The organism is Candidatus Planktophila sp., from assembly GCA_030681675.1.
Lineage (GTDB): Bacteria > Actinomycetota > Actinomycetes > Nanopelagicales > Nanopelagicaceae > Planktophila.
Genome location: JAUXRP010000004.1, coordinates 1 through 54,763, shown reverse-complemented (window position 1 = coordinate 54,763; position 54,763 = coordinate 1). Strand labels below are relative to the sequence as shown.

The window sequence follows — 54,763 nt, the reverse complement described above, 5'->3', positions numbered from 1 at the left end:
TTGATATGAACCATAGAAGGTGAAGACATGGCGGCGGTTCCAAATATGGGGACCTAATTCAAACTCTGTTAATCCAGTTTCTTCTCGCACTTCGCGCCGCGCCGCCTCTTGCGGTGTTTCGCCGAGTTCGATACCCCCACCTGTTGGGAACCAGAATCGAGTGTTGGGCTGATCTGGATCTTGACCTCTAAATAGCAAGACGCGGTTTTGATCATCGACGAGCAAGATACGTACTGTTGGTCGAATTACCGGCTCGATATCCATATGTCAGATTCTGTTGGCACTGACCGAAATCCGCAAGAAACTCATACCGATTCTGGCTTTAGCTATGGGCGAGACCCTATGACTGGGCGAGACTGAAATTCCTGGGTATTTTGACAATTAGTGACACTAATTTCTATGAGTGGTACTCATACGCTATTGTACCACCATGAGCATCATTGAGCTGAATGTGAAGGAAAAAGGCAGAACTGTCTTGCCAGTAGAACTCCAAAAAGCTTGCGGTTTTAAACCTGGTGACACACTTGTCGTCGAGGAAATTTCAGAAGGAAGATTCATTGTAGAGACTAGAGAGCGGAAAATTCAGAGTTTGTGGGAGTTGGCTGTCGCTTCACAATCGGCTCCTTCCACTGAAGATCTGCTTCATAAACGTTCCAAAGATGAGAAGAATCGTTTTGAGAGATTGAGCAATCCGACTTACTCATCCACTACTGAATCTAATAAAAGAGGAGCTGCACTTCTGGCAGCTGTTTTCGGCGAGTAATGCCTCAAGAATCACTATTAAATGCCTCTGCACTACTTGCATTAATTCTTCGAGAACCTGGTTGGAAAGTTATTGATGCCATTGCAGAATCTGGATTGGCGCTAACTACACCGATTGCGCTCGCGGAAACCCTTGAAATATGTAGACAAAAACAGACTGGTATTTCACGAGATGAAATACAAACCCTATTGAGTTTGAAGAATATTAACGTCGTACCGGTGGTTGAGGAAGATGCAGTGGAGGCTGGATATATTTATAAAAAAGCCGCGGAACATAATGTGAAGAGTAAGCGACAGATTCATGTAAGCCTTGCCGATGTCATGTTGCTCGCTGTAGGGAAACGACTGGAAACCCTCGTTGTTTTCTCCGACAATGAATGGGAACTCATAGATTTACCTGGAGTTAGAGTTCTTCCCTTTCGATAATTAGAGTTGAGTTTCAATTCTTGCAACTATGCTTGCCTTATGAGTAATGAAGAAAAGTTCCATGTTCAGCGCCATGCAGATCGCGAAGTACATGAGCGTTTAGATATTGAAAAACTTCTTGATAGCCAGTACGTATGCCATGTCGGATTCATTGACCCAGATATCAATTTGCCATTTGTAATTCCAATGGGTTTTGCTCGAGATGGCAATCGAATTCTGATTCACGGATCCACGGGCTCTCGAATCATGATGTCGATTGCTAAGGGTATTGATCTATGTGTAACCGTTACACAGCTAAATGCCATTGTCGTTGCACGCTCTGCCTTCAACTCTTCAATGAACTATGAGTCGGTAATGATTTTTGGAAAAGCGCGCGTTTTAAATGAATCCGAAAAAGAAGTCGCATTAGAGCGCATCACAACAAAATTGATCCCAGGTCTCTGGGAATACGGCCGCCCGATAACGAAAAGAGAGTCTGCAGCAACGTTAATCGTTGAGTTAAGCTTGGATAAGGTCTCAGCCAAAGCGCGTACAGGGGAGCCATCTGATGATGATGAGGACATCGCACTTCCACTCTGGGCAGGCTTATTGCCTATAAGCACGACAATTGGTCAACCCATAACAGCGACTAACGCCAAAGGTATTCCAGTCCCACCTCATATTGGGTAGTTTTTCTCCATGAAAAAAGCGCTAATAACTCTAGCTTTGGCCTGGAATCTCACTTTAGTACTCGGCGTAGTTTTTAATCAGGAGTACGCATTGACTCGCGCTGCTGGTGGTCAATTTGAAACTTTCCCCACCGGAATTCGCATCACCTACATCTTTACGACACTGCTTTTGGTGTGGCAGTACCGCACGTTTCTGAAGATCTGGGCACATCGCACAATCAATCCATACTGGTTGCCCAGACTATTCATGGTGATTGGCGTCTTAGGTACATTCGTGAACGCGATATCTCGCAGCCCAAATGAACGCTGGAACGCTATTCCAGCTTTAATAATCACATACGGGTTTTGGTCGGCGAGAAAAACTACTTCTTCAGGTTAGCGAGCCGAGCAAGTATTGGTGGATGCGAGTAATGAACCGCCACATAGAGTGGGTGTGGGTTTAAGTTACTCAACGATTCAAGTGATAGTTTTTTCAGCGCTGAATACAAGTGTTCACGCGCATTCGGGTATGTATTGAGTGAGAATTGATCGGCTTGGTACTCGTTGTGTCGAGAGAATGAGTTATTAATTAAGCCAAGAAGTGTAGATAGTGGAGTAAAGAGTAAGAAAAACGCCAACATAGACAAATGGAAACTTGGAATATCTGAACCAAGCGCCTTTGACAGATTTGGATTACTCAGTAACCAACCCATCAGAGCAAACATTATTAGAGTTTGAACATTACTGAAGGCAAACATTGTGTACACATGCTTGCGCTTGTAATGACCAACTTCATGAGCTAAAACTGCGACTACCTCTTTGATCGTTAACTTCTCTATTAAAGTGTCAAAAAGACCAATTATTTTAACTTTACCCATTCCAGAGAAGAAGGCATTCAATTTAGTAGAGCGTTTGGATGCATCCATTTCATATAGTTTGGAAAGCGGAAAACCTTGGGACTGGCAATACATTTCAATCTCATCACGCAGTTCACCTGCCGGTAATGGTTTTAACTTATTGAACATTGGCAAGAAGATTCGTGTACCAAAAACAAACATAAAGAGTGAGAAAACTGCCACTAGGAGCCAGCCCACCAACCAAAACATGCTTTGAATTTCTTGATAAATCCAAGCGATAAGGTAAAGAAGTGGCAATCCAATGAGCAAACTTAAGAGCAGTTGCTTAAACGTATCTGTTATAAAGAGTTTCTTTGTCGTTTTATTAAAACCGTATTTTTCCTCAATAATGAAAGTTGAGTAATACCTACCTGGAATCGAGCTCAAAGAGCTTATTACGATGAGAATTCCTATAAAAACGATGGTTACCAACAAATTATTTTCAATTCGCTCACGTATTTGTAAATCCAGTTTGGCAAACCAGCCGAGTATTATTGCCGAAAGAATTGCAACTGTAGTTATTACCGAGGTTAACATCTCAAATTTATATTTGTCAGTACCATACTCCATAGACTTTGCATACTCATCTGGATTATAAATCTCTGCCGCCTCTGCACTTAAAGGCGTATTTTTCGAATTTTCATTCAGGTAGTTAATTACCATACCGGCACCAAAATCAATTAATACGAAAGTGACAATACTTAGCAACAAGAAATCAGAGGTATTCATAGTTTTCCTAACCGTTTAGAAGTGCTGCAAAGGCGATTTCAACCATAGTATTTAGAGAACTTTCACGGTCTGCCGAGGACATAGATTCATGTGTGATTACGTGATCTGAGACAGTTAGAATCGCAAGTGCCCGTCGCTGTTTACGTGCAGCTATTGAATACAATTGATTGGCCTCCATCTCGGCACCGAGAACTCCGTGCTGGATCAATCTCTGTATAGCATCGCTTTCATCATAAAAGTAATCCATTGAGGCGACTCCACCGATATGAACATTTGGCAAATGCTTGGATGCTTCATGAGCTGCAAGTAGTAATTTGAAATCAGCATGCGGAGCAAAATCTAAATTATTTGTAAACCTGCGGTTTATATTTGAATCAGTTGAAGCGGTCATGGCTAAAATGACATCTCCAATTTTAGTTTTGTCTAATAATCCACCACATGTACCAATCCTGATTGCACTTTGGACTCCATATTCATTGAAGAGTTCAGTAACATAGATTGAAAGGGATGGAAGACCCATTCCAGTACCTTGAACCGAAACTCGCTCACCTTTATATGTTCCGGTGTAGCCAAACATGTTTCGAACTGCGTTGTACTGTGTAATATCTTCCAAATAAGTATCTGCGATCCATTTAGCCCTCAGCGGATCTCCCGGCAGAAGTATTCGCTCGGCGATATCGCCTTTATTGGCCGAAATATGTGGTGTGCTCATAGAACCCACCCTAAGCCCAATTTCCACTCTAGATTGGGAGCGGGCTGAGCGTGGCAAAGTGAAACCTGCTCACGTTTTGCAGGGGATTGCGAATTTGGTAGAAACAATTTTTTAAGGGTATAACATGTGAAGTATGGGAATGAACATAAAGAATGAAGAGGCTCATCGGCTAGCCACGCAAGTAGCCTCGATTTATGACGAGACTCTTACTGAGGCCGTGACCGTGGCCTTGCGCGAGCGCCTGGCAAGAGCCACGGCCCAGGATCGCCTTGAATGTTTGCGAACTCTGGCACAAGAAATCTCGCTTCGAATGCCAAAAGGCATGGACAGAGAATCAGTCGATTCAATGCTCTACAACGAATTGGGCCTACCTCGATGAAAGTAATAGTCGATAGTTCAGCAATTTTATCAATTCTCTTAGCTGAATCCGGGAGCGATGAAATTCTAACGGCCATTATTAGCAATGACTGCTCGATGTCTGTTGGAAACTACTTAGAGAGCGCGATAGTTGTTGATTCTACGAAAGATCCAGTAGCAATTCGTAAATTTGATGCATTTATAAAAGCATCAGGAATCGAAATAATTCCAATAGATTTTAAACAGGTTGAAATTGCACGTGTGGCTTATAGAGACTATGGAAAAGGCACAGGTCATCCGGCCAGATTAAATTTTGGTGATGTCCTTGCCTATGCTCTTGCTTCAGCTACGAACCGAGAACTCATGTGCAAAGGTGACGACTTTAACAAGACGGATATTGCAATTTTTAACCTTGAAAATCCTTAAGCGGCAAATTTAAGTTATCTATGCGAAAGCAGCCGGTAATCCACAGGCTGACTCATTCACACCTGTGAATTGGCGCAAAGGGTTTAGCGTTCCCGGAATTCACATCATTTGATCTGAAAAACAGAAACGAGTTAGTAAATGCCTGAAAAATTAATGGCAATAATTCTCTCGCTGGGTCTCATATCTGGAATTGGAATTGCCGGCACAGGGAGTGCAAGTGCAGCACCAAAACCTAAGCCAGCTCCAAGTAACGTACAAAAAATAGTACTCGCACCTCCACCCTCAGCAGTGGCGCGTTTATCACCGCCTCTGAAGAGCATTCCGTTCTGTCGAATAATTACGACAATGATTCCGCTTGCGGCTGTAGTCATTTTGATCAAAATACCTACTAATGCCACATCAGTAGCTAATGCTGTGGCATCATCACTATCTAGGTGGCTCTGCCCATGAAATATTTGAACATTATCGCTGGAGTCATAGCTTTTACCTTTTCAACTTTGGCATGGACAAGCAAGGACGACTATATGATGTATGGAACTATTGGCGGTTTCGTGATGTCTTTCCTAATTTTATTGAAGGTGCAATATTTACGTAAGCATCCTGAACACAAGTCAGAGTAAAAACTTTATGACGAAGAAGGTTCGAATTTGGCTTTCCTTACTTGTAGCAAGCTTTTTTCTCTCTCTGTGGGCTGGGAGATAAACCATACTTAATGCTATTGAAAAGTATAGTTTAGATGCTAAACTATACTTTGACTCGGTTTAAAGGAGAACTTATGCGAGGCGAATTACTACGTCGCACCTGGACATACGACCCAACTCACTATGTCCCACCGCGATTTCGTCGTGCCTGCCGCTATGAAGTTTTCATTCCGGAGGGTCTCGCCGAATTTACCGAACCATTGACCAGTGATCTTGCCGGAGCAGTTTCCGACGCCGAGACTGCTATTCACCAATTAAATGGACGCTCAGTTCCAGCGCTAACTCCATTGGCGCGCTTACTTTTGCGCTCCGAATCGATTGCTTCTTCCAAGATTGAGGGGATGCAGGTTGATGCACTGGATTTGGCGCGCTCAGAGGCGAAAATTGGAAGAAATGGGAAAGTCAGCACAACGGCTCGTGAAATCATCGCCAACATCGATGCAATGGAGTTGGCGATCGACCATGCCACCAATACAGAAATCATCTCGGTAGAAAACATCATCGATATCCATCGAATGTTGATGGAGTCAGCGTCGAATCGAGATGTGGCCGGGGTGATTCGCACTGAACAGAACTGGATTGGGGGCAATGACTACAACCCTTGTGGTGCAGATTTTGTACCGCCACCGCCGGAGGAGGTACCGCGTCTCCTAGCCGACCTTTGCGTAGCAATAAATGAAGGTGTGTTACCACCAATTGTCCAAGCAGGTCTAATTCACGCGCAATTTGAGACGATTCATCCATTTCATGATGGCAATGGTCGAACAGGCCGAGCACTTATTCACGTAGTACTTCGTCGTCGCGGAATGACACCGCATTACGTTCCACCGATCAGCATTGTGCTCGCTTCCAACAAAGCAAGTTATATAAACGGACTCACAAAATTCAGAGAGGGCGACACCGCGGATTGGCTGACGACATTTATAGCAGCTGCGGCACAGTCGGCGAACTTGGCAGGCATATATATTGGCGAGGTTGAAATGTTGCAGAGAGAGTGGAAAGCAGCATTACTGTCATCGGCAAATCCTCGCGCTGATGCTGTTGCTTGGAAAATCATTGAGGTTTTGCCTGGCTACCCAATTATCTCTGTACCAATTGCTGTTGCTGCTTCTGGCCGTACCAAGGCTGTAGTCGGTGAAGCCATGGTGCAACTTGAGCAGGCAGGTGTTCTTATCCGCGCGTCGCAAGGTGCTGGTAGTAGAACCTGGGAAGCGGTTGGGCTACTAAACCTTCTAGGTAATTTTGAATCCGGAGTGGAACCACGCGAATACGGCTGATCAGAATTGCCCAACTAAGAGCATTTGCTTTAAGGCCTGGGATTCATATCTCAAATTGCGTTTCCATGAAAATACTTCGAATCCAAAAGTCCAAATGAACTACCAAAGCTACGCGAGGACAATCATCAATCCACAGGCTGTCTCATTCACATATTTGACATCCTGCAAAAGAGTTAACGTTCCCGGAATTCATATCATTTGATCTGAAAAACAGAAACGAGTTAGTCAATGCCTGAAAAATTAATGGCAATAATTCTCTCGCTCTTGGGGCTGTTAGTGGGGCATTGACTGGTGGAGTGGGAGCCACGATTTATGGGTTTACCGCAGAGACTGCGTTGACTACAACCGCACTGTTCGTTGCAAGTGTGATTGTTGCACATTTGAGCATGCGCGGAAAACGTTAAATATTACTTGATCAATGTAAATCGCATTGATATGGCATCGCAAACTTCTCTTGGACAAGCTAAAGATATATTCGAAACCGTAGACCATCCGTGCCACCGTGCGCTGCAGGTTTAACAAATTTCTCGTGGAGAATTCCGCCATTATTCTTAATCACTTTTTGAGAAATTGAGTTGTCAACATCAGTTGTAAGTTCCACAAAAGGCATACCCAACTTAATTGCCTCAGGAAGTATCTGCCTGAGCGCCTCTGATGCATAACCCTTATTTCGCTTCCATGAAAATACCTCATAGCCGATATGCCCCAAACAATGAGGTGGCAAATCCGTCGTACCAACTTTCCAACGAAAGTTAATTTCTCCGCTCACTTGCCCATCCCACATCCATCGGGTAATTCCAGGTAAACGGGGAACGAGGGAGCCATCAGGAAGTTTCACATCAGGGCCTAGAGCATTTGGATCTTCTTGCTCGGCCAAGAAGGAAAGGGGATCGGCTTCTATCTCTAATAGTTCACGTTCTGCGCGATCAAGATATGCGGCGGTACCGGAAGAAATCGATTGAATTAGAGCATTTTTATAACTCTCTAAATATCGCTCTTCGGGGCGAACAATCTCCATGAGGCAATCCCATCATAAACAGGATTTCTCCGGTGAATAATATTGGTCGCTACCTCCATTAGGCATATACAAGTTGGATTAGTGAGAGTTGCCACTGGAATAAGAGAGCGCACACTCTTGACAGGATTTTTCTAGCGACGTAGCATAAAAATGTGCGACGGATTCTGTCGACATTGGTTTTCGCTTTGACTGTAACGGTCACCGGCGGAGTTTTAAGTGCACTCCCATTGAATCCTGCCATTGCCTATCAATCCATTGCAATGGACATACCGCCAGAATTGCCACAAGTTTCTCAGGGTAAGGTTTTTTCGTATTCATTCTCCAACCGTGTCACGGGCGGCACTGGGCCTCCATATATCTGGAAAATTGCCGGCAGTTTGCCATTGGGCATTCAATTGAATTCATCCACTGGAAAATTCAGTGGAGTTGTTTCAAAATCCGCGAAAATTAAAACTTACGCATTGAAAATCTGCGCAACGGGAGCAAAGCGCCCAGTAACCGGTACTGCACCAGGAAATACTGCTTGCGCATCAACAAAGCTCCAGGTTATTAAAGCTCAACCAACACTGAAGCCGACTCCTTCACCAACAAGCACTTTGAGCGTGGTCACGAGCGAATTACCAGCGGCAATTTCCGGGCAGGAATATCGAGCAACCATAGTCGCTGTCGGTGGAAAGGGAGCACGCTTCTGTAACCTTCGAACTGGTTCATCCCTTCCTACTGGTTATGCGATAGTTCCAGATACATGCATTATTAGCGGTCGCGGCGCCATATTGAGTTCAGGTACGACGCGCACCATCTCTGCTCCATTTACCATAACTGTTACAGATTCTGCTGTGCCACCTGCATCGGTAAATGTCACACTCACAATTACTACCTATGTGCCAGAACCTGTCATCACGATGATTCCAGCAGTTTGCGTCGCTTTAACACCGTGTAATGTTCCAGTAGCCACTGCTACCGGAGGTACTCCTCCCTATTATTATGTCTCGAACCAAATTGCTGGCGGCCTTCCACCGCTGGGCATGATTGTTGATCTCAATGGCAGGTTGACGGGAACTCCGCGACAACAAGGGATATTTACTTTTGGAGTGTGCGCAGTTGACACTGTTGCACAGCAGTCGTGTCAAACGACCACGGTAACTGTGACTGCACCACCGACTTTTAGAATCACGATCAACAAGAACGGTGATGGCCAAGGAACAGTCAGTGCAGATTCTGGGAACATCAATTGCGGAGCTACGTGTCAAGGTGACTATGTTGTTGGAACGCGTGTGACATTAACTGCCAATCCTTCAGTCGGTTCAGTTTTCACAGCTTGGTCAGGTGCCTGCGCCGGAGTCGGTGCGTGCACATTAACTCTTAATGCAGACTCTGTCGTCACTTCTACTTTCACGACCTCTGCAACTGGAACCTATAGTGGAAATATTAGTTGGCCCAATATTCAACCAGCTGGAACCAGCGGCAGCTGTGGAGCTCAAACCATCTACCGTTCCATCACTTTGCAAGAGAGCGCCGGAGGCAAAATCACAGGTACGACAAATTCCAGCGCTACCTTTTCAGGGACCAGGGTCGGAAGTGCAATAACCGTGACTTATCAAACATCGAGTTGGGGAATGCGAGGACCATATGTATGGCAATGGGATGGCACGACATTGACAGGAATACTTCCCGCTATTTGTTATAACACTTCTACTTACGCAATATTGGCGGAATCCTCCTACTCCTTCACCTTAAAAAAGAGTTAACCGATACTTGAGGCCCCGCGAATAATTTGATGACTGTCTCCACCAGTAGGCATAAACAGCTTTGGGGACACTTCTCTGACAGCCCAAGCAAAAGCAAAAGGTAAAGTCCGCATGCACGGCAAGTAATACATCATGCATGATGGTACTGTCGTAGAGTTTAGGTTTAACGTCTAGATCCATGGCGTTCCCGCCACAAGATATTTCGAAGCCTGTTGGACGTAACTTTCACTGCCGCTTACAAGAAATGACTTTTCTTGCGCGACAAAGATTCTGTATCAGGCCTTACTCAGGCCTTATGGCTTAGGTGGCTTAGGTGGCTTAGGCGGTTTAGGTGGCTTAGGCGGAGTAACCGATCCAGTTGGCTTGGGCGGTTTAGGTGGCTTGGGCGGAGTAACCGATCCAGTTGGCTTGGGCGGTTTAGGTGGCTTAGGCGGAGTAACCGATCCAGTTGGCTTAGGCGGTTTAGGTGGCTTAGGCGGAGTAACCGATCCAGTTGGTTTAGGTGGCTCAGTTGGCTTGGGCGGAGTAACCGATCCAGTTGGCTTAGGTGGTTTAGGTGGTTTAGGTGGTTTAGGTGGTTTAGGTGGAGTAACCGATCCAGTTGGTTTAGGTGGCTCAGTTGGCTTGGGCGGAGTAACCGATCCAGTTGGCTTAGGCGGCTCAGTAGGCTTGGGCGGAGTAACCGATCCAGTTGGCTTAGGTGGCTCAGTTGGTTTGGGCGGAGTAACTGATCCAGTTGGCTTAGGTGGCTTAGGTGGCTCAGTTGGTTTGGGCGGCTTGGGCGGTTCTCCTCCACCTCCACCTCCACCTCCACCCCCACCAGCTTTGGCGAATGAACTAAGCGCTGAAGCAGAAGTCGCGAAACTTGCCGTAGCTGTAACGGTGAAAGCGAGGAGCAGAATGCATACACGCTTGGCTGTCAGCAAGTGAAAATGTTCTTGGACTGGGATTTTGCTTTTCATAATCCCTCCTAGGAAATACGAATTTGCAATTGGTCGAAAATGATTTCTCACTCGATGGACCGACAAGCAAGGCAGACCTAGTGATAGATCGAGCATTCATCGTAAACCTGACTTCCAGTAGAAGGGGTCCTAGAGAAAAACAATTAGTGTTAGCACTTAGGCTCTTGAGGAAAAATATGCGTGCACGAGCGACATATCCGCAGGTTTACTCGGGCACTGTTCGAGTGCGCCCATCTACCCTAGGCCAGTGCGTTTCGTAAATTGGCCACCCTCGTACGAAAGAATGCTGTTGCCGACAAGGTGAGTCGACTCTCAATGTGCTTGCGGAGGGGTTCTTCAACGATGCGGTGTTTTTCTTAGAGACATATCTTGTGGCACCTAGTTAGACCTATTTTGCAAATCTCCAGAGCAAGTCGGCTACGCAATTTCAATAGGGTGACACATAGGCAGTGTTGTTAAATTATGTTGCTTACTCGAATCAAAGACTTCCCAAAGGTGGGAGCGTAGTGCTTCACGTCAAGATGCTCGCGAAATCACTGTGCGTGCCTCACCTATTTTTGCTAGCGGAAGATCAAAGGTAAGTGCCTTGGGCTCAATCAGTTGTTGCAACATCTGACTTTCAGAAGAAATTGCAATGGCGTCGGACATGTTCTTTGATGAATCTTCTGTGACATAGTTTCAAATTTCCCTTGACAGGTTTTGTTAAGCATGATAAACCTATACAAAATCCAGTAATCAACTGCCGAAGTGCGGGGGATAGATATGGAAAAAGTCGCAAGAGTTGCTCTCTTTTTATCTGCTTGGCTAATACTGCCGATCTGGTCAATTCCGAGTGCGCAGGCATCAGAGCCATGGCTGGCAATGAGTTGGAATGTCGGTGGCGTCTATCGAGATGTGGCCTTCACAGTATCGAACTCAGGATCTGGGATCAAAGTAGTTGCAGGTGAGAAACTTCCGTGGGCAAAGGCTTATGGGTGTGAAATTCCATCAGGGACGATTGTTTACGACTTCACTCTGGTTGGAAAAGATTCTGCAGGAAATAAGTTATACAACGGCTCCGCACTCATGTGGGAATCAAGTGGCGGTGTCTGCACGACAAAAGGACTCGGTGGTCAGTGGTCAGCGGTGTTAAAGCCAGGCCAGAATGGATTCTCAACGCCGAAACTCGAGTTTGGTCCCGACAATGTGATTGGAATTTATTTGGGCAAATTCAGCACAGGTGACACATTGCCTACTGCAGCCGACAATGTTCTCTACCGCAAAGGTGGCACCACGCCTGTAGTTACTCCGACCCTGACTGCTACTCCGACTCCGACTGCCACAAACGTTGGAGCAGTCGATGATGAGGTGCCAAGCGTAGAGGCCCTTACTTCAACTGGTAAGCGCGGAGCCATAGCTAACCTTCAATATACATCCAGTGATGACAGTGGCGAAGCTTATGAGCAAATCACAATCTTGAAAGGCAAGAAAGTCGTCGGCCGCATTACCACCGTGCTAGGGGAGCGCGATCCAGATTTTACTTACATTCAAAAATGGCCGGTTAAGAAAACAATTTATGGAAAGTTTCAATTCTGCCTTATCGCAATCGATGATGCCGGCAATAAAAGCGATAAAAGTTGCGCTGTATTAACAGTTAAGAAATAGCCGTGTTAACGGTTAAGAAATAGAAGTCAGAATCAGTGGGATTCAATTCAGCGCGTTACTTAGCATTGCTATCGAAGTTGAGAATTCGCCAAATGTCGTTCTCTTTCATCAGATTGACAATCACTTTGTAGGTCTTCCCATCGGTACCCTCAATCTCGTAAGTAATTTGCGAAGTAGCCGCTGAGCCAGTTTCACCATTGATTGTTTTGCCCGTAACTTTTTCGGTGGAGGCGAGGATTGGGCCAATTTGATTCACAACCGACTGCATTTGGTCAAGTGAAATTGTTGTCTTGGCTTCACTCGAAAATAATTCATATGCTAAACCAGCATCACCTGCCTGAACACTGTTAAGGAAGAGATCACTTACAGCCAAAGGAGCCTTAGTTGCAGAATTCACAAAAAATGTGGAAACCACAACCAAGCCTGCTATCGCAAGTACGACTATTCCTATGATCTTCTTTGCACTTCGCTTCCTTTTCTTCTTACCACCTCCATTATCACTCACGGATTGGATGGGTTCTTCACTGTTTTCGGTCACAAACGATCCCCCTTAGTTGTTAAGTTTTAGAAGTTTAGAAAGCATGAATTGTGACAAGAAATATGAACAACTCTTTCTAGATGTGAACTCCATTGGTCGATGTATCGATTGGTTTTGCATGCGCTCACATATTTAAGGTTGCTTTTTCTTACCCCAAATCACTTCTTCATCCTTGCCGCTATCTTCCTCGCCACCGATAGTAATTGAACTCGAATTTTCAATTTCGACGACGCTTTCACCTCCCTTGGTACGAACGATTTTTACGAAGTCTTCTAATTTCGGTTTTTCCGTACTAGCTGAGACTGAAAATATTTTCTTAAGTGAATCAATGATGGACATGGCCTCGGTTCTCCTCTCAGTACTTAATTTTGGATTATCAATCCCCTGGGCTTCTTAACTCGAAGTATTTACAAAAAAATATAATTCAAAATTTTTAATGATTATAAGCGATAAGTTGGAACCATTTTAAGAGCGGTAGCACTCTTCCGGTCCAGTTAAGGATCGATTAGAAAAGTATCGGCCGCAGAAATAAAATCACCCGTCGCGAAGTAGAGTCAGCAGCAATGGGGTGCCTTAAGAGACTTGGACAGGCTGGCACGCTAACGAGTCATTAGAAACTGAGGCAGGCCTCCGGGCATCAGACCTGGCCTCGATCATAGAGTTGTATAAGCTCCGAATCCTGCAAGAGTGGCTAGCGCAGCTCAATTTTGAAGAAATTTCACGGCGCGTCTTTGCAACCTCTTTGCCCAAAGTAGGAGTAAAAGGGCCGTTTTGACTCTTTGAGCGTGGCTGGGTTACCCTTCTCGTCTGCTCTTTCATAGGGCTTTGTTGCTTGTGCGTGTAAAAAGTTGAAAAACTATTTGCATCAACCATGCAAATCGGGTGCAACACACCCGACCGCGTGGGTCGGCGATTGAGCGTGAATAAAGATCAGTAACGAAGATACGAATGGAGATGAAGTGCCAACAATTCAACAGCTAGTTCGTCGTGGTCGTGAAGAAAAGACTACGAAGACAAGCACACCTGCACTTAAGGGTTCACCACAACGACGCGGAGTTTGCACACGCGTTTACACGACGACCCCTAAGAAACCAAACTCTGCGCTACGCAAAGTTGCACGTGTTCGACTTACCAGTGGCATGGAAATCACTGCATACATTCCTGGTGAAGGTCACAACTTGCAAGAGCACTCCATTGTTCTAGTTCGTGGTGGTCGTGTTAAAGATCTACCAGGTGTTCGTTACAAGATCATTCGCGGATCATTAGATACACAGGGTGTAAAGAACCGTAAGCAGTCACGTTCTCGCTACGGAACAAAGAGAGAGAAGAAGGCTTCCTAATGCCACGTAAAGGTCCCGTAGTAAAAGCTGCCGTTGTTGCTGATCCTGTTTACAACTCACCAGTTGTAACTGCACTCATTAACCGCGTTCTACTTCATGGCAAGCGTTCAACTGCCGAAGCAATTGTTTATAACGCACTTGAGGGTTGCCGTGCAAAGAATCAAGTTGATCCAGTAATCACTTTGAAGCGCGCACTAGATAACATCAAGCCGACAGTTGAAGTTCGCTCACGACGCGTTGGTGGCGCTACATACCAAGTACCTGTTGAAGTTAAAGCAGGACGTTCAACAACTTTGGCACTTCGCTGGTTAATTGATTACTCACGATCACGACGTGAAAAGTCAATGTCAGAGCGTCTAATGAATGAACTTATCGATGCAAGCAATGGCCTTGGCGCTGCTGTAAAGCGTCGCGAAGATACTCACAAAATGGCTGAAGCAAACAAAGCTTTTGCCCATTACCGCTGGTAACCCGCTTACAAAGATATTAAACCCAAGTTTAAACAAACGAGAAGAAGAGGCAATACGTGTCAGCAGTAGAGAAGATCGATCTAGCTACGGTTCGCAACATTGGAATCATGGCTCACATCGACGCGGGCAAAACCACGACTACTGAGCGCATCCTTTTTTACACTGGTATTAACTACAAAATCGGTGAGGTGCACGAAGGTGCAGCAACGATGGACTGGATGGAGCAGGAGCAAGAGCGCGGTATCACTATTACCTCTGCTGCAACTACCTGTATGTGGGATGACCACCTCATTAACATTATCGATACACCTGGCCACGTTGACTTCACTGTTGAAGTAGAGCGCTCATTGCGTGTGCTCGATGGCGCAGTTGCAGTATTCGATGGTGTTGCAGGCGTAGAACCTCAATCTGAAACTGTTTGGCGTCAAGCCGATCGCTACTCAGTTCCACGTATCTGTTTTGTAAATAAGCTAGACCGCACAGGTGCATCTTTTGATAAGTGCGTAGATATGATTAAAGACCGCCTTAATGCTGTAGCCCTTGTTCTTCAGATTCCAATCGGCATCGAAGGAGATTTCCTCGGAGTTGTTGATCTCATTGCAATGAAGGCACTTACCTGGCGTGGAGAGACACAAAAGGGCGAGGATTACGCAATCGAAGAGATTCCTGCTGACTTACTTGAAAAAGCAAAGCAAGCTCGTCACGACATGATTGAAACACTTTCTGAGAATGACGATATGTGCATGGAGAAATTCCTAGAGGGAGTTGAATTAACTGAAGTTGAAATCATCGCTGGTATTCGCCGCGCAACACTTGCAGCAAAACTAACTCCAGTAGTAACTGGTTCAGCCTTTAAAAACAAAGGTGTTCAACCAATGCTAGATGCCGTAGTTCGCTACTTGCCAAGCCCACTTGATGTTGAATCTATCGTGGGTACAGACATGTACAACACTGAAATTGAAGTTGTTCGTCACCCAGATAATAAAGAGCCCTTCTCGGCCCTTGCTTTTAAAATCATGACCGATCCACACCTTGGAAAGCTAACTTTTATCCGCGTGTACTCAGGTGTGCTAGAGACCGGTTCAACAATTCTTAACTCAACTAAAGATCGTAAAGAGCGCATTGGAAAGATTTACCAGATGCACGCTAACAAGCGCGAAGAGCGTGACAATGTTGGAGCAGGAATGATTGTTGCCGTTATGGGTCTTAAGGACACAACGACTGGTGAAACTCTCTGTGATCCTGCAAAGCCTGTAATCCTTGAATCAATGGACTTTCCAGCACCAGTTATCTCGGTAGCAATCGAGCCAAAGACAAAGGGCGACCAAGAAAAACTAGGAATTGCTATTCAGCGTTTATCTGAAGAAGATCCAACTTTTCATGTAAAAACCGATGAAGAGACTGGACAGACAATTATCGCTGGTATGGGCGAACTTCACTTGGAAATTTTAGTTGAGCGAATGCGCCGTGAATTTAAAGTAGATGCAAATGTTGGAAAGCCTCAGGTTGCATACCGCGAAACTCTTCGCAAGCCTGTTGCTCGTCACGACTACACACACAAGAAGCAGACCGGTGGCTCTGGACAGTTCGCAAAGATCCAGATTGCAATCGAGCCACTTCCAACTGGTGTTGTTGAGGGCGGATATGAATTTGTAAATAAAGTCACTGGTGGCCGCGTTCCTCGCGAGTACATCCCATCAGTAGATGCAGGCTGTCGAGAGGGAATGACATCAGGACCTCTTGCTGGCTACCCACTTACAGATGTACGAGTAACTCTTCTTGATGGTGCGTATCACGATGTTGACTCATCGGAGCTCGCTTTCAAGATTGCTGGACTTGCGGCGTTTAAGGAAGCGGCAAAACTTGCCGATCCTGCGATTCTCGAGCCAGTGATGCGCGTCGAAGTTGTCACCCCTGAAGATTTCATGGGTGACGTCATCGGTGACATCAACAGTCGTCGTGGCCAAATCCAGGCCATGGATGAGCGGTCAGGTGCCCGCGTTGTTAGGGCGCTAGTTCCATTGTCAGAGATGTTCGGCTATGTCGGAGATCTTCGCTCTAGAACTCAAGGTCGCGCGAGCTATTCAATGGAGTTCGATTCGTATGCCGAAGTACCGGGCAACGTAGCGAAGGAAATCATTGCAAAAGTTCGTGGCGAATAACTCCCTAAAACTAAAAAGCACAATCCCTAATAACTAAGCACTAGCAAACGAAAGAGGAACCAAAATGGCAAAGGCAAAGTTCGAGCGGACAAAACCGCACGTAAACATTGGCACCATCGGACATATCGATCACGGTAAGACAACTCTTACTGCTGCGATCTCCAAGGTGCTGCACGACAAATTTCCAACTCTTAATGCAGCGACAGCGTTCGCTGATATTGATAAGGCGCCAGAAGAGCGTCAACGTGGTATCACAATCTCTATCGCTCACGTCGAGTATCAGACAGAGAAGCGTCACTACGCACACGTTGACTGCCCAGGTCACGCCGACTACATCAAGAACATGATCACTGGAGCAGCACAGATGGATGGAGCAATCCTCGTCGTTGCAGCTACAGATGGTCCGATGCCACAGACTAAGGAGCACGTACTACTTGCTCGTCAGGTAGGCGTTCCATCAATCGTTGTTGCACTTAATAAGTCAGACATGGTTGATGACGAAGAGATTCTTGAACTCGTTGAGATGGAAGTTCGCGAACTTCTCACTAAGTACGAGTTCCCAGGCGATGACACACCAATCGTCCGCGTCTCAGCACTTAAGGCACTCGAAGGAGATGCCGCTTGGTCAGAGAAGATTATGGAACTCATGGATGCAGTAGATGCATTTATTCCTCAGCCAGCTCGCGAAATTGATAAGCCATTCCTTATGCCAGTTGAAGATGTTTTCACAATCACAGGTCGTGGAACCGTAATTACTGGTCGTATCGAGCGCGGCGTCGTAAAGATTAACGAAGAAGTTGAAATCGTTGGAATCCGTACAGATGCTCAAAAGACAACAGTTACAGGTGTTGAAATGTTCCGTAAGTTGCTCGACGAAGGTCAAGCTGGCGAGAACGTTGGACTCCTTCTCCGTGGTCTAAAGCGCGAAGATGTTGAGCGTGGTCAGGTTGTCTGCAAGCCAGGGTCAATCACACCTCACACAGAGTTCGATGCATCTGCTTACATCCTTTCAAAGGATGAAGGTGGTCGTCACACTCCATTCTTTAACAACTACCGTCCACAGTTCTACTTCCGTACAACTGACGTAACTGGTGTTGTAACACTTCCTGCAGGAACCGAAATGGTTATGCCTGGCGATAACACTGAGATGTCAGTAACGCTCATCCAGCCAATTGCTATGGAAGAAGGTCTGCGCTTTGCTATCCGCGAAGGCGGACGCACAGTAGGAGCAGGTCGCGTAACAAAGATTAAGAAGTAATTGTTGAAGCCCGGCGGCATCAAAACCGCCGGGCGTTAACAAAAGTTTGACAAGAAAATTAATGCAGAATTGACGAAGATTTACTAAAAACGAAGGAGAACGACATGGCGGGACAAAAGATCCGCATTCGACTCAAGGCCTACGACCATGAGGTGATTGACTCATCAGCGAAGAAAATCGTTGAAACAGTTGAGCGCACTGGTGCAACGGTCGCGGGTCCAGTGCCGCTACCAACAGAGAAGAACACATACTGTGTTATTCGCTCTCCTCACAAATATAAGGACAGCCGCGAACACTTCGAGATGCGCACGCACAAGCGCCTTATCGACATCATCGACCCAACACCTAAAACTGTTGACTCATTGATGCGACTAGATCTGCCAGCTGGCGTCGACATCGAGATCAAGCTCTAGGGAAAGGACGAGAAACATGACATATACAACTCAAGCTGCCGGCTCGTCCATCAAAGGCGTTCTCGGTAAGAAGATAGGAATGACACAGGTTTTTGATGCTAACAACAAAATGGTTCCAGTAACCGTTGTTGAAGCCGGTCCATGCGTCGTTACGCAGATTCGTACCCCTGAAGTTGATGGTTACTCAGCTGTTCAAATCGCATTTGGCGCAATCGACCCAAAGAAGATTACGAAGCCACTCACTGGCCACTTTGCTAAAGCGGGCGTGACTCCACGTCGCTCAATTGCAGAGTTACGTACTCTTGATACATCGTCGTACACGGTTGGACAAGAGATTGGTGCCACGGTTTTCACTGCCGGAGAACTCATCGATGCAACTGGTACAAGCACTGGAAAGGGAACTGCCGGCGTTATGAAGCGCCACGGTTTCCATGGTCTTGGCTCATCTCACGGTGTTGATCGTAAACACCGTATGCCAGGTTCAATTGGTGCATGTTCAACACCAGGTCGCGTTTTCAAAGGAATGCGCATGGCTGGTGTTATGGGTGGAGTAAAGGTCACAACACAAAACCTAGTTGTGCACTCAGTTGATGCCGAGCGCAACTTGCTACTTATTAAAGGATCAGTTCCAGGTCCAGATGGACAACTTGTTTTTATTCGCTCTGCTGCAAAGCATGCGATCTTTGAAACAGCAAAGGCAGGTGCATAACTCATGGCGCTGACTATTGAAGTTAAGAACGCTGAAGGCGTGAAGGTTGGATCAGTTGATCTACCGACTGAAATCTTCGACGCTCAGACAAACGTTCCATTAATTCACCAAGTTGTTACAGCGCAACTTGCCGCCGCTCGCCAAGGTACTCAGAAATCTAAGAACCGTGGAGAAGTAAGTGGTGGAGGAAAGAAGCCTTTCAAGCAGAAGGGAACAGGTCGTGCCCGTCAGGGTTCTTCACGTTCACCTAACCAGAAAGGCGGCGGTACAGCCCATGCTGTTCGACCTCGTACATATTTCCAGCGCACACCAAAGAAGATGATTGCCGCAGCACTGTGTGGAGTTCTCTCTGATCGTCAGCGCAATGATCGTATTCATGTTTTAGATTCAGTTTCAACTGCACCTTCTACGAAGGCGGCAATTGCAGCGGTTCGTCAGTTCAGCACACGTAAGAATCTTTTAGTAGTTGTATCTCGCTCTGAAGATCTAGCGTGGCGCTCACTTCGTAACGCTGATGATCTACATCTTCTTGTTCCAGATCAGTTGAATGCCTACGACATTCTCAAAAGTGATGACGTTGTCTTCTCTGAAAGTGCAATCAAGGATTTTCTAGCCGGACCACGCAAAGTGGTTAAGGCTGTAGCACGCGAAAGCGAGGTCAGCGCATGAAAGATTACCGCGATGTTCTAGTAGCACCAGTTGTCTCTGAAAAGAGCTACTCACTTCTTGATGAGAACAAGTACACATTTATCGTTGCACCAGATGCTAATAAGACTGAGATCAAAATCGCAGTTGAAAAGGTCTTTGGCGTAAAGGTAGTCAGCGTTAACACTATGAACCGTCAGGGTAAGAATAAGAAAACTCGTTTCGGTGATGGAAAACGTAAAGACACAAAGCGCGCAATTGTGCAGGTAGCAGCTGGCGACCGTATCGACATCTTCGGAGGACCAGTTTCCTAGCCGGAACTGGACTTCTAAGAGAAAAGGATCATCATGGCACTTCGTAAATTAAAGCCAACGACCCCGGGTCAACGCGGCGCAAGCGTTCCAGATTTTGCTGAACTCACACGTTCAACACCTGAGAAGTCACTTGTTCGTCCAATCCACTCAAAGGGTGGCCGCAACAATGCAGGACGTATCACTATTCGCCACCAAGGTGGAGGTCACAAGCGTGCCTACCGCCTCATCGATTTTATTCGCAATGATAAAGATGGTGTGCCAGCAAAGGTCGCTCACATTGAGTACGACCCAAATCGCACCGCACGTATTGCACTTCTGCACTATGCAGATGGCGAAAAGCGTTACATCATCGCACCAAATAAATTAGAGCAGGGTGCAACCGTTGAAAACGGCCCAAAGGCAGATATTAAGCCTGGCAATAACCTGCCACTTCGCAATATTCCAGTAGGTACCGTCGTTCATGCAATTGAACTTCGTCCAGGCGGAGGAGCAAAGATTGCTCGCTCAGCTGGAGCCTCAGTTCAGCTGGTTGCAAAAGAGGGTGCACTCGCGCAACTTCGTATGCCATCTGGTGAAATTCGCAACGTCGATGTTAGGTGCCGTGCAACTGTTGGAGAAGTTGGAAATGCTGAGCAGTCCAATATCAACTACGGAAAAGCCGGTCGCATGCGTTGGAAGGGCAAGCGCCCATCTGTTCGCGGAGTTGTTATGAACCCAGTAGATCACCCACACGGTGGTGGAGAAGGTAAGACTTCCGGAGGCCGTCACCCAGTGACACCTTGGGGTCAGCCTGAAGGCCGCACTCGTAAGAAGAAAGCATCAGATTCATTGATTGTCCGTCGTCGCAAAACGAATAAGAAGCGGTAGGTAGGAGCCCTCATGCCAAGAAGTCTCAAGAAGGGTCCATTCGTTGATGGACATCTACTCAAGAAGGTAGATGCTCAAAACGATGCCAATACCAAGAACGTGATTAAGACCTGGTCACGTCGCTCAATGATCATTCCTTCAATGATCGGACACACCATCGCAGTACATGATGGCCGCAAGCACATCCCAGTTTTCATTACCGACGCGATGGTTGGACACAAGCTTGGTGAGTTCTCACCAACACGTACCTTCCGTGGTCACGTCAAGGGCGAAGATCGGAGAGCAACACGTGCCTAATACAACGCCGGAACTAGAGAGTACTCAGGCTCCATTAATTGCTCGCGCAGTTTTGCGCGACATTCGCCACACACCACAAAAGGCTCGACGTATCGTCGATCTCATTCGTGGACAACGTGCCGATCAAGCACTTTCGATTTTAAAGTTTGCTCCACAAGCTGCAGGTAGCGATGTGTACACACTTCTTAACAGTGCCGTTGCAAATGCAAAGGCGAAAAACCCAGCGATCCGTGATGCTTCAGAGCTATGGGTAGTTGAAGCTCTCGTTGACGAGGGCCGAACAATGAAACGCTTTCGTCCACGTGCTCAAGGTCGCGGATTCCGTATCTTGAAGCGTTCATCACACATCTCAGTTGCAGTAAGCGACATGAAAATCGCTTCTAAAACTCTGAACAAGAAGGGAGCGACCAAGTAATGGGTCAAAAAGTAAACCCACACGGCTTCCGTCTCGGCATTACAACTGAATTTAAGTCACGTTGGTATGCAGACAAGTTGTACAAGGATTACGTCAAGGAAGATGTCGAAATCCGTCGCATGATGCAGAAGGGTATGGAGCGCGCTGGCGTATCTCGAATTGAAATCGAGCGCACACGCGATCGTGTCCGTATCGATCTACATACTGCTCGTCCAGGAATTGTTATTGGTCGTCGTGGCCAAGAGGCAGATATCTTGCGCCAGCGTCTTGAGAAGTTAACTGGCAAGCAAGTTCAGTTAAACATTCTTGAAGTGAAGAACCCAGAGATTGATGCACAACTTGTTGCACAGGGAATTGCCGAGCAGTTAGCTGCCCGTGTTTCATTCCGTCGCGCAATGAAGAAGTCAATGCAATCTGCGATGAAGGCAGGCGCACAGGGCATTCGTGTTCAGTGTGGTGGTCGTCTTGGTGGGGCCGAAATGTCTCGCTCAGAGTTCTACCGCGAAGGTCGCGTCCCACTGCACACACTTCGTGCCGATATCGATTACGGCTTCTACGAAGCGGCTACTACTTTCGGTCGCTTAGGTGTAAAGGTCTGGATCTATAAGGGTGAGATTATTGGTTCACGTGCAGAGCGTGCAGCAACAGCGTTAGCTGAAGCTCGCGCACCAAAGCCAGAGCGACGCGGACCACGTCCTCCACGTCCAGCGCGTGGTGAGGTAACTATTACCAAGCCAGCGGCTGTAGTCGAAGGAGCTAACTAATATGTTAATTCCACGTCGCGTTAAGCACCGCAAGCAGCACCACCCTTCACGTAGTGGTGCAACAAAGGGCGGAAGCGCAGTTGCTTTCGGTGATTTTGGTATTCAAGCTTTAGAGCCTGCATACGTAACTAACCGTCAGATTGAAGCCGCTCGTATCGCAATGACTCGTTACATCAAACGTGGTGGAAAGGTTTGGATCAATATTTATCCAGATCGTCCAATCACTAAGAAGCCAGCTGAAACTCGCATGGGTTCAGGTAAGGGTTCACCGGAGTGGTGGATTGCAAACGTAAAGCCCGGTCGCGTGATGTTTGAAATCTCAGGCGTAACTGAAGCTGTCGCTAATGAAGCGATGCGTCTTGCAATACATAAACTTCCAATGAAATGTCGTGTTGTGAAGCGTGAGGAGGCATAAGTGGCTACTACAACTACAACTGAAGAGTTGCGCCAATTATCGGCCGAGGAGTTAACTGACAAAGTGCGCGAAATGAAGGAAGAGTTATTTAATCTTCGTTTTCAAGCTGCAACCGGTCAACTTGAAAGCCATGGCCGTTTAGGTGCGGTACGTAAAGAGATTGCACGCGTCTACACAATTATGCGCGAGCGCGAACTAGGAATCGGGGGAGCTGCCTAATGGAAACAGCTAATGAAGATCGCGGATTCCGCAAGGTTCGTGAAGGCGTAGTCGTGAGTGACAAGATGGATAAAACCATCACTGTCGAGGTATCAAATCGTGTAAAGCACGGTATGTACTCAAAGGTTCTCTCACGCTCACATAAGTTAAAGGCACATGACGAGGCAAATACTGCCGGCATGGGCGATCGTGTACTCATCATGGAAACTCGACCACTCTCAGCGACAAAGCGCTGGCGTTTAGTTGAGATTCTCGAGAAGGCCAAGTAAGGGCTGGTGGATAAGAAATGATTCAACAAGAGTCGCGCCTACGCGTTGCGGATAACACTGGAGCTAAAGAGCTTCTCTGTATCCGTGTGCTCGGTGGATCCAAGCGCCGTTATGCCGGTATCGGAGACATCATCGTATGTTCCGTCAAGGATGCAATCCCTGGTGGACAAGTAAAGAAGGGTGAGGTCGTTAAGGCCGTCATCGTTCGCACAGTCAAAGAGCGTCGTCGTCCAGATGGCTCTTACATTAAATTTGATGAGAATGCCGCTGTGATCTTGAAAGCCGATGGCGAACCACGTGGAACCCGTATCTTCGGACCAGTTGCACGCGAACTTCGCGATAAAAAGTTTATGAAGATCATCTCGCTAGCTCCGGAGGTGCTATAAAAAATGGCAAAGATTAAGAAGAATGACACTGTTTTGGTTATCGCCGGAAAAGATAAAGGCATTACTGGAAAAGTTCTTTCCGTGGATGGGGAGCGAATCCTCATCGAAGGTGTGAATCGCCAAAAGCGCCACACTAAAGAGTCAACTGGAGATCGCGGCGTTAAAGTCGGCGGAATCGTCACGATGGAGGCTGCAATTCACATTTCAAATGTCATGGTCGCAGATTCTGATGGCAAGGCATCACGCATTGGCTCTCGTAAAGATGACGAGGGCAAGAATGTTCGAATCTCACGTCGCACCGGAAAGGACATCTAATGTCTACAGATTTAGATGTACGTCTTAAGAGCAAATACAAGAGCGCAATCGCTCCTGCACTAAAAACTCAATTCGGTTACAAGAACGTGATGCAGATTCCAAATCTGACCAAGATTGTGGTCAACATGGGCGTTGGCGATGCAGCTCGTGATTCAAAACTTATTGAAGGTGCAATCCGCGACTTAGCAACTATCACTGGACAAAAGCCACAAGTTACTAAGTCTCGCAAATCAATTGCACAGTTCAAACTTCGTGAGGGTCAGCCAATTGGCGCACACGTAACAATTCGTGGAGACCGCATGTGGGAGTTTGCAGATCGCTTGCTCTCTATCTCACTTCCACGTATCCGTGACTTCCGCGGTCTATCTCCAAAGCAGTTTGATGGAAAAGGAAACTACACATTCGGTCTCACCGAGCAGGTTGTGTTCCCAGAGATCGAACAGGACAAAATCGATCGTCCACGTGGAATGGATATCACCTTCGTTACTACAGCAAAGAATGATGCAGAAGGCCACGCGCTATTAAAAGCCCTTGGTTTTCCATTTAGGGAGGCATAAGAGATGGCAAAAACATCACTGGTCGTCAAAGCAGCTCGCAAACCTAAGTTCAAGGTTCGCGGCTATACCCGATGCAGCCGATGTGGTCGTCCACACGCTGTGTACCAAAAGTTTGGAATTTGTCGCGTGTGCTTCCGTGAAATGGCGCACCGTGGTGAACTTCCTGGCATCACGAAAGCATCCTGGTAACCCCACCCTTTTTTATCCAACCCACTACAACGAAATAGGTCCGAGAAGGAAACCAGTTCGAGAAAGGCCACGAGGCCACGTATGACAATGACAGATCCGATCGCAGACATGCTGACTCGTCTGCGCAATGCGAACTCTGCCTACCATGATTCGGTTTCAATGCCGTCTTCATCGGTCAAGGTTCGAATTGCAGCGATCCTTCAACAAGAGGGATACATCGCTGCATATCGCGTTGATGAAGCAGAAGATGGAGTAGTTAAGAACCTAGTTCTTGATCTTAAGTTTGGCGCAAACCGAGAGCGTTCAATCGCTGGTTTACGCCGTGTAAGCAAGCCAGGACTTCGCGTGTACGCAAAGTCAACAGCTCTACCAAAAGTACTTGGTGGATTAGGCGTTGCAATCATTTCAACCTCATCTGGATTGCTTACTGATAAGCAAGCCAATAAACAGGGCGTAGGCGGAGAAGTTCTCGCCTATGTGTGGTGATCGCTAATGTCCCGTATCGGTCGTATGCCAATCGCCGTCCCAAGTGGCGTCGAAATTACAATTGCTGGCCAGAACGTTTCAGTAAAGGGTCCTAAGGGATCTCTCTCGCTCAACGTTGCCGAGCCAATTCAAGTGTCACAAACAGAGGGCGTCATCACCGTTGCTCGTCCAAATGAAGAGCGCTTAACTCGCTCGCTTCACGGCCTTTCTCGCACATTAGTTGCGAACATGGTTGAGGGAGTTACAAATGGATATGCAACCACAATTGAAATCGTAGGCGTTGGTTATCGTGTCGCTGAAAAGGGTGCAAACCTTGAGTTCCAACTTGGATATAGCCACAACATTGATTTCCCAGCACCTTCTGGAATCACCTTCAAAGTTGAGTCGCCAACTAAGTTCCAAATCATTGGAATTGATAAGCAAAAAGTTGGAGAAGTTGCTGCCAAGGTAAAGAAGCTTCGTAAGGCCGATCCATATAAGGGCAAGGGCTTACGCATCTCAGGTGAAGTTGTTCGCCGCAAGCAAGGAAAGACGGGTAAGAAGTAATGGCTATTGGAGTAAAGGTCCGCAAAGGCTCGGCAACAAATGCCCGCGCCCGTCGTGCTTTCCGAGTTCGCAAAAAGGTCTCGGGTACCCCAGCACGTCCACGTTTAGTCGTTTCACGCTCGTCACGTCACTTGTTCGTTCAAGTAATCGATGACACTATCGGCAAGACACTTGCCTTCGCCTCAACGATGGAGGCAGATTTCCGTAACGATAAAGCTGACAAGAGCGCTAAGGCGAAGGCGGTAGGTGCATTAATTGCAACACGCGCTAAGACTGCCGGAATCGATACTGTCGTTTTTGATCGCGCCGGTAATAAGTATCACGGACGCATTGCAGCAGTTGCTGATGGTGCACGAGAGAATGGATTGGAGTTCTAATGGCCGCTAATCCAACTACTGCAGCTCCTGCAGGAAATGATCGCGCTGGTGCGGGTAAAGGTCGTGGTGAACGCCGCGAACGTCGCGATGATCGCGAAAAAGAAAAAAACCCATTTATGGAGCGCGTTGTATTTATTAACCGCGTATCTAAAGTTGTAAAGGGTGGACGTCGTTTCTCATTCACTGCTCTCGTTGTCGTCGGTGACGGCAATGGTCAGGTTGGAATTGGTTACGGAAAGTCAAAGGAAGTTCCACAAGCGATTGCAAAGGCAGTAGAAGAGGCTAAGAAATCCTTCTTTACTGTTCCACGTATTCAAGGAACTGTTCCACACTCAGTACAAGGAGAGACTGCAGCTGGCGTAGTTCTACTTCGCCCAGCTAGCCCAGGTACCGGAGTAATTGCCGGTGGACCAGTGCGTGCAGTACTTGAATGTGCAGGCATCACGGATGTATTGACTAAGTCACTTGGATCCAACAATGCAATCAATATGGTTCACGCCACTGTTGCAGCGTTAAAGATGCTTGAGAGCCCAGCGCAAATCGCTGCTCGACGTGGTCTTCCATTAGAAGATGTTGCACCAGCTGCAATTATCCGCGCTTCACAGATCACAGTAGGTGTCTAATGCCACGTTTAAAAGTTACTCAGATTCGCTCGAAAGTTGGAAACAAGCCAGAGCAACGCGACACACTTCGTTCATTGGGCCTTAAGCGCATTAACGATGTTGTTGTTAAAGAAGACCGTCCAGAGATTCGCGGAATGGTCTACGCAGTTCGTCACTTGATCACAGTTGAGGAGGTTGAATAACGATGACATTAAAACTTCATCATCTTCGTCCAGCCCCAGGAGCTAAGAAAGCTAAAACTCGTAAGGGTCGCGGTGAGGCATCAAAGGGTAAGACAGCAGGTCGTGGTGGCAAAGGAACTCGTGCCCGTAATCAGGTTCGTGCAGGTTTCGAAGGCGGACAGCTACCTCTCGTAATGCGTTTACCTAAGCTTCGCGGCTTCAAGAACCCTGCTCGTATTGAGTACCAGGCAGTTAATGTCTCAACAATAAACGCGCTATTCCCTAAGGGTGGCGATGTAACTGTTGCAGATCTAATTGCTAAAGGTGCAGTTCGTGACTCTCTTCCCGTTAAGGTGTTAGGCAATGGCGATATCGATGTAAAGGTAAACGTCACGGCACATGCATTCTCAACAACTGCGGTAGATAAAATCGCAGCTGCCGGCGGAAAAACCACCGTTCTTTAATCAAAGTACCATTTAATAGATAGAAAGAGTGGAGAAGATCAATGCTTTCAGCATTCGCAATGGCCTTTAGGACACCTGACCTACGTAGGAAGATCTTCTTCACCCTCTCCATCATGGCGCTATTCCGCTTTGGCTCAGTTGTTCCAACTCCAGGCGTGTCATACTCAAACGTTCAGCAGTGCTTGGCCACTGTTGAATCAGGTGGTCTCTTCGGCCTAATAAATTTATTTAGCGGTGGAGCACTTCTCCAGCTTTCGGTTTTTGCACTTGGCATCATGCCTTACATCACTAGCTCAATTATTATTCAATTACTTACCGTAGTTATTCCTCGTTTCGAAACACTTAAAAATGAGGGTCAGTCAGGAACTGCAAAGTTAACCCAGTACACGCGCTACTTAACAATCGGTCTTGCGATTTTGCAGTCCACTGGACTAATTGCGGTTGCGCGAACACCAGGCCGTTTGATTTCAGGCTGCGATTTGGCCATCATTCCAGATACTTCATGGTCGCGAATTGTCACAATGATCTTTGTAATGACCGCCGGAACTTCCGTCATCATGTGGCTAGGTGAGCTCATCACAGATCGAGGTGTTGGTAACGGTATGTCAATCTTGATTTTCACATCTATTGCGGCAGGTTTTCCAAGTCAACTGTGGTCCATCAAACTTCAAAAGGGTCTCTTTGCTTTCTCATTCGTTATGGCCGTTGGTGTTCTAGTCGTTGCAGCAGTTGTCTTTGTTGAACAGGCACAGCGTCGTATTCCAGTGCAGTATGCAAAGCGCATGGTTGGACGTCAATCCTATGGCGGAACCAGCACCTACATACCTATTAAAGTTAACCAGGCCGGCGTAATTCCAGTTATTTTCGCTTCCTCTTTACTTTATATTCCTTCACTTATTGTTAACTTCACAAATAGCCAATCAGCATGGGCGATATGGATTAGTCGTAACTTTGTAAATGGTGACAATATTATTTATGTACTTACCTATGCAGGTCTCATCATTTTCTTTACTTACTTCTATGTTGCAATTACTTTCAACCCAGATGAGGTAGCAGATAATATGAAGAAGTACGGTGGATTTATTCCTGGAATTCGTGCAGGCCGCCCTACATCTGAGTATCTGCAGTATGTGCTCTCACGTATTACCGCCCCTGGCTCTCTATACCTTGCTTTAGTTGCCGTTATTCCAATTGGGGCACTGGTGCTCTTTGGTGCGACGCAGAACTTCCCATTCGGCGGAACGGCGATCTTAATTGTTGTTGGTGTAGGCCTTGATACTGCAAAGCAGATTGAGTCACAGTTGCAGCAGCGTTCCTATGAGGGATTCCTGAAGTAATGCGCCTTGTCCTGGTAGGTCCACCAGGCGCTGGTAAGGGAACACAGGCACAATTCCTAGCGGCGCACTATTCAATTCCGCATATCGCAACGGGTGATATTTTTCGGAGCAATTTGAAAGCTGGAACTCCATTGGGGATTGAAGCAAAGAGTTTCATGGATCGCGGCGAATTAGTACCAGATTCAGTTACCAATGAGATGGTTAAGGCTCGCTTGCTTGAGGAGGATCTTGCAAATGGTTTTCTCTTAGATGGCTTTCCACGAAATGTTTTGCAGGCCGAAGTTTTGCGAGCAAATTTAGCGGAAAAATTGACTCCACTAACGGCAGTCCTTGAACTATCTATCGACAATGATGAAATAATCGCTCGTTTATCAAGTCGTAGAACATGTAAAGACTGTGGATTACCCACTGTAAATAATGACATATGCCCAAACTGTGGCGGAGATGTCTATCAGCGCGAAGATGACAAAGTAGAGGTTATTTCTCGCCGTCTTGAGGTCTATCAAGAACAGACTTCGCCGATCATTTCCTTCTATCGCAACGAGGGTTTGCTCATTACAGTCAGTGCAAGCGGTACCGTAGAAGAGATAACTGAGCGTGCAATCTCGGCTCTGAACCGTGTTTCGTAAAGGAAAATATTTGTGGCGATCCAAATAAAAACACTAGATGAATTAAAAATAATGCGTCGTGCCGGTTTGGTTGTTGCCCAAATACATCAGGCAATAAGGGACGCGATTAAAGGTGGAATGACGACCGATGCACTTGATGTAATTGCAGCGGCAGTTATCAAACGCGCCGGTGCAACATCAAACTTCTTGAATTACCATGGATTTCCCGCCACAATCTGCGTGTCAATCAATGATGAGATTGTTCATGGAATTCCTGGTCCTCGGATTATTAATGAGGGTGATGTTGTCTCAATAGATTGTGGTGCAATTGTCGATGGATGGCATGGGGATGCAGCTTTTTCTATCGGTATAGGTAGCGTAGATCCAGCCGATCAAAAGCTCATGGATGTTTGCGAAGAATCCATGTGGTGTGGAATCGCCGCTGGCAAAAACGGTGCCAAGTTAACTGACATTGGTTATGCGATCGAGCAGTACACGAATTCGCAAGGTAAGTATGGAATCCTGAGAGAATATGGTGGGCATGGAATCGGTACAGAGATGCATCAAGAACCCCATATTTTAAATTTTGGCAAGGCCGGCCAAGGTCCTGAGATTGCCCCTGGGCTTGTCTTAGCAATAGAGCCAATGATTACACGTGGATCGGGGCGCACAAAGGTATTGAGCGATGATTGGACAGTTGTATCGGTAGATAAATCACGAGGCGCGCATTTCGAACACACCTACGCAATATGCCCAGATGGTAAGCCATTTGTATTGACCGCTATCGACGGTGGACTATCTCAACTCAATCGCTTTGGTGTGGAAATCTCAGATTTACTATAAATAGTTATACGTACGTTATGAATTTTTATAGATAATTAACACAATTCTAGTAAATTTACCTAAGCCCTCACCCTCGGGGGAAAAAGCGATGGAGAAATTAATGAAAAAAGTAGCACGCATCGGAACGGCCGTGGCAGTCGCCGCAATGCTCGTAAGCAGCGTAGGCCTGTCTCAGGCCGCGATCAAGCCAGCTTATAAAGCAATGGTTGGGGATGACTGCACTGCGGCAGCTGCCAAAATTGGCAAAGTTGCAAAGGGCCGTGGAGTAGATGGCACCGATCTAACATGTTTAGTAGTGCCAAATGGTTCTTATAAGGGCCAGACAAAATGGTGGTACAAAGATGTTAAAGCGCTTAAGAATATTGATTGGACCGTTCCCGCTAACCCTGGTGGATACTCCCTAACGAGTAGTGCAATAAGCGATGCGCTCAAAGCCGAGGAGTTACTTGGTGATTACACATCTTCATTTAAGCCAGGCGCAGGTGGTTCTGTTGGACTTGCGGCTTTCCAAGAGATCAAAGGTAAGCCTGAGGCGGCCTTAGTTGTTGGAATCGCATTAACAGGTGGCATGTATTCAAATAAATCCACACTCAATCTTCTGAGCTCAACTCCAATTGCCAAAGTTTTGCGTGAATACGATGCAATTGTTGTTCCCGCTTCATCTAAGTACCGCACACTTAATCAGTTAATGGATGACTTAAAAGCAAAGCCAAATGGTGTAGCAATTGCTGGTGGAAGCAAAGGCGGAATTGATCACCAGGTAATCGGTCTCCTTGCTCAAACAGCAGGAATCGATCCAACTAAATTGAATTACGTAGTTTTCTCAGGTGGACCTGAAGTTGTAACTTCTCTTTTGAGTAACTCTACTCAAGTTGGTATTTCAGGCTCTGCAGAGTTTGCAGCATTTGTTGCATCTGGAAAACTCCGTGTTCTTGGAGTTTCATCGGCTAAGAAGTTATCTGGATTCAAGGGAAAAACCTTTGTTTCGCAAGGATATGACTTGGTTTACGGAAACTGGCGCGGAATCATGGCTCCGGCTGATCTCTCAAAGGCCGATTATCTAAACTTTATTAAGGTAATCGACATCATGCATGTCTCTCCATCATGGAAGGCGCAGTTAGTAAAGAACAACTGGGATAACGAATTCGCAGCGGGAATGGACTTTAAGTCATTCCTTGAAAAGCACATCCCAGAAATCAATGGAGTAATGAAGGGTCTTGGAATCTAATTGATTTCAAAGATTTCTAAGCAAGGAAAGGGAGAGTTGGTATTTGCCAGCTCTCTCTTCTTGCTTGGTATTTTCGTCGCATGGGATACCTCAAAGATGGATATACCTCAGGGTTCATCGATTGTTAGCCCGCAAGCCTTCCCATATATGGTTGCATTTTTCACTTCACTCGTTGGCTTAGCGTTGATACTTGAAGTTTTACGCGGACGTTATGCAACTCCGGATGGGAATGAACCTGGAGACCAATTTGTTCCAGCAAATTTTAAAACAATGGCAATCTTGGCAACGGCTATCGGCTTACACGTAATTTTATTGGAGATCGCAGGTTATGTTGTTGCCGCAACTCTCTGTTTTTGGGGAGTAGCTTTTGCATTCGGTTCACGTAAATACCTCAAGGACTTTGGAATAAGTTTAGTTTTTGCAGGAATCGTCTATTTTTCCTTTACTAAAGGTTTAAATATAAATCTGCCCTCCGGTTTTTTTGAAGGGATTTTAGGTTAATAGTTATGGGAAATAGTTTTGCAATGTTAATGGATGGCTTCCAAACTGCATTCACCCCAACTAATTTAATGTTTGGGCTTCTAGGAACTTTTCTCGGAACCCTTGTCGGCGTTTTGCCAGGTATTGGACCTGCTTTAGCAATCGGACTTTTGCTGCCGATTACCTTGACGGTTAATCCAACGTCAGCTCTGATTATGTTTGCAGCGATTTATTACGGTGCGATGTATGGCGGCTCAACAACGTCGATTTTGCTCAATACTCCCGGGGAAAGCGGATCGGTAATTACAGCGTTAGAGGGCAACAAGATGGCTAAGGCCGGCCGTGCCGGTGCCGCCCTTGCAACAGCTGCAATCGGATCCTTTGTAGCTGGAACTATTGCCACCTTATTGCTCGCATTTGGTGCTCCGACGCTGGCCGAATTTGCCCTCACCATTCAACCGGCAGGTTATTTGTCATTAATAATTTTGGCCTTTGCAACAGTGGGAACCCTGCTTGGTGCCTCTCGAATCAGAGGGCTGGTCGCATTGGCCGTTGGCCTAGTAATTGGTTTAGTTGGTGCCGATCTGCAATCAGGCGCGTTGCGCTTAACTTTCGGAAATCTCAATGCAATCGATGGAATAGAAACCGTTACGGTAATTGTCGCAATCTTCGCACTCGGCGAAGCTCTTTACTTAGCTAGTCGTCATTCACTGGTGCCTGTAGAGGTTCTAGCGATGAAAGGCAAAGCCTGGATGACGAAAGATGATTTTCGTCGTTCATGGAAACCATGGCTACGTGGAACGGCGATTGGTTTCCCACTTGGAGTGATTCCTGCGGGTGGATCAGAGGTCCCAACATTTTTAAGTTATGGCGTTGAAAAAGCGCTATCTAAAAATAAAGGTGAGTTTGGTAAAGGTGCAATCGAAGGTGTTGCAGGACCTGAAGCAGCTAACAATGCCAACGCTGCAGGAGTCTTAGTTCCGATGTTGGCACTTGGGTTGCCAACGTCGGCTACTGCCGCCGTTGTTCTCGTTGCCTTTCAATCTTTTAATATTCAACCTGGACCAATGTTATTTCAAACAAACCCCGAAATCGTCTGGGGATTGATTGCGTCTTTATTTATCGGTAACGCACTTCTTCTAGTGCTAAATTTGCCTCTCATACGTTTTTGGGTCTTACTTCTTAAAATTCCTAGCCACTATCTATACGCCGGTATTACAACTTTTGCACTTTTAGGTGCTTACGCGCTCAATAACTCAACTTTTGATTTACAAGTCGCTCTTGCCGTGGGCTTTATTGGCTATCTATTTCGACGCTTTGGCGTACCTATAACTCCGTTGATAATCGGCGTCATCCTCGGACCTTTAGCCGAACTATATTTCAAACGCTCACTGCAAATAAGCCAAGGAGATTGGCATATTTTGATTGCTGGCGGTTTCCCCAAAGTTATTTATGCCACCCTGTTTTTAGTGATTATAGGACCAGTAGTGTGGAACTTTAAGAAAAAATTCGCAGTTAAAAAGTAATTAATGTCAAGCGAAAAACTTTTACCCTGGGCTAAGCCATTATTACTCTGCTCTACATTGACGCAAGCTACGATTTATGTACTGCGCCCGATGATTACGTATCGAGCCCTCGAACTAGATGCTAACGCCGCTCAAGTCGGATTAATTGCCGCAGTTTATGCACTCTTTCCCGTTTTACTTGCATTACAGTTTGGCCGTTTAGTAGGACGTCTTGGAGAAGGAAAGTTTATTATTGCTGGAACAATCACAATGATTCTCACTTCTCTCCTCTTAGTTTTCTCAAATTCATTAGTTCTTCTAGCCTTTGCAACTTCATTAGCGGGTGTCGCGCATTTAGCGTGCATGCTTGGTGGACAAACAATGGTCGCACTTCGCACGCCACGAGAAAACTATGACCGCTACTTTGGCTATTACACATTTAGCGCGTCTGTTGGACATATGATTGGGCCGCTCCTTGCAACGGTAATTGCTGGATCTAATGGAACTTTGCCCAAGTCCACTTCGAGCGCCTTTCTTTTAGCTGCCGTTCTATCAATTGCAGCTTTAGTTCCTGTTCTGAACTGGCGTCGCGAGCGACCATCGGTGGAGGCTAAAACTAATGATGAAGGAACCTATTCTGCGGCAATGAGATTGGTTCGAAAGCCTGGAATTTTGGCAGCGATCTATATTTCTTTGGCCATATCTGCAACTGCGGATGTGCTTGTAGTCTTCCTGCCGTTATATGGAAGCGAGAACAATTTCTCACCTTATGCAGTTGGAATTATTTTGGCATTGCGTGCCGGCACAACCATGATGTCCCGGATTTTTCTTGGCCGATTGAGTGAGCGATTTTCGACATATCAATTATTGATGTGGAGCACATTAATTTCGCTGATTGCATGTGGGGCGATGGCATTTGCAAAGAGCGCTATCTCACTCGCGGTTATAGTTTTCATAGCAGGATTTTCTTTGGGTATTGGGCAACCATTGACGATGTCATTGGTTGCCCAAAAAACACAACCCGAGGAACGCGCCTTGGCAGTCTCTGCGCGATTGATGGGCAACCGGTTAGGACAGTTCATAGTCCCGGCAGCTGCAGGTATTGTCGCCGCCGCCTCCGGTGCTGGGGCTGTCTTTATTGGCCTTTCTGTCCTCCTCGGGAGCTCGATTTTCTCCGTAAAACGCCAATAATTGTGGTCTGAGTTACATTTGTGTAATTCACCTTGGTCGATTTCCCTTATTCAGGACTGACCTCTAAACTACAACTTCGCTTGTTTTACGCTCAAACAGAATTGTAGGTACAGATTGGCTAGCAAAGATGGCGCCATCGAAATGGAAGGCACTGTTTCTGAAGCTTTACCTAACGCGATGTTTCGTGTGGAACTAACTAATGGGCATAAAGTCCTCGCTCACATCAGTGGCAAAATGCGGAAGAACTACATTCGTATTTTAACTGCTGACCGTGTGATCGTGGAAATGAGTCCGTATGACCTTACAAAGGGTCGAATTATTTATCGTTATAAGTAACGAAGGAGCACAAAGACATGAAGGTTAATCCAAGCGTCAAGAAGATTTGCGATAAGTGCAAAGTCATTCGCCGCAAGGGTCGCGTCATGGTCATTTGCGAAAATCTTCGTCACAAGCAACGTCAAGGCTAAGTAGTAACTAACTCGTTGTACGACTTCTAGACAACTAGAAGACCTTTGGACTGGTAGGCCAGAGAACAGTGCAGCGGAGGACCTCCAGATACAGATAGGTAGATACATGGCACGTCTCGTCGGTGTCGATCTTCCACGCGAAAAACGCGTTGAAATCGCACTCACTTACATCTTTGGAATGGGTCTTACTCGTTCTCAAAAAACGCTAGCTGAAACTGGCATAAGTCCAGATACACGCGTTAAGGATTTGCAGGAGCCTGAGCTCGCAAAACTTCGCGAATACATCGAAGCAAACTTCAAAATCGAAGGTGATCTTCGTCGTGAAATTTCTGGCGACATCCGTCGCAAAGTTGAAATCCAGAGCTACCAGGGAATTCGTCACCGTAAGGGACTTCCTGTTCGTGGTCAGCGCACACACACAAATGCGCGTACACGTAAGGGTCCTCGTAAGGCAATTGCAGGTAAGAAGAAGGTGACTAAGTAATGGCCGCTCCTAAGTCAAAGACTGCCGCAACAAAGGGCAAAGTAAAGACTCGTAAAAAAGAGAAGAAGAACATCGCTGTTGGTAAGGCTTTTATTAAGAGCACTTTCAACAACACAATCATCTCTATAACCGATCCATCAGGTGCTGTTATCTCTTGGTCTTCATCTGGCCAAGTTGGTTTCAAGGGCTCACGTAAGTCAACTCCATTCGCAGCACAGCTTGCAGCAGAAGCTGCTGCTCGTCGCGCGCAGGAGCATGGCTTAAAGAAAGTAGATGTTTTCGTTAAGGGCCCTGGCTCTGGACGTGAAACTGCAATCCGTTCATTGCAAGCAGCTGGTTTGGAAGTCGGTGCCATCTCTGATGTAACACCTGCTCCACACAATGGTTGCCGTCCATGCAAGCCTCGTCGAGTTTAGGGAAGGAAGAGAATAAATGGCTCGTTATACCGGAGCAGACTGCAAGCGCTGCCGTCGCGAAAAAGTAAAGCTCTTCCTTAAGGGCAGCAAGTGCGATGGACCTAAATGTCCAATCGAATCTCGACCGTATCCACCTGGTCAACATGGCCGTGGTCGATCAAAAGAGTCTGAGTACCTATTGCAGATGCGTGAGAAGCAGAAGTGCGCACGTATTTACGGAGTTCTCGAAAAGCAGTTCCGTGGTTACTACGAAGAGGCAAACCGCAAGCAGGGCAAGACTGGTGAGAACCTTCTAGTCCTTCTAGAGACACGTCTTGACAATGTTGTATTCCGCGCAGGATTTGCAAAGAGTCGTGACATGTCACGCCAACTAGTGCGCCACGGTCACTTTCTCGTAAATGGCAAGAAGGTAAATATTCCCTCATTCCGTGTGACTCCAATGGACATCATCGATGTTCTTCCAAAGTCACTCGATCTCACACCATTTATCGTGGCAAGTGCAGAACTTGGCGAGAAGTCGGTACCGGCATGGATGGAGGTCGTTGGTTCGCAGATGCGCATCATCATTCACGGCGTTCCTGCACGTGCAGTCATCGACACCCAGGTTCAAGAGCAGCTAATCGTTGAGCTTTACTCGAAGTAATTTTTAAAAAGCCCCTGACATTAAAACTCAGCGGGCATGCGGGCAGTACAGGTATGGCAAATGTGGAAATCAAATAGTGGATTTCCCCGAAACGAAGAGGAGCACCAGTGCTAATTGCACAACGTCCCACCCTCAGTGAAGAAGTAATTTCTGAGTCCCGTTCAAGGTTCATTATTGAGCCATTAGAGCCTGGCTTTGGATACACCCTTGGCAACAGCATGCGTCGTACATTGCTTTCATCTATTCCAGGTGCGGCAGTGACAAGCATTCGCGTTGCAGGAGCACTTCACGAGTTCACAACTCTTGAAGGCGTTAAAGAAGATCTCACCGATATTGTTTTGAACATCAAGAACTTGGTGCTCTCATCCGATAACGATGAGCCAAGCGTCGTCTATATCCGCAAGTCTGGTGCCGGTCCAGTTACTGGTGCCGATATCGCTGTTCCAACTGGCGTTGAAGTACATAATCCAGAGCTCCACTTAGCAACTCTCAATGGCAAGGGATCTCTTGAGATCGAACTTACCGTTGAGCGCGGCCGTGGTTATGTCACCGCAGTTCAGAACAAGCAGGCTGGCGCAGAGATCGGGCGCATTCCAGTTGACTCTATCTATTCACCTGTACTCAAGGTTACGTATGCCGTTGAAGCCACTCGCGTTGAGCAGCGCACCGATTTCGATCGTCTTGTAGTCGATGTTGAGACAAAATCATCAATGAAGCCACGCGATGCCGTTGCATCAGCTGGTCGTACATTAGTTGAACTCTTTGGTCTTGCTCGCGAGCTCAATCTTGAAGCAGAAGGTATCGAGATGGGGCCATCTGTTATGGATGCAGCTCTTGCCGCGGACATGGCACTTCCAATAGAAGATCTAGATCTCACAGTACGTTCATACAACTGCTTGAAGCGCGAAGGCATTCATACAGTTGGGGAGCTTGTTAACCGTTCAGAGGCTGACTTGCTTGATATCCGTAACTTTGGATCAAAGTCAATCGATGAGGTAAAGGCCAAGCTTGTCTCTATGGGGATGAACTTGAAAGATAGCCCAGTCGGATTTGATCCAACTCAGCACCAAAATTACAACGCTTCGCTAGACGACGAGTTCGTTGAAGCAGAGCAGGCCTAGGAGATAAGAAAATGCCAACACCAAGTAAAGGTCCTCGTCTGGGTTCAGGCCCATCACACGAGCGCTTACTCCTACGCACTCTTGCAGAGCAGTTGTTCGAACACGGCAAGATCACAACAACCGAGGCAAAGGCTAAGCGCCTGCGTCCATTAGCCGAAAAGTTAATTACTTTTGCTAAGAAGGGTGATCTTCCAGCCCGTCGCCAAGTTATGGCTCAGATTTCAAATAAGGGTGTAGTCCATACACTCTTTACTGTTATCGGACCTCGGTTTGCAACTCGTAATGGTGGATACACACGCATTACAAAGATTGGGCCACGTAAGGGCGACAACGCTCCAATGGCGGTAATCGAAGTTTTAACTGAGAAAGATAACTAAGCCTTAACACCTTAGAAAAATATTCTTATGTCGGAGCCCACTCTCTACCCAGAGAGTGGGTTTCTTCGTTTACGGATCGATTTAGCGTACGACGGAACGAATTATGCAGGGTGGGCAAAGCAGCCCGGTCAACGCACAATTCAAGAAGAGATTGAAACGGCGCTCGCAAAAATCACGCAGAGCCCCATAGAAACCGTTGTTGCTGGTCGCACCGATGCCGGAGTACATGCTAGTGGGCAGGTAATTCATGTTGATATTCCTGAAAATTCCGAGATCAAAGAACTACTCTTTAAATTGAATCGAATGCTCGAAGATGATATTCGAATTCTAAAAGTGACAGTCATGGAAAAAGGTTTTCATGCCCGTTTTTCTGCCACCCTGCGAAGTTATACCTACAAAATTTTAGATGCCAATCAGGTCGTATCACCCCTTCACCGCTTGGATGTGGCACCTTGGTATCGCAGCCTTGATGTAGAACTTCTCAACTCTGCAAGCGCATTACTTTTAGGCAACCATGACTTTGCCGCTTATTGTAAGTTCCGAGAAGGTGCAGCTACAGTTCGAAACCTTATTCGTTTCAACTGGATCCGTGACGATGCGGGCTATCTAATCGCAGATATTGCCGCGGATGCCTTCTGTTATTCAATGGTGCGCAGCTTAGTCGGCGCAGTTGTTTGTGTTGCAGAAGGTCGAAATAATCTTGACTGGATTTCTGCGATGTTGGCCAATAAAGAGCGCGTACCTGACTCACTTGTCTTTGTCGCAAGGGGCCTAACTCTGCGCCAAGTTGAATACAATGGAGAAATGGTTAACGGGTAATGGGGCATATCGATGTCAGCGGTGTCGATTACGCGCTTTCAGATGGCCGGGTGCTCTTAAATAACGTCAGTTTTCGTGTAGGCGACGGCGCGAAAGTTGCACTCATTGGTGCAAATGGATCCGGCAAAACTACTTTATTTCGCATGATTAGCGGTGATTTACAGCCTGATTCTGGTCAAGTATCTATCTCCGGCGGCCTTGGAGTAATGCGCCAGTTCATAGGTTCGGTCCGAGATCACACAACGGTGCATCAAATGCTTTTATCAGTTGCGCCTAAAAGAATTCGCGATGCTGCAGAAAATATCGAAAAAACTGAGATTGAAATGCATGAAAAAGATACTGAAAAAGCTCAGATGGCATATGCCCAAGCAATTATTGAATGGGGAGATGTTGGTGGCTATGAGTATGAAACTATGTGGGATGTATGTTGCACTGCTGCCCTCGGTAAATCATTTGATGAAGTTGCAAAGAGAGAAGTAAATACTCTTTCGGGTGGAGAGCAGAAAAAATTAGTACTTAATGCTTTACTTGAAGGTCCAGATGAAACTTTGCTATTAGATGAACCCGATAACTATTTAGATGTTCCTTCTAAACGCTGGTTAGAAGAAGTAATAACCGCAACTAAGAAAACCGTTTTCTTTATCAGTCACGATCGCGAACTACTAGAAAATACTGTCAATCGCATCGTTACTCTCGAGCAAGGTGCATCTGGCAATACAACATGGGTACACGGTGGAAAGTTTTCAACATGGCACGATGCGCGAAAGGCAAGAAATGCGCGATTTGCTGAAATTTTGCTTCGCTGGGAGCAAGAACACCAACGGCTTAAAGATTTAGTTCGCACCCTCCAGGTGCAGGCTGCAATCAGCCCGGACATGGCAAATAAATATCATGCGATGCAGACTCGACTTCGAAAGTTTCAAGAAGTGGGTCCGCCACAAGCGCCACCGATCGAACAAGATGTACGAGTCGGTTTGCGCGGCGGTCGTACGGGCTTACGTGCATTGACTTTTGAAAATCTGATTCTTGAAGGATTAACGCAGAGCTTTAACTTCGAAGTCTTTTTTGGTGATCGCATCGCCGTTCTAGGTAAGAATGGAACCGGTAAATCTCACTTCTTGCGTTTAATATCAGGAGATAGCACAGTCAAATACACTGGTAATTTTAAAATCGGTGCCCGCGTGGAGATTGGCTACTTCGCTCAAACGCATTCTCATCCAGAGTTTGAATCTCAGAGCTTGCTCGAAATCCTTTGGCAGATGTACTCACTGCAGTTAGGTCCGGCTAAGAGCGCTCTGCGAAAATATGAAATAGACCAGCAAGCCGAACAGCGCTTTGCCTCACTATCTGGTGGACAGCAGGCACGTTTCCAAGTCCTTTTACTCGAGCTATCTGGTTCAACTTTGCTTCTACTCGATGAGCCGACCGATAATTTAGATTTGGCGAGTGCTGAAAGCTTGGAAACGGCCCTCGATCATTATGAAGGAACAGTAATATCCGTGACCCACGACCGTTGGTTCACGCGAGGATTTTCTCGTTTCCTAGTCTTTGGCAGTGATGGCCGTGTTTTCGAAAGCCCTGAGCCTGTTTTTGAGCATTAATAGGCTGGTTTTGACCCATCTCCCGCGTACAGGTACCCTTACTCCTCTGCGCTCCTTGAGGGCGCTTAATGAAATAACTCGAAATAGAAGGTAGGCAAGAGCGTGCGTACATATAGTCCAAAAGCCGGTGACGCAGTCCGTGAGTGGCATGTCATCGATGCGCAAGATGTGGTCTTGGGCCGCCTTGCAACACATGCCGCCGTTCTACTTCGTGGAAAGCACAAGGCAACATTTGCTCCTCACATGGACATGGGCGACTTCGTCATCATTATTAATGCAGAAAAAATCGCTCTGTCAGGTAACAAAGCAAAGACTAAGTGGTCACATCATCACTCTGGTTTCCCAGGCGGTTTAACTTCTACGGTTTACGGCGAGCTTCTTGAGAAGTTCCCAACACGCGCTGTTGAAAAAGCAATCAAGGGAATGATTCCTAAGAATCGACTTGGGCGTGATATCGCTTCAAAGCTAAAGGTTTATGCCGGTCCAACCCACCCGCATGCTGCACAAGCTCCAAAACCATATTTATTCGAACAAGTTTCACAAATCGTGAAGTAAGGGATGGAAATGTCAGAGAACACAACTATTAATGATCTCGATGAGAACGAAGTTCCTACTTCATACACTTCATCAACTCCTGCAGCTGCAACTAACCGCCCAGCAATTAAAGCTCCAGGTGGCGGCACAGGTCGTCGTAAAGAAGCCGTTGCACGCGTTCGCTTAACTCCAGGAACTGGAAAGTGGATCATTAACGGTAAAGCTCTTGAGAATTACTTCCCAAACAAAGTTCACCAACAATCAGTCTCAGAGCCATTTCGCACAGTAGGTGCTGAAAATCAATACGATGTTTTTGCACGCATCAATGGTGGTGGAGTATCTGGTCAAGCAGGCGCACTACGTCTCGGCGTTGCACGATCACTGAATCAAATTGATGAGGAAGCTAACCGTCCAGCGCTAAAGAAGGCTGGCTTCTTATCACGTGATGCACGGGTTATCGAGCGAAAGAAGTACGGCCTTAAGAAGGCCCGTAAGCGTTCACAATACAGCAAGCGCTAATTTACATTTAAGTAGAGGAGTTCCAATGGCACTCTTTGGTACCGATGGAATTCGTGGCTTAGCCAATGGCGAACTCACCGCTGAATTAGCACTCGATCTCGCAGTTGCCGCAGCGCACATCTTGGTGGAAAGCTCTTCTAATAGAGATCACCGACCGACGGCGATCGTAGGTCAAGATTCGCGCGCATCTGGAGAGTTTTTAGAGGCAGCCGTTGTCGCTGGATTAACGAGCGCCGGAATCAATGTCTATCGTGTTGGAGTTTTACCGACGCCAGCGATTGCACACTTAGTTGCCGAAAGTAAGGCCGATCTCGGCGTCATGATTAGCGCATCGCATAATCCAATGCCAGATAATGGAATTAAGTTATTTGCACGAGGTGGCGGCAAGTTAGATGATGCTATTGAGGCACGCATCGAGGCTCGAATGGGTGAAGGTTGGAAGCGACCAACTGGTCGCAATGTTGGTCGAGTAATTAATGATGACAGCGCAACTGAGCGGTATTTGAAGCATCTTTTAGCCTCGGTTGATACTCCTCTTAAAGGCTTAAAGATTGTTGTTGACTGCGCTAATGGTGCGGCATCTACCGTGGCACCTGAAGCATATCGTCGAGCTGGCGCCGAAGTTATTGCGATTTTTAATCAGCCAGATGGCTGGAATATCAATGAAGAGTGCGGCTCAACACATCTGCATCAATTACGTGCAGCGGTTTTGCGAGAAGGCGCTGATGTTGGTATTGCCCACGATGGTGATGCCGATAGATGTTTAGCAATCGATGCCACCGGAAATGAAATCGATGGCGATCATATTCTGACTATCTTGGCGCGAGGTTTCAAGGCGCGTGGCACGTTAAAGGGCAACACCGTTGTTGGGACGGTAATGAGCAATTTAGGTTTTATGCATGCGATGCGAGAATCAGGCATTGAAGTAGTTACGACGCCTGTTGGAGATCGTTATGTATTGGAAAATATGATTGCTAACGATTTTTCATTAGGTGGCGAGCAGTCGGGGCATGTGATTATGCGCGATCTAGCTAATACGGGTGATGGCATACTAACGGCGTTACAACTTCTACAAGAAATTGTGCGAACCGGTATGGTTTTGCACGAGTTGGCCGCAACGATGCAGCGTTTTCCGCAGGTTCTCATAAATGTGCGTGATGTTAAGAAAGAAGAGCTTCACGCATCAGCACAGATTTCATCGGCGGTACAAGCAGCGCAGCATCGACTTGGAGATAGTGGAAGAGTCTTGTTGCGAGCATCGGGTACGGAAGAGCTCGTCAGAGTGATGGTTGAGGCTGCCAGTGATAACCTTGCCGAAGAAATCGCTAGATCGCTCGCAGATATCGTTAAAGCTGAATTGGGGTAGAAAAATATATGTGTGGAATTGTGGGTTACAGCGGGCCACAATCTGCCATTACGCCACTCATTGAGGGTTTGCGACGACTTGAGTATCGAGGTTATGACTCCGCCGGAATCGCACTGGGAGTTCCTGGCAAATTATTTATTGAAAAAAGAGCAGGCAAACTTGTAAATTTAGAGAACGCACTCGATGGTTCACTTCCTGTAGTGCATTCGGGCATTGGGCATACTCGTTGGGCAACGCACGGCGGTCCAACCGATCGGAATGCACACCCTCACCTTGATAATGAGGGCAAGTTGGCGGTTATTCATAATGGAATTATTGAAAACTACTCCGAACTTCGTAACAACTTAGAAGCTCGCGGACATGTTTTTTCCTCTGAGACTGATACTGAGTCCGTCGCTCATTTACTTAGTGATCTTCGCAAAGAACGAAATGGTGATTTATCAGCGGCTATGCGCGATGCAGTTAAAGCCTTACGTGGCTCATTTACCCTTGTTGCGATCCATGCCGATGCCCCCGATATTGTCGTAGGAGTACGTCGTAACTCTCCTCTTGTGGTCGGCCTCGGCGTCGGCGAAAACTTTTTGGCATCAGATGTTGCAGCTTTTATTGACTATACCAAGCGAGCCATAGAGCTCGGCCAAGATGAAGTTGTAACCATCACTCCAACTAGCGTAGAAATCACCGACCTTGAAGGCGTAGCAATTAAACCCAAGGAGTATGAGATTTCTTGGGACGCTATCGCTGCACAAAAAGGTGGCTTCACCCACTTCATGTTAAAAGAAATTTTCGAACAACCTAAAGCCGTTGCCGATACCTTAATCGGCCGCTTAAGTGATAATCATCAGATAGTTTTAGATGAGTTACGTATGAGCCCCGATGAGATAAGAGCGCTAAAAAAGATAACAGTCATTGCATGTGGTACCGCATATCACGCAGGAATGGTCGCCAAATATGCCATAGAAAAATGGGCGAAGATTCCGGTAGAAGTTGAGATTGCTAGTGAGTATCGCTACCGAGATCCGATCATAGATACCGGGACCTTGGTGATTGCTATATCTCAATCGGGTGAAACGATGGATACGTTGATGGCCGTGCGTCATGCTAAAGCGGCTGGGGCTCGAGTTTTAGCAATCTGCAACACTAACTCTTCGACAATTCCACGTGAATCAGATGCCGTCTTGTATACACACGCAGGACCAGAAATTGCCGTTGCATCAACTAAAGCGCTTTTAACACAAATGATTGCGGTATATCTCATTGGTCTGCACTTAGCCCAAGTCAATGGTGCGCTCAACGATGATCAAGTCACAGAGCTCTATAACGAGCTACTGGAGCTCCCAGGAAAAATAGAACAGATTCTTGAAACCGTCGAACCGCTTCGTGAATTAACCCGCAGTTTTGCTGACAACAACATCGTTTTGTTTCTTGGCAGAAATATCGGTTATCCCGTTGCCCTTGAAGGTGCGCTTAAATTAAAGGAGCTTGCATATATTCATGCCGAAGGTTTTGCTGGAGGCGAACTTAAACATGGCCCCATCGCATTGATTGATAACGGAACACCCGTTATTGCAATATTACCTGCAGGCCATGAGCACGCACTAGATGAAAAGATGCTCAGTAATATTCAAGAAGTAAAAGCGCGAGGTGCCCGAGTTATCGTCATCGCAGAAGAAGGAGCACGAGTTGAAGGTGCTGAACATATAATTCGCATCCCAGTTGTACCGGCACTGTTTCAGCCAGTGCTTGCAACAGTGCCGCTACAAGTTTTTGCATATGAGATGGCGGTAGCTCGTGGCAATGATGTAGATCAGCCGAGAAATTTAGCAAAATCAGTTACGGTCGAATAAGTGCGTAAAGCACAAATGTTTCGCGCTTTACGGTGGTCGGCACTTCTATTCGTCGGCTTTCTTGCTGTGACACAACAAGTTTTAAGTAATGGCCCACTTGTTAATTTCGATAAGGATGTAAACCGAACGCACCGACCCCAGTTTGAGGGTTTTGCGGGTTTTCTACTAAGGCGTTTAGATGACTTAGGCGCACGTTGGTTAACTACAGTGATACTAATAATTGCAGCTTCATATATCGCTTACACATTCAAAACTTGGCGTCCACTTAACTTGGCTGTTTTATCTCTGCTCGCACTCAATTTTGTAGTGGGAGTTTTTAAAATATTTCTTGGACGAACTAAACCCCGCGATGGTATTGATTTACTTCATGCCGGAGGAATGTCATATCCCAGCGGTCATGCATCGAATGCCGTTCTGACATGGGGAATTTTGGCTTATATAATCTATAGATACGCCCGTGTTGATAGGTATCAAGGTCGACTAGCAAGTGCAGGAGTTGTGACAATTTCATTAACCGTTTGCGTTGTCTCACTCATACGTCATACACATTGGTTCACCGATTTACTTGGTGGACTTTTTATAGGTAGCGCACTATTAGTGGCTGTAATTGCGGTAGATCGCTACGTTCCTTCTAAGAGTCAACTGCACTAGGATTTCCTGCATGATTGATGGGATTGGCATCGATGTGGTCGATATCGAACGCTTTAAATCCTCACTTGATCGAACCCCTGGCCTGCGTGAGAAGCTCTTTACTGAAGGTGAACGTACTAAACCAATTGCCTCACTTGCCGCCCGCTTTGCGGCAAAGGAGGCTCTAGCTAAGGCGATCAGTGCTGGAAAAGGCCTTGCTTGGCACGATGCCGAAGTAATAAACCTTGAAAACGGTAAGCCCGTTTTTCTCTTTCGTGGAGAAATCGCCGATTTAATTGATGGCGCAGATGTCCACCTTTCGCTCTCGCACGATGCTGGTATCGCATCGGCAATGGTTGTCGTGGAGCGTAGGTAATGGAGCACCGCGCCGAAGCTCGAATCGATGTCGCATCGATCACTGCCAATATCTCTACATTGAAATCAATAAGCGGCGTTGATCTATTAGCGGTTGTTAAAGCCGATGCATATGGTCATGGTTTAATCGAAGTTGGTTTAGCGGCTGAAAAAGCTGGAGCTAATTGGTTAGGTGTCGCCTTACTTGAAGAGGCAATCGCACTTCGAACTCACGGTGTTCGAATCCCAATTCTCGCTTGGTTGCTGCCACCGGGATCTGATTTTAGGGCGGCCCATAGCCACGATATCGACGTCGCAGTCTCTTGTTTAGCTGCATTAGAAGAGATTTCTGCATTAAAAATCAAAGCACGAATTCACATCGAGGTCGATACGGGAATGAATCGCGGAGGTTTCCTCAATGAATGGCCCGAATTATTAAAGGCAGATTTCTCTTTTGTTGAAGTCGTTGGTTTCTTCTCACATTTTGCACGTGCAGACGAACCAGAGCAAAGCCAAAACTTCGATCAAATCATTCGCTTCAAAGAAATGCTCGCGCAATTGGTGAGAATCGGAGTTAACCCACTCGTCAAACACCTATCTAACTCGGCTGCAACATTAAAAAACCATCAAGCTGCCTTTGATTTAGTACGTACTGGCATTGCTATGTATGGATTATCACCCGATGTAGAAAACCTTGGCGATAGTGCTAGCTTAGGCTTAAAACCTGCAATGCAGCTGCGTGCAAAACTTCATTTGGTAAAACATGTACCAGCTGGCTCTCCCATCGGATATGGCGCGAGTGCAATAACGAAAATCGATACACAGCTTGGCATTGTTGCGATGGGTTATGCCGATGGAATACCACGAATTGCTCAAGGAGCTGGAGTTTTTTTCGAAGGCAGACGAGCGCCCATTATCGGGCGAGTATCCATGGATCAATTTGTAGTTGATTTGGGTCCAGAATCCACGGCGAAATCCGGGGATTGGGTGGTTATTTTTGGCGATGGCACGCATGGCGAGTACACGGCCGATGATTGGGGGGCATCTTCGGCTTCAATTAACTACGAGATAGTTACACGAATTGGGCCAAGGGTGCCTAGAATCTATGCACCTCATGTCTATTAAAACTGCAGCGTTGCATATCGAGGGAGTATCTATCTCCTTCGGCGGTCTTCGGGCACTCAATGATGTCTACCTTGAGATCGGCAGCAATGAGGTCGTTGGTCTCATTGGTCCAAATGGCGCTGGCAAGACCACTCTATTTAATGCGCTGTGCGGACTCGTGGTTCCAGATGAGGGCAGATTTTTTTTACAAGGTGCGCGTCGTGATTTTCCTCGCACTGATGAGTTAGTTGACCTTGGAATCGCGCGTACGCTACAAGGAGTCGGTTTATTCGGGGATTTAAGTGTTCTAGAAAATGTAATGATCGGTGCACAACACTTAGCGAAAACCGGTTTAGTTTCGGCTGCGTTCGCCAGAAATATTAAAGATGAGAATCGAATTCGTGAAAGGGCACGAATCGCTCTCGAGCGCGTCTACGCAGGTGGCCTTGCCGCTCGTCGTGCCGATACTTTGTCGTATCCCGATACCAAACGAGTTGCGATTGCTCGAGCTCTGGTGAGTGAACCAAAAATTTTAATGTTGGACGAGCCTGCCGGTGGATTAGGGGTACAAGATATCGAGTGGATGAATACGCTCATCCGAAATTTGAGCACACAGATGTCGGTACTACTGGTTGAGCACCACATGGATGTAATCATGTCAGTCTGCAGCAAACTATATGTACTCAACTTTGGCGAAGTTATCGCAAGCGGCAGCGCCGAAACTGTCCGACGAGATCCAGCGGTAATAGCAGCATATTTAGGAACGGTGAATAAATGACACTCAATGTTTCTCATTTAAGCGTTCACTATGGTGCCATACGAGCAATTAACTCACTCTCACTCGCGATACCAACTGGAGCACTGGCCGCGGTGATTGGCTCAAACGGAGCTGGAAAGACGAGTTTATTAAGGGCAATCTCTGGCTTGAATAAAGCTTCGCATGGGAAAATTAGTTGGATGGGCGAGTCAATTCTTGGAGATAAACCTGAGATATTAGTAAGAAAAGGAATTTCACATGTATCCGAAGGCAAATCTGTAATCCCAGAGTTAACCGTCAAAGAGAATCTTGAGCTAGGTGCTATTTGGCGACGTGATAAGAAAGAGATGGTTGAAACTCTTGACTTAGTAGTTTCAATTTTTCCACGTCTTGGTGAGAGATTGACACAAAGAGCGGACACGCTTTCAGGTGGTGAACGTCAGATGCTAGCAATTGGCCGCTCATTGATGTCAAAACCAAAACTACTTCTTCTTGATGAGCCTTCGCTCGGATTAGCTCCACTTGTTGTTGAGCAGATTTTTCAAACAATTCGTGAATTAACTACATCAATGCGTTTGACCGTGGTGTTGGTGGAACAAAATGCGATGGGTGCTCTCAGAATTGCAGATTTAGGAATTGTTCTAAATCTTGGAAAAGTAGTCGCAGTTGATCATGCACAAGCGCTCATAGATGACCCAGCAGTGCGCGCTGCTTATTTGGGGTATTAATTATGCAATTACTAAACACGATTTTAATTGGAATTACAGCCGGTTCTATTTACTCACTAATGGCGATTGCATTTGTATTAGTTTGGCGAAGCACACGAGTCATCAATTTTGCTCAGGCTGGCATGGCTTTACTGTCAACATATTTTGGATATGAAGCAGTAACCCGAATTGGATCATTTTGGATCGCTTTGCCGATTGCGATGCTTGGTGGAGCAATATTTTCTGCACTTGTAGAAGTTATTTTAATGCGTGTTTTAGTTAAACACTCATCGAGTGGTCCAATTGCAGGTGTAGCTCCAATTATTGCAACCCTTGGATTATTGGGGTTAATTCGCTCGGTAATTGCGATGATTTGGGGCGGCCAAGATTTACGAATTCTTCCACCTGTTTCTAATAATGGATTTACAGTCAACGGAGAAGTTTTAGTCTTTTCACCCCTAAAACTACTTATTTTAATCACAACGTTAATCTTGATGGCTTTACTTACACTACTTTTTCAACGAACAAATCTAGGCCTGTCGCTTCGTGCATCGGCATACGCTCCTGAAATTGCACGTCTGTCTGGAATACGAGTGGATCTGATAAGAACTCTAGGATGGGCGTTAGCAGGTGCGGCAGGTGCCGTTGCTGGAGTTTTTCAGACCGTCAATGGAAATGGAAATTTCTCACCTGACTCAATTGAATTTTCACTTCTCTTAGTATCTGGTTTTATAGCCGCAGTCATTGGAGGACTTGATAGTTTGCTTGGCGCAGTAATCGGTGGAATGTTCTTAGGACTAACTATTTCATTTATTTTAATGTATGTCAGCAGTGGTCTTTTCTTTATCGCACCTTTTGTGGTTCTATTATTAGTTCTCTTTATACGCCCTCAGGGAATAATTGGAGTAAAGGTAGGGCGCCGTGCATAAGCTAAAGCCCCGTGCTCATTTCGCTTTATTTCTAATTTTTGGATTTATCTTATTCTTGGCAAGTAACCGCGTAGATGAACTGCGTGTGTATCAAGGTGCATCAATTGCAGTATTCGTTATTGCTATCTCATCACTCATTTTACTTACCGGTTATTCAGGTCAAGTCTCACTCGGTCATGGCGCTCTTATGGCAATTGGTGCATATAGTGCAACGCTTGCGCGAAATGAATTTCAAATTCCAATCATCGTAACTTTCTTTATTGCAGTTTTGGCAGCAGCAGTTGGGGGTGCACTTCTTGGCGCGGCAGCGGCGCGATTATCTGGTCCGTATTTAGCTGGCACAACGTTGGCGCTAGCAATCGGTCTTCCATCACTTGCCAATCAATTCTCCATTCTCGGCGGAGAGCAAGGACTTCTCTTTGATGTTGGATTTCCGCCTCTTGGATTAGGCGAAGATTTCACTCAATATAAGTGGTACTTTTGGATCGCGGCCTTAGCCGCACTCATTTCAACGTGGTTCCTCAGTAATATTTTGAGTTCTCGATATGGTCGAAATTGGCGCGCAGGCCGAAGCAATGAGGTGGCCGCCCAGATCTGCGGCATCAATACCGGCCGAAGCAAGATTCTGGCCTTCACCATAAGTGCCGGGATTGCTGGCTTAGCCGGCGCCCTGTTATCCATGACAATTGGAACGGTTTCACCCAGCGCCTTTCCGCTGACTCTCTCATTTGCACTCCTGACGGGTGCGGTTCTCTCTGGCGTAAGTACCCTCTCAGGGGTCATGATTGGGGCAGTGACATTGGTGGCAATCCCAGAGATCGCCGATGTGGTGGCACACCGCATCGGAAGCTCCGAGAACATCACTACAAATTTGCCAGGCTTTATAGTGAGTGCGCTCTTGATTGTGACTGTTCTATTTGTACCCAATGGACCAGTTGAACAACATCGAGCGCGTGCAGCTAAAAAAGCGGCAAAGAAAAAGTTGTAAAGCTCTATCCAAACCCTCGATGGAAGGAAACACATGAAAGCAATGAATCGCCGGAAACTGATTTCAGTTTCTGCGGTACTAGCCGTAGCGAGCTTGACTGCAACAGCAGTTCCGGCAAACGCGAGAGAAGTTGGAGTTGCGTCATCTGAAATCAAACTCGGAATGACACTTCCAATGACCGGAGCAGCATCCCTTGGTTACAACAAGATCCCAGGAGCCGCGAAGGCTTACTTCGATTATCTGAATGCAAATGGTGGAGTCAACGGTCGCAAAATCACTCTCATAGTTAAAGATGATCGTTATGTTCCAACTGAGGCCGTAGCCAAGACCAACGAACTGATCTTAAAAGATAAAGTCATGGCACTACTAGCACCCTTAGGAACTGCGAATGTAAAGGCAGTTGCTTCTTCGCTTAACCCAGCTAGACGTGGCGTTCCAGTTCTATTTGTCAATACTGGATTTAGCGGCTTTGCTGATGTGAAGAAGTACCCAACTACCTATGCAATTTTACCTTCATATATTATGGAGGCCAAGATCATGGGTGAATACATCAAGGATAACTTTGCGGGCAAGAAAATTGGCCTGCTGTATCAAGATGATGACTTTGGTAGCGATGCGCTGGCAGGTTTTAAAACTGCCGGTATCAACTTTGCAGTAAAAGTTCCATATGCATCAGGCTCGCAAGGCGCTGCAGCTGCTGCGGGTTGGATTACAAAGTTCAAGGCCGCTGAAGCCGATGTCGTAATTCTCTTCGGAGTATCGAGTGCAACTTCTGCAATGCTCGGTACGGCCGCTGTGTTGAAATATGCACCGCAGTGGATGCTTGGCTCAGTTGGTGGCGATGCTACAACTATCAAGCTAACAGGAGTTCCAGCTGGCGTTCTATATAACGCCATTGGTTTTTCACCGGTGCCAGCTACTACTGATTTAAACGATGAGTACATCAAACTCTTCTCAGATATTTATGCCAAAGCCGTTCCAGGATCAGTCTTTGATCTCAATGTTTTACTTGGTATGAACACGGCCTTCATGACTGCTCAAGCTCTAAAAGCGGCGGGTCAAAATCCAACGCGTAAGTCATTGATGGCAGTTCTAAATACTAAAGGCGCTACTTTAGCTAACTCTGCGCTTACTCCAGTTGGATACTCAGCTAAGAGTCACGTAGGACTAACTGGCTACTGGGTTGGCAAGTATTCTCCAACAGGAGACCTACTTCCACTTGGTGGAACGTATGTCACCTACACGACCGATTCAGGTGCAGGCGCAGTTGTTAAATCTACGTACAAGCGCCCAGCGATGCCAGCGAAGGGATTACCAAACTAATGAGACCTACTTCAGCTAAAACGCGAATCTACGCACTTCTTAGTGCGAGCGCACTCGTAACTGGAATCATTGTTTCGATCCCAGTTGCAGCTAACGCTGCACCTGCATGCGATGGAAAATCTCCAATTCAATCATGCGTTGGTGTGACATCGGATGGTGCTCCGTATTCAATGATGGTTCCAGCTAATTTTAACGGAACTGTCGCTCTGTACTCACATGGATATCGTTACAACATAGATATTCCAGTTGGAATTCCCCTCATTGGTGGATACAAAGTTACTAATACACCAGAGCCTATTCCGGGTGGAAATGCGGCAGTTGCACAGTACTTATTTAGCCAAGGTGTCGCAGTCGTGGGTTCTGGCTTTGCCCGACAAGGGTGGAATCCAGATTCGGCGATAGCTACAAACGTTGAGTTAATTGGTGTCTTCAAAGCGCAGTTCCCAAAGACTACAAAAATTGTTGCGTGGGGATCATCTCTTGGTGGAGTTATCACTCAGGGACTTGCAGAGAAGTATCCAAATCTCATCTCTGCAGCAGCACCAATGTGCATGGCCGACAATATTCCAGCTGAGCTAACAATGGCTGGAGATTTCTTGTGGGGTCTTAAGGTGCTTTTCGATCCAACAATTAAGGGCGGTAATTATTCGGCAGGAGCGGCAGGTAATGCTGAGGCTTATGGCGACTTAGTTAAAGTCTTTACGGTTATGGGTAAGTTGCAGGCATCGCTTTCTACTAATGCTTGGCCAGATACATCATCTGCAACAGGCAAGGCTCTTGCTGCCGGCGGAGTTCCACCTCGCAGCGCACTTTTGCTGCTCGGTTTAATGTCTGGACTTCCAACGCAATCGGCTCACTTCGACTCAATTAGAGGACCAGAAGGAGCTCTAAAACTCTCATTCCCATTAGCAATTAGTCCCGCGTTAGCAATTCTAGAAAATGGAACTAATGCTGCAGCACTTGCTGTACTTGCAACACAAGATGTTGAACTTCAAGCAGGGGGTGCAATCTTTGATAACACAATGACTGATTACGCCGCTCGAATTGAAAACGAGCGAGTTATATATAACGCTGCTCTTTCTGGCAATACAGTTATCGATGTATTACTTGGCGCACTTTCTACTGCAAATCCGGGTGCACCACGCGCCGTTGGAAATGCAGCTGCAATTGCGAAGATGAATGCACTCCATAGCAATACCGGAAAAATCAATGTTCCAACCATCCTCATGACAGGTGTCGCAGATCCAATTACACCTGCAGGTGCCTCACAACGCATCGTTGATGCCTATGCCCAGCAATTTGCAGATGAAAAATTAGCTGCCTTTGCTGCATATAAGACAACTAGGTCTTACAAAGGACCTACCAATAGGCTACTGATGTTGTGGAACATGACGCCAAGTAAGGGTTACACAACCTTTACAGATGCGGGCTCTCCAATTACAACAACTCCTGCAGCATCTGGCACTAACCACTGTAACTTCACATCGGCACAGCTAGTGCTTGTTGCGAAGAGTTTGGTAAGTGCTGGACTCACCGGGACGTTGCCATCAGGTGGCCCAATCGTTTCGGCAGGCCGCAAGGCGGGCAATCTCGTTGTCGATCGGAACTTCTATGCTCCACTACTTAAGTACTACAACCAGTAAAACGTAAAAAACGAGGGAAATAACGGGAGTCTGGCCGAAAGCCAGACCCCCGTTTTCCTTTACTCTTGAGCCCTCATGATTACTGCAGCCAGTGCCGAAGAGATGTTTGATATCGGTAAAAAACTATCGCCGCGTCTAAGGCGGGGAGATTTAATTCTCATTAATGGTCCGCTCGGTGCCGGTAAAACAGTTTTAGCCCAAGGAATTGGTAGTGGCCTGGGAATCACTGATATCACATCGCCGACCTTTGTTATCTCTCGAGTACATAAAGCTGCCTTACCCATGATTCATGTCGATGCTTATCGCTTACTAGATACCGACAATCCCAGCCTCTACATCGATGATTTAGATCTAGACATTGAAAACTGCGTCACTGTTATCGAGTGGGGTGGCGCGGAATCGGCACGTTTGAGTGAAGATCGCTTAGAGATCACCATCGATAGAAGTGATGAGATTAGAAAAGTTCAAATAAGAGCAGTTGGTGAGCGTTGGTCGGGTTTTTCACTATGACGATTACTTTAGCTATTGATACATCGACATCTAGAACCTGCGTGGGAATTATTGAAGCTGGTGAATTACTCTGGAGTGGCTTTAAAGATGGAGCTACTGCCCATGGCCCAGCTCTTCCTGCATTAGTGCAGGAAGCTATCAAAAGCCGCACAATTGATGAAGTAGTAGTTGGAATGGGACCGGGACCATTTACAGGTCTTCGTATTGGTATCGCATTCGCACACAGCTTTGCCTTAGCACGCTCTATTCCGGTACGCGGCATTTGTTCACTCGATGCTATTGCAGCCCAAGTTCAGTCTAAGGATTTTATTGTTACTGTCGATGCGCGGCGCAAAGAGGTGTATTGGGCTCGCTATGTTGACGGAGTTCGGGTGGGCGAACCTGCAGTTAATTTTCCAGCCGCAGTAGAAGGCGCTGAAATTTATAGCAATTTATTTCCTGATTTGCTAGCAATGGTCTCACTTAAAGGAGGCATCACGGAACCAATTTATCTGCGTCATCCTGATGCTGTTGCAACGGCGGATCGCCAACCATGACTAAAAATGGAGTTACGTATCGCAGTGCCAACGCGCAAGATATTCCCGTTATGGTTTCGCTGGATAAACAATTGTTCCCTTACTCACCTTGGTCATCTGGCCAATACAGAGAAGAGATTTCTGCTCCAACCCGACATTATATTGTTGCCCTTGATGAAGCACAAAATATTATTGGATATGCAGGTGTTTTTGCACCAGGGGGAACTGAAGCAGATATTTTGACCGTTGGAGTTATTCCAGAGCATCGCGGCCATGGCATTGCAAGAGCGTTAATGGCCCTCCTCACTGAATGGGCAAAGACGCAAGGCTCAAACGCGATGATGTTGGAAGTAAAGACAGATAACCTAGAAGCAATTCCTTTATATGAATCTCTCGGATATTTGAGAATCTCT

Annotated in this window: 76 protein-coding genes (1 of these 76 cut by a window edge); 68 read left to right on the top strand and 8 right to left on the bottom strand. The window is 46.5% G+C overall.

Features of this window, described 5'->3' with window-relative positions; translation table 11 throughout:
* Positions 1–264 carry the 5' portion of an NUDIX domain-containing protein gene (locus Q8K48_02150; GenBank protein MDP1851201.1) on the bottom strand. The gene continues 222 nt to the left of window position 1, outside the view, so the window shows 264 of its 486 coding nt (coding positions 1–264); the start codon lies at positions 262–264; the stop codon falls past the left edge of the window.
* Positions 265–430: 166 nt separating this feature from the next.
* On the opposite strand from Q8K48_02150, the gene Q8K48_02145 reads away from it, so the two are divergent.
* The 4 genes from Q8K48_02145 to Q8K48_02130 are packed head-to-tail and all read left to right on the top strand — an operon-like array spanning position 431 to position 2,235.
* On the top strand, positions 431–763 hold the full coding sequence (locus Q8K48_02145) for an AbrB/MazE/SpoVT family DNA-binding domain-containing protein (GenBank protein MDP1851200.1): 333 nt from the start codon (positions 431–433) through the stop codon (positions 761–763).
* Positions 763–1,188: a PIN domain-containing protein gene (locus tag Q8K48_02140; GenBank protein ID MDP1851199.1), complete on the top strand. Its 426-nt coding sequence runs from the start codon at positions 763–765 to the stop codon at positions 1,186–1,188. Before Q8K48_02145 ends, Q8K48_02140 begins: the two co-directional genes overlap by 1 nt.
* 39 nt (positions 1,189–1,227) lie before the next feature.
* Entirely contained in the window at positions 1,228–1,857 is a 630-nt protein-coding gene (locus tag Q8K48_02135) for a pyridoxamine 5'-phosphate oxidase family protein (protein ID MDP1851198.1), read from the top strand.
* A gap of 9 nt (positions 1,858–1,866) precedes the next feature.
* Positions 1,867–2,235 (top strand): hypothetical protein, encoded by a 369-nt coding sequence (locus Q8K48_02130; protein MDP1851197.1) that lies wholly within the window; start codon positions 1,867–1,869, stop codon positions 2,233–2,235.
* Here the strand turns inward: Q8K48_02130 and Q8K48_02125 are convergent.
* Together Q8K48_02125 and deoD are read right to left on the bottom strand one after the other, a co-directional pair.
* Positions 2,219–3,460, bottom strand: coding sequence for a M48 family metallopeptidase (locus Q8K48_02125; protein ID MDP1851196.1), 1,242 nt, complete (start codon positions 3,458–3,460; stop codon positions 2,219–2,221). The genes Q8K48_02130 and Q8K48_02125 overlap by 17 nt on opposite strands.
* A gap of 7 nt (positions 3,461–3,467) precedes the next feature.
* On the bottom strand, positions 3,468–4,172 hold the full coding sequence (deoD, locus tag Q8K48_02120) for a purine-nucleoside phosphorylase (GenBank protein ID MDP1851195.1): 705 nt from the start codon (positions 4,170–4,172) through the stop codon (positions 3,468–3,470).
* Positions 4,173–4,311: 139 nt separating this feature from the next.
* Here deoD and Q8K48_02115 point away from each other — a divergent pair, with 139 nt between their 5' ends.
* Together Q8K48_02115 and Q8K48_02110 are read left to right on the top strand one after the other, a co-directional pair.
* Positions 4,312–4,551: a type II toxin-antitoxin system VapB family antitoxin gene (locus Q8K48_02115; GenBank protein ID MDP1851194.1), complete on the top strand. Its 240-nt coding sequence runs from the start codon at positions 4,312–4,314 to the stop codon at positions 4,549–4,551.
* Positions 4,548–4,955, top strand: a complete 408-nt coding sequence (locus tag Q8K48_02110; GenBank protein ID MDP1851193.1) for a type II toxin-antitoxin system VapC family toxin — start codon at positions 4,548–4,550, stop codon at positions 4,953–4,955. Before Q8K48_02115 ends, Q8K48_02110 begins: the two co-directional genes overlap by 4 nt.
* Positions 4,956–5,086: 131 nt before the next feature.
* Here Q8K48_02110 and Q8K48_02105 read toward each other — a convergent pair whose 3' ends face one another.
* A complete protein-coding gene (locus tag Q8K48_02105; protein ID MDP1851192.1) occupies positions 5,087–5,326 on the bottom strand; it encodes a hypothetical protein in 240 nt (79 codons plus the stop codon).
* A gap of 75 nt (positions 5,327–5,401) precedes the next feature.
* On the opposite strand from Q8K48_02105, the gene Q8K48_02100 reads away from it, so the two are divergent.
* Both Q8K48_02100 and Q8K48_02095 read left to right on the top strand, forming a co-directional pair.
* Positions 5,402–5,575 carry a hypothetical protein gene (locus Q8K48_02100; protein ID MDP1851191.1) on the top strand — a complete coding sequence of 58 codons (174 nt, stop codon included), beginning with the start codon at positions 5,402–5,404 and terminating at the stop codon, positions 5,573–5,575.
* Between the two features lie 155 nt (positions 5,576–5,730).
* Positions 5,731–6,933 carry a Fic family protein gene (locus Q8K48_02095; protein MDP1851190.1) on the top strand — a complete coding sequence of 401 codons (1,203 nt, stop codon included), beginning with the start codon at positions 5,731–5,733 and terminating at the stop codon, positions 6,931–6,933.
* A gap of 463 nt (positions 6,934–7,396) precedes the next feature.
* On the opposite strand, the gene Q8K48_02090 is transcribed toward Q8K48_02095, so the two are convergent.
* Positions 7,397–7,951, bottom strand: a complete 555-nt coding sequence (locus Q8K48_02090) for a GNAT family N-acetyltransferase (protein ID MDP1851189.1) — start codon at positions 7,949–7,951, stop codon at positions 7,397–7,399.
* A 152-nt stretch (positions 7,952–8,103) separates the two neighbouring features.
* Between Q8K48_02090 and Q8K48_02085 the strand changes: the two genes are divergently transcribed.
* Together Q8K48_02085 and Q8K48_02080 are read left to right on the top strand one after the other, a co-directional pair.
* Complete coding sequence (locus tag Q8K48_02085; protein MDP1851188.1) at positions 8,104–9,699, top strand: putative Ig domain-containing protein; 1,596 nt, start codon at positions 8,104–8,106, stop codon at positions 9,697–9,699.
* A 363-nt stretch (positions 9,700–10,062) separates the two neighbouring features.
* Complete coding sequence (locus Q8K48_02080) at positions 10,063–10,629, top strand: hypothetical protein (GenBank protein ID MDP1851187.1); 567 nt, start codon at positions 10,063–10,065, stop codon at positions 10,627–10,629.
* A gap of 548 nt (positions 10,630–11,177) precedes the next feature.
* Here Q8K48_02080 and Q8K48_02075 read toward each other — a convergent pair.
* On the bottom strand, positions 11,178–11,309 hold the full coding sequence (locus tag Q8K48_02075; GenBank protein MDP1851186.1) for a hypothetical protein: 132 nt from the start codon (positions 11,307–11,309) through the stop codon (positions 11,178–11,180).
* A gap of 114 nt (positions 11,310–11,423) precedes the next feature.
* Between Q8K48_02075 and Q8K48_02070 the strand changes: the two genes are divergently transcribed.
* Positions 11,424–12,305 carry a hypothetical protein gene (locus Q8K48_02070; GenBank protein ID MDP1851185.1) on the top strand — a complete coding sequence of 294 codons (882 nt, stop codon included), beginning with the start codon at positions 11,424–11,426 and terminating at the stop codon, positions 12,303–12,305.
* A 55-nt stretch (positions 12,306–12,360) separates the two neighbouring features.
* On the opposite strand, the gene Q8K48_02065 is transcribed toward Q8K48_02070, so the two are convergent.
* Together Q8K48_02065 and Q8K48_02060 are read right to left on the bottom strand one after the other, a co-directional pair.
* The gene (locus Q8K48_02065; protein ID MDP1851184.1) at positions 12,361–12,810 is read right to left on the bottom strand and encodes a hypothetical protein; all 450 of its coding nucleotides are present in this window, start codon (positions 12,808–12,810) and stop codon (positions 12,361–12,363) included.
* Positions 12,811–12,975: 165 nt separating this feature from the next.
* Positions 12,976–13,182, bottom strand: coding sequence for a hypothetical protein (locus tag Q8K48_02060; protein ID MDP1851183.1), 207 nt, complete (start codon positions 13,180–13,182; stop codon positions 12,976–12,978).
* Positions 13,183–13,802: 620 nt separating this feature from the next.
* On the opposite strand from Q8K48_02060, the gene rpsL reads away from it, so the two are divergent.
* The 57 genes from rpsL to Q8K48_01775 all read left to right on the top strand — a co-directional run.
* Complete coding sequence (rpsL, locus tag Q8K48_02055; protein ID MDP1851182.1) at positions 13,803–14,183, top strand: 30S ribosomal protein S12; 381 nt, start codon at positions 13,803–13,805, stop codon at positions 14,181–14,183.
* Entirely contained in the window at positions 14,183–14,653 is a 471-nt protein-coding gene (gene rpsG / locus Q8K48_02050) for a 30S ribosomal protein S7 (protein ID MDP1851181.1), read from the top strand. Before rpsL ends, rpsG begins: the two co-directional genes overlap by 1 nt.
* Positions 14,654–14,727: 74 nt before the next feature.
* On the top strand, positions 14,728–16,815 hold the full coding sequence (gene fusA / locus Q8K48_02045) for an elongation factor G (protein ID MDP1851180.1): 2,088 nt from the start codon (positions 14,728–14,730) through the stop codon (positions 16,813–16,815).
* 64 nt (positions 16,816–16,879) lie between these two features.
* Positions 16,880–18,073, top strand: a complete 1,194-nt coding sequence (gene tuf, locus Q8K48_02040) for an elongation factor Tu (GenBank protein ID MDP1851179.1) — start codon at positions 16,880–16,882, stop codon at positions 18,071–18,073.
* Positions 18,074–18,177: 104 nt separating this feature from the next.
* Complete coding sequence (rpsJ, locus tag Q8K48_02035) at positions 18,178–18,486, top strand: 30S ribosomal protein S10 (GenBank protein MDP1851178.1); 309 nt, start codon at positions 18,178–18,180, stop codon at positions 18,484–18,486.
* 16 nt (positions 18,487–18,502) lie between these two features.
* Positions 18,503–19,195 (top strand): 50S ribosomal protein L3, encoded by a 693-nt coding sequence (rplC, locus tag Q8K48_02030; GenBank protein MDP1851177.1) that lies wholly within the window; start codon positions 18,503–18,505, stop codon positions 19,193–19,195.
* A 3-nt stretch (positions 19,196–19,198) separates the two neighbouring features.
* Positions 19,199–19,864 carry a 50S ribosomal protein L4 gene (gene rplD, locus Q8K48_02025; GenBank protein ID MDP1851176.1) on the top strand — a complete coding sequence of 222 codons (666 nt, stop codon included), beginning with the start codon at positions 19,199–19,201 and terminating at the stop codon, positions 19,862–19,864.
* The gene (rplW, locus tag Q8K48_02020) at positions 19,861–20,154 is read left to right on the top strand and encodes a 50S ribosomal protein L23 (protein MDP1851175.1); all 294 of its coding nucleotides are present in this window, start codon (positions 19,861–19,863) and stop codon (positions 20,152–20,154) included. Before rplD ends, rplW begins: the two co-directional genes overlap by 4 nt.
* 33 nt (positions 20,155–20,187) lie before the next feature.
* A complete protein-coding gene (gene rplB, locus Q8K48_02015) occupies positions 20,188–21,021 on the top strand; it encodes a 50S ribosomal protein L2 (GenBank protein ID MDP1851174.1) in 834 nt (277 codons plus the stop codon).
* A 12-nt stretch (positions 21,022–21,033) separates the two neighbouring features.
* On the top strand, positions 21,034–21,318 hold the full coding sequence (gene rpsS, locus Q8K48_02010) for a 30S ribosomal protein S19 (GenBank protein MDP1851173.1): 285 nt from the start codon (positions 21,034–21,036) through the stop codon (positions 21,316–21,318).
* Positions 21,311–21,733 carry a 50S ribosomal protein L22 gene (rplV, locus tag Q8K48_02005; GenBank protein ID MDP1851172.1) on the top strand — a complete coding sequence of 141 codons (423 nt, stop codon included), beginning with the start codon at positions 21,311–21,313 and terminating at the stop codon, positions 21,731–21,733. Before rpsS ends, rplV begins: the two co-directional genes overlap by 8 nt.
* On the top strand, positions 21,733–22,497 hold the full coding sequence (gene rpsC, locus Q8K48_02000) for a 30S ribosomal protein S3 (GenBank protein MDP1851171.1): 765 nt from the start codon (positions 21,733–21,735) through the stop codon (positions 22,495–22,497). The genes rplV and rpsC overlap by 1 nt, the downstream gene beginning before the upstream one ends.
* A gap of 1 nt (position 22,498) precedes the next feature.
* Positions 22,499–22,912, top strand: a complete 414-nt coding sequence (gene rplP, locus Q8K48_01995; GenBank protein ID MDP1851170.1) for a 50S ribosomal protein L16 — start codon at positions 22,499–22,501, stop codon at positions 22,910–22,912.
* Positions 22,913–23,131 carry a 50S ribosomal protein L29 gene (gene rpmC, locus Q8K48_01990; protein MDP1851169.1) on the top strand — a complete coding sequence of 73 codons (219 nt, stop codon included), beginning with the start codon at positions 22,913–22,915 and terminating at the stop codon, positions 23,129–23,131.
* A complete protein-coding gene (gene rpsQ, locus Q8K48_01985; GenBank protein MDP1851168.1) occupies positions 23,131–23,400 on the top strand; it encodes a 30S ribosomal protein S17 in 270 nt (89 codons plus the stop codon). The genes rpmC and rpsQ overlap by 1 nt, the downstream gene beginning before the upstream one ends.
* A gap of 17 nt (positions 23,401–23,417) precedes the next feature.
* On the top strand, positions 23,418–23,786 hold the full coding sequence (gene rplN / locus Q8K48_01980) for a 50S ribosomal protein L14 (GenBank protein ID MDP1851167.1): 369 nt from the start codon (positions 23,418–23,420) through the stop codon (positions 23,784–23,786).
* Between the two features lie 3 nt (positions 23,787–23,789).
* Complete coding sequence (gene rplX / locus Q8K48_01975; protein ID MDP1851166.1) at positions 23,790–24,101, top strand: 50S ribosomal protein L24; 312 nt, start codon at positions 23,790–23,792, stop codon at positions 24,099–24,101.
* A complete protein-coding gene (gene rplE / locus Q8K48_01970; GenBank protein MDP1851165.1) occupies positions 24,101–24,658 on the top strand; it encodes a 50S ribosomal protein L5 in 558 nt (185 codons plus the stop codon). The genes rplX and rplE overlap by 1 nt, the downstream gene beginning before the upstream one ends.
* Positions 24,659–24,661: 3 nt before the next feature.
* On the top strand, positions 24,662–24,847 hold the full coding sequence (locus Q8K48_01965; GenBank protein ID MDP1851164.1) for a type Z 30S ribosomal protein S14: 186 nt from the start codon (positions 24,662–24,664) through the stop codon (positions 24,845–24,847).
* Between the two features lie 81 nt (positions 24,848–24,928).
* A complete protein-coding gene (rpsH, locus tag Q8K48_01960) occupies positions 24,929–25,333 on the top strand; it encodes a 30S ribosomal protein S8 (protein MDP1851163.1) in 405 nt (134 codons plus the stop codon).
* 6 nt (positions 25,334–25,339) lie between these two features.
* On the top strand, positions 25,340–25,879 hold the full coding sequence (gene rplF / locus Q8K48_01955; GenBank protein ID MDP1851162.1) for a 50S ribosomal protein L6: 540 nt from the start codon (positions 25,340–25,342) through the stop codon (positions 25,877–25,879).
* Complete coding sequence (rplR, locus tag Q8K48_01950; protein MDP1851161.1) at positions 25,879–26,256, top strand: 50S ribosomal protein L18; 378 nt, start codon at positions 25,879–25,881, stop codon at positions 26,254–26,256. The genes rplF and rplR overlap by 1 nt, the downstream gene beginning before the upstream one ends.
* A gap of 116 nt (positions 26,257–26,372) precedes the next feature.
* Complete coding sequence (gene rpsE, locus Q8K48_01945) at positions 26,373–26,879, top strand: 30S ribosomal protein S5 (protein MDP1851160.1); 507 nt, start codon at positions 26,373–26,375, stop codon at positions 26,877–26,879.
* The gene (rpmD, locus tag Q8K48_01940; GenBank protein ID MDP1851159.1) at positions 26,879–27,061 is read left to right on the top strand and encodes a 50S ribosomal protein L30; all 183 of its coding nucleotides are present in this window, start codon (positions 26,879–26,881) and stop codon (positions 27,059–27,061) included. The genes rpsE and rpmD overlap by 1 nt, the downstream gene beginning before the upstream one ends.
* Before the next feature lie 2 nt (positions 27,062–27,063).
* Positions 27,064–27,504, top strand: coding sequence for a 50S ribosomal protein L15 (gene rplO, locus Q8K48_01935; protein ID MDP1851158.1), 441 nt, complete (start codon positions 27,064–27,066; stop codon positions 27,502–27,504).
* Between the two features lie 41 nt (positions 27,505–27,545).
* Positions 27,546–28,841, top strand: coding sequence for a preprotein translocase subunit SecY (gene secY, locus Q8K48_01930; protein ID MDP1851157.1), 1,296 nt, complete (start codon positions 27,546–27,548; stop codon positions 28,839–28,841).
* The gene (locus tag Q8K48_01925; GenBank protein ID MDP1851156.1) at positions 28,841–29,470 is read left to right on the top strand and encodes an adenylate kinase; all 630 of its coding nucleotides are present in this window, start codon (positions 28,841–28,843) and stop codon (positions 29,468–29,470) included. Before secY ends, Q8K48_01925 begins: the two co-directional genes overlap by 1 nt.
* Before the next feature lie 12 nt (positions 29,471–29,482).
* On the top strand, positions 29,483–30,292 hold the full coding sequence (gene map / locus Q8K48_01920; GenBank protein ID MDP1851155.1) for a type I methionyl aminopeptidase: 810 nt from the start codon (positions 29,483–29,485) through the stop codon (positions 30,290–30,292).
* A gap of 100 nt (positions 30,293–30,392) precedes the next feature.
* Positions 30,393–31,520: a tripartite tricarboxylate transporter substrate-binding protein gene (locus Q8K48_01915; GenBank protein ID MDP1851154.1), complete on the top strand. Its 1,128-nt coding sequence runs from the start codon at positions 30,393–30,395 to the stop codon at positions 31,518–31,520.
* Positions 31,521–32,021, top strand: a complete 501-nt coding sequence (locus Q8K48_01910) for a tripartite tricarboxylate transporter TctB family protein (GenBank protein MDP1851153.1) — start codon at positions 31,521–31,523, stop codon at positions 32,019–32,021.
* Positions 32,022–32,026: 5 nt separating this feature from the next.
* Complete coding sequence (locus tag Q8K48_01905; protein ID MDP1851152.1) at positions 32,027–33,526, top strand: tripartite tricarboxylate transporter permease; 1,500 nt, start codon at positions 32,027–32,029, stop codon at positions 33,524–33,526.
* Between the two features lie 3 nt (positions 33,527–33,529).
* A complete protein-coding gene (locus tag Q8K48_01900; GenBank protein ID MDP1851151.1) occupies positions 33,530–34,696 on the top strand; it encodes an MFS transporter in 1,167 nt (388 codons plus the stop codon).
* A gap of 114 nt (positions 34,697–34,810) precedes the next feature.
* Positions 34,811–35,032, top strand: coding sequence for a translation initiation factor IF-1 (gene infA, locus Q8K48_01895; GenBank protein MDP1851150.1), 222 nt, complete (start codon positions 34,811–34,813; stop codon positions 35,030–35,032).
* 17 nt (positions 35,033–35,049) lie between these two features.
* Entirely contained in the window at positions 35,050–35,163 is a 114-nt protein-coding gene (gene rpmJ / locus Q8K48_01890; GenBank protein ID MDP1851149.1) for a 50S ribosomal protein L36, read from the top strand.
* Between the two features lie 106 nt (positions 35,164–35,269).
* The gene (gene rpsM / locus Q8K48_01885; GenBank protein MDP1851148.1) at positions 35,270–35,647 is read left to right on the top strand and encodes a 30S ribosomal protein S13; all 378 of its coding nucleotides are present in this window, start codon (positions 35,270–35,272) and stop codon (positions 35,645–35,647) included.
* The gene (rpsK, locus tag Q8K48_01880; protein ID MDP1851147.1) at positions 35,647–36,063 is read left to right on the top strand and encodes a 30S ribosomal protein S11; all 417 of its coding nucleotides are present in this window, start codon (positions 35,647–35,649) and stop codon (positions 36,061–36,063) included. Before rpsM ends, rpsK begins: the two co-directional genes overlap by 1 nt.
* A gap of 16 nt (positions 36,064–36,079) precedes the next feature.
* Positions 36,080–36,706, top strand: coding sequence for a 30S ribosomal protein S4 (rpsD, locus tag Q8K48_01875; GenBank protein ID MDP1851146.1), 627 nt, complete (start codon positions 36,080–36,082; stop codon positions 36,704–36,706).
* 107 nt (positions 36,707–36,813) lie between these two features.
* Positions 36,814–37,827, top strand: coding sequence for a DNA-directed RNA polymerase subunit alpha (locus Q8K48_01870; GenBank protein ID MDP1851145.1), 1,014 nt, complete (start codon positions 36,814–36,816; stop codon positions 37,825–37,827).
* Positions 37,828–37,838: 11 nt separating this feature from the next.
* Positions 37,839–38,204: a 50S ribosomal protein L17 gene (gene rplQ, locus Q8K48_01865; protein MDP1851144.1), complete on the top strand. Its 366-nt coding sequence runs from the start codon at positions 37,839–37,841 to the stop codon at positions 38,202–38,204.
* 27 nt (positions 38,205–38,231) lie between these two features.
* The gene (gene truA, locus Q8K48_01860; protein ID MDP1851143.1) at positions 38,232–39,023 is read left to right on the top strand and encodes a tRNA pseudouridine(38-40) synthase TruA; all 792 of its coding nucleotides are present in this window, start codon (positions 38,232–38,234) and stop codon (positions 39,021–39,023) included.
* Positions 39,023–40,624 (top strand): ATP-binding cassette domain-containing protein, encoded by a 1,602-nt coding sequence (locus Q8K48_01855; GenBank protein ID MDP1851142.1) that lies wholly within the window; start codon positions 39,023–39,025, stop codon positions 40,622–40,624. Before truA ends, Q8K48_01855 begins: the two co-directional genes overlap by 1 nt.
* A 102-nt stretch (positions 40,625–40,726) precedes the next feature.
* Positions 40,727–41,179: a 50S ribosomal protein L13 gene (gene rplM, locus Q8K48_01850; GenBank protein ID MDP1851141.1), complete on the top strand. Its 453-nt coding sequence runs from the start codon at positions 40,727–40,729 to the stop codon at positions 41,177–41,179.
* Between the two features lie 9 nt (positions 41,180–41,188).
* A complete protein-coding gene (gene rpsI, locus Q8K48_01845) occupies positions 41,189–41,677 on the top strand; it encodes a 30S ribosomal protein S9 (protein ID MDP1851140.1) in 489 nt (162 codons plus the stop codon).
* Between the two features lie 25 nt (positions 41,678–41,702).
* Positions 41,703–43,043 carry a phosphoglucosamine mutase gene (gene glmM, locus Q8K48_01840; GenBank protein MDP1851139.1) on the top strand — a complete coding sequence of 447 codons (1,341 nt, stop codon included), beginning with the start codon at positions 41,703–41,705 and terminating at the stop codon, positions 43,041–43,043.
* Between the two features lie 8 nt (positions 43,044–43,051).
* On the top strand, positions 43,052–44,890 hold the full coding sequence (gene glmS, locus Q8K48_01835; protein ID MDP1851138.1) for a glutamine--fructose-6-phosphate transaminase (isomerizing): 1,839 nt from the start codon (positions 43,052–43,054) through the stop codon (positions 44,888–44,890).
* Complete coding sequence (locus tag Q8K48_01830) at positions 44,891–45,541, top strand: phosphatase PAP2 family protein (protein ID MDP1851137.1); 651 nt, start codon at positions 44,891–44,893, stop codon at positions 45,539–45,541.
* A 10-nt stretch (positions 45,542–45,551) separates the two neighbouring features.
* Positions 45,552–45,896, top strand: a complete 345-nt coding sequence (locus tag Q8K48_01825; GenBank protein MDP1851136.1) for a holo-ACP synthase — start codon at positions 45,552–45,554, stop codon at positions 45,894–45,896.
* Entirely contained in the window at positions 45,896–46,999 is a 1,104-nt protein-coding gene (gene alr, locus Q8K48_01820) for an alanine racemase (protein ID MDP1851135.1), read from the top strand. The genes Q8K48_01825 and alr overlap by 1 nt, the downstream gene beginning before the upstream one ends.
* The gene (locus tag Q8K48_01815; GenBank protein ID MDP1851134.1) at positions 46,989–47,756 is read left to right on the top strand and encodes an ABC transporter ATP-binding protein; all 768 of its coding nucleotides are present in this window, start codon (positions 46,989–46,991) and stop codon (positions 47,754–47,756) included. The genes alr and Q8K48_01815 overlap by 11 nt, the downstream gene beginning before the upstream one ends.
* Positions 47,753–48,463: an ABC transporter ATP-binding protein gene (locus tag Q8K48_01810; protein MDP1851133.1), complete on the top strand. Its 711-nt coding sequence runs from the start codon at positions 47,753–47,755 to the stop codon at positions 48,461–48,463. Before Q8K48_01815 ends, Q8K48_01810 begins: the two co-directional genes overlap by 4 nt.
* A 2-nt stretch (positions 48,464–48,465) precedes the next feature.
* On the top strand, positions 48,466–49,371 hold the full coding sequence (locus Q8K48_01805) for a branched-chain amino acid ABC transporter permease (protein ID MDP1851132.1): 906 nt from the start codon (positions 48,466–48,468) through the stop codon (positions 49,369–49,371).
* A gap of 55 nt (positions 49,372–49,426) precedes the next feature.
* Complete coding sequence (locus Q8K48_01800) at positions 49,427–50,359, top strand: branched-chain amino acid ABC transporter permease (GenBank protein ID MDP1851131.1); 933 nt, start codon at positions 49,427–49,429, stop codon at positions 50,357–50,359.
* Positions 50,360–50,392: 33 nt separating this feature from the next.
* Positions 50,393–51,682 (top strand): ABC transporter substrate-binding protein, encoded by a 1,290-nt coding sequence (locus Q8K48_01795; protein ID MDP1851130.1) that lies wholly within the window; start codon positions 50,393–50,395, stop codon positions 51,680–51,682.
* Entirely contained in the window at positions 51,682–53,325 is a 1,644-nt protein-coding gene (locus Q8K48_01790) for a hypothetical protein (GenBank protein ID MDP1851129.1), read from the top strand. The genes Q8K48_01795 and Q8K48_01790 overlap by 1 nt, the downstream gene beginning before the upstream one ends.
* 75 nt (positions 53,326–53,400) lie before the next feature.
* The gene (tsaE, locus tag Q8K48_01785) at positions 53,401–53,835 is read left to right on the top strand and encodes a tRNA (adenosine(37)-N6)-threonylcarbamoyltransferase complex ATPase subunit type 1 TsaE (protein MDP1851128.1); all 435 of its coding nucleotides are present in this window, start codon (positions 53,401–53,403) and stop codon (positions 53,833–53,835) included.
* The gene (tsaB, locus tag Q8K48_01780; GenBank protein MDP1851127.1) at positions 53,832–54,371 is read left to right on the top strand and encodes a tRNA (adenosine(37)-N6)-threonylcarbamoyltransferase complex dimerization subunit type 1 TsaB; all 540 of its coding nucleotides are present in this window, start codon (positions 53,832–53,834) and stop codon (positions 54,369–54,371) included. The genes tsaE and tsaB overlap by 4 nt, the downstream gene beginning before the upstream one ends.
* On the top strand, positions 54,368–54,763 hold a 396-nt coding region (locus Q8K48_01775), incomplete at its 3' end, for a GNAT family N-acetyltransferase (GenBank protein MDP1851126.1). The genes tsaB and Q8K48_01775, both read left to right, overlap by 4 nt.

Coding starts and splice junctions, on each gene's coding strand:
- Q8K48_02145 (MDP1851200.1), top strand. CDS start 431: ATGAGCATCATTGAGCTGAATGTGAAGGAAAAAGGCAGAACTGTCTTG.
- Q8K48_02140 (MDP1851199.1), top strand. CDS start 763: ATGCCTCAAGAATCACTATTAAATGCCTCTGCACTACTTGCATTAATT.
- Q8K48_02135 (MDP1851198.1), top strand. CDS start 1,228: ATGAGTAATGAAGAAAAGTTCCATGTTCAGCGCCATGCAGATCGCGAA.
- Q8K48_02130 (MDP1851197.1), top strand. CDS start 1,867: ATGAAAAAAGCGCTAATAACTCTAGCTTTGGCCTGGAATCTCACTTTA.
- Q8K48_02125 (MDP1851196.1), bottom strand. CDS start 3,460: ATGAATACCTCTGATTTCTTGTTGCTAAGTATTGTCACTTTCGTATTA.
- deoD (MDP1851195.1), bottom strand. CDS start 4,172: ATGAGCACACCACATATTTCGGCCAATAAAGGCGATATCGCCGAGCGA.
- Q8K48_02115 (MDP1851194.1), top strand. CDS start 4,312: ATGAACATAAAGAATGAAGAGGCTCATCGGCTAGCCACGCAAGTAGCC.
- Q8K48_02110 (MDP1851193.1), top strand. CDS start 4,548: ATGAAAGTAATAGTCGATAGTTCAGCAATTTTATCAATTCTCTTAGCT.
- Q8K48_02105 (MDP1851192.1), bottom strand. CDS start 5,326: ATGACTACAGCCGCAAGCGGAATCATTGTCGTAATTATTCGACAGAAC.
- Q8K48_02100 (MDP1851191.1), top strand. CDS start 5,402: ATGAAATATTTGAACATTATCGCTGGAGTCATAGCTTTTACCTTTTCA.
- Q8K48_02095 (MDP1851190.1), top strand. CDS start 5,731: ATGCGAGGCGAATTACTACGTCGCACCTGGACATACGACCCAACTCAC.
- Q8K48_02090 (MDP1851189.1), bottom strand. CDS start 7,951: ATGGAGATTGTTCGCCCCGAAGAGCGATATTTAGAGAGTTATAAAAAT.
- Q8K48_02075 (MDP1851186.1), bottom strand. CDS start 11,309: ATGTCCGACGCCATTGCAATTTCTTCTGAAAGTCAGATGTTGCAACAA.
- Q8K48_02070 (MDP1851185.1), top strand. CDS start 11,424: ATGGAAAAAGTCGCAAGAGTTGCTCTCTTTTTATCTGCTTGGCTAATA.
- Q8K48_02060 (MDP1851183.1), bottom strand. CDS start 13,182: ATGTCCATCATTGATTCACTTAAGAAAATATTTTCAGTCTCAGCTAGT.
- rpsG (MDP1851181.1), top strand. CDS start 14,183: ATGCCACGTAAAGGTCCCGTAGTAAAAGCTGCCGTTGTTGCTGATCCT.
- tuf (MDP1851179.1), top strand. CDS start 16,880: ATGGCAAAGGCAAAGTTCGAGCGGACAAAACCGCACGTAAACATTGGC.
- rpsJ (MDP1851178.1), top strand. CDS start 18,178: ATGGCGGGACAAAAGATCCGCATTCGACTCAAGGCCTACGACCATGAG.
- rplC (MDP1851177.1), top strand. CDS start 18,503: ATGACATATACAACTCAAGCTGCCGGCTCGTCCATCAAAGGCGTTCTC.
- rplD (MDP1851176.1), top strand. CDS start 19,199: ATGGCGCTGACTATTGAAGTTAAGAACGCTGAAGGCGTGAAGGTTGGA.
- rplW (MDP1851175.1), top strand. CDS start 19,861: ATGAAAGATTACCGCGATGTTCTAGTAGCACCAGTTGTCTCTGAAAAG.
- rplB (MDP1851174.1), top strand. CDS start 20,188: ATGGCACTTCGTAAATTAAAGCCAACGACCCCGGGTCAACGCGGCGCA.
- rpsS (MDP1851173.1), top strand. CDS start 21,034: ATGCCAAGAAGTCTCAAGAAGGGTCCATTCGTTGATGGACATCTACTC.
- rpsC (MDP1851171.1), top strand. CDS start 21,733: ATGGGTCAAAAAGTAAACCCACACGGCTTCCGTCTCGGCATTACAACT.
- rplP (MDP1851170.1), top strand. CDS start 22,499: ATGTTAATTCCACGTCGCGTTAAGCACCGCAAGCAGCACCACCCTTCA.
- rpsQ (MDP1851168.1), top strand. CDS start 23,131: ATGGAAACAGCTAATGAAGATCGCGGATTCCGCAAGGTTCGTGAAGGC.
- rplN (MDP1851167.1), top strand. CDS start 23,418: ATGATTCAACAAGAGTCGCGCCTACGCGTTGCGGATAACACTGGAGCT.
- rplX (MDP1851166.1), top strand. CDS start 23,790: ATGGCAAAGATTAAGAAGAATGACACTGTTTTGGTTATCGCCGGAAAA.
- rplE (MDP1851165.1), top strand. CDS start 24,101: ATGTCTACAGATTTAGATGTACGTCTTAAGAGCAAATACAAGAGCGCA.
- Q8K48_01965 (MDP1851164.1), top strand. CDS start 24,662: ATGGCAAAAACATCACTGGTCGTCAAAGCAGCTCGCAAACCTAAGTTC.
- rpsH (MDP1851163.1), top strand. CDS start 24,929: ATGACAATGACAGATCCGATCGCAGACATGCTGACTCGTCTGCGCAAT.
- rplF (MDP1851162.1), top strand. CDS start 25,340: ATGTCCCGTATCGGTCGTATGCCAATCGCCGTCCCAAGTGGCGTCGAA.
- rplR (MDP1851161.1), top strand. CDS start 25,879: ATGGCTATTGGAGTAAAGGTCCGCAAAGGCTCGGCAACAAATGCCCGC.
- rpsE (MDP1851160.1), top strand. CDS start 26,373: ATGGAGCGCGTTGTATTTATTAACCGCGTATCTAAAGTTGTAAAGGGT.
- rpmD (MDP1851159.1), top strand. CDS start 26,879: ATGCCACGTTTAAAAGTTACTCAGATTCGCTCGAAAGTTGGAAACAAG.
- rplO (MDP1851158.1), top strand. CDS start 27,064: ATGACATTAAAACTTCATCATCTTCGTCCAGCCCCAGGAGCTAAGAAA.
- secY (MDP1851157.1), top strand. CDS start 27,546: ATGCTTTCAGCATTCGCAATGGCCTTTAGGACACCTGACCTACGTAGG.
- Q8K48_01925 (MDP1851156.1), top strand. CDS start 28,841: ATGCGCCTTGTCCTGGTAGGTCCACCAGGCGCTGGTAAGGGAACACAG.
- Q8K48_01915 (MDP1851154.1), top strand. CDS start 30,393: ATGAAAAAAGTAGCACGCATCGGAACGGCCGTGGCAGTCGCCGCAATG.
- Q8K48_01905 (MDP1851152.1), top strand. CDS start 32,027: ATGGGAAATAGTTTTGCAATGTTAATGGATGGCTTCCAAACTGCATTC.
- Q8K48_01900 (MDP1851151.1), top strand. CDS start 33,530: ATGTCAAGCGAAAAACTTTTACCCTGGGCTAAGCCATTATTACTCTGC.
- rpmJ (MDP1851149.1), top strand. CDS start 35,050: ATGAAGGTTAATCCAAGCGTCAAGAAGATTTGCGATAAGTGCAAAGTC.
- rpsM (MDP1851148.1), top strand. CDS start 35,270: ATGGCACGTCTCGTCGGTGTCGATCTTCCACGCGAAAAACGCGTTGAA.
- rpsK (MDP1851147.1), top strand. CDS start 35,647: ATGGCCGCTCCTAAGTCAAAGACTGCCGCAACAAAGGGCAAAGTAAAG.
- rpsD (MDP1851146.1), top strand. CDS start 36,080: ATGGCTCGTTATACCGGAGCAGACTGCAAGCGCTGCCGTCGCGAAAAA.
- rplQ (MDP1851144.1), top strand. CDS start 37,839: ATGCCAACACCAAGTAAAGGTCCTCGTCTGGGTTCAGGCCCATCACAC.
- truA (MDP1851143.1), top strand. CDS start 38,232: ATGTCGGAGCCCACTCTCTACCCAGAGAGTGGGTTTCTTCGTTTACGG.
- Q8K48_01855 (MDP1851142.1), top strand. CDS start 39,023: ATGGGGCATATCGATGTCAGCGGTGTCGATTACGCGCTTTCAGATGGC.
- rpsI (MDP1851140.1), top strand. CDS start 41,189: ATGTCAGAGAACACAACTATTAATGATCTCGATGAGAACGAAGTTCCT.
- glmM (MDP1851139.1), top strand. CDS start 41,703: ATGGCACTCTTTGGTACCGATGGAATTCGTGGCTTAGCCAATGGCGAA.
- glmS (MDP1851138.1), top strand. CDS start 43,052: ATGTGTGGAATTGTGGGTTACAGCGGGCCACAATCTGCCATTACGCCA.
- Q8K48_01825 (MDP1851136.1), top strand. CDS start 45,552: ATGATTGATGGGATTGGCATCGATGTGGTCGATATCGAACGCTTTAAA.
- alr (MDP1851135.1), top strand. CDS start 45,896: ATGGAGCACCGCGCCGAAGCTCGAATCGATGTCGCATCGATCACTGCC.
- Q8K48_01815 (MDP1851134.1), top strand. CDS start 46,989: ATGTCTATTAAAACTGCAGCGTTGCATATCGAGGGAGTATCTATCTCC.
- Q8K48_01810 (MDP1851133.1), top strand. CDS start 47,753: ATGACACTCAATGTTTCTCATTTAAGCGTTCACTATGGTGCCATACGA.
- Q8K48_01805 (MDP1851132.1), top strand. CDS start 48,466: ATGCAATTACTAAACACGATTTTAATTGGAATTACAGCCGGTTCTATT.
- Q8K48_01795 (MDP1851130.1), top strand. CDS start 50,393: ATGAAAGCAATGAATCGCCGGAAACTGATTTCAGTTTCTGCGGTACTA.
- Q8K48_01790 (MDP1851129.1), top strand. CDS start 51,682: ATGAGACCTACTTCAGCTAAAACGCGAATCTACGCACTTCTTAGTGCG.
- tsaE (MDP1851128.1), top strand. CDS start 53,401: ATGATTACTGCAGCCAGTGCCGAAGAGATGTTTGATATCGGTAAAAAA.
- tsaB (MDP1851127.1), top strand. CDS start 53,832: ATGACGATTACTTTAGCTATTGATACATCGACATCTAGAACCTGCGTG.